At 62.1% G+C, this 55,847-nt stretch carries 57 protein-coding genes (1 of these 57 running past the window's edge); 28 read left to right on the top strand and 29 right to left on the bottom strand.

Going from position 1 to position 55,847, the window contains the following annotated elements:
* The 6 genes from RWT78_RS02740 to RWT78_RS02715 all read right to left on the bottom strand — a co-directional run.
* A protein-coding gene (locus RWT78_RS02740) for a glutamate synthase-related protein (protein WP_314673677.1) crosses the window boundary here: on the bottom strand, positions 1-4,262 show its 5' portion. 1,207 nt of this gene lie to the left of the window's left edge; only the first 4,262 of its 5,469 coding nucleotides appear in the window; its start codon is at positions 4,260-4,262; its stop codon lies beyond the left edge, outside the window.
* A 182-nt stretch (positions 4,263-4,444) separates the two neighbouring features.
* Positions 4,445-5,488 (bottom strand): ParB/Srx family N-terminal domain-containing protein, encoded by a 1,044-nt coding sequence (locus RWT78_RS02735; protein WP_003942919.1) that lies wholly within the window; start codon positions 5,486-5,488, stop codon positions 4,445-4,447.
* A gap of 184 nt (positions 5,489-5,672) precedes the next feature.
* Entirely contained in the window at positions 5,673-6,533 is an 861-nt protein-coding gene (locus RWT78_RS02730) for a 3-hydroxyacyl-CoA dehydrogenase (RefSeq protein WP_030536170.1), read from the bottom strand.
* 15 nt (positions 6,534-6,548) lie between these two features.
* On the bottom strand, positions 6,549-7,163 hold the full coding sequence (locus RWT78_RS02725; RefSeq protein ID WP_314673670.1) for a helix-turn-helix domain-containing protein: 615 nt from the start codon (positions 7,161-7,163) through the stop codon (positions 6,549-6,551).
* An 84-nt stretch (positions 7,164-7,247) separates the two neighbouring features.
* Positions 7,248-7,844: a hypothetical protein gene (locus RWT78_RS02720; protein ID WP_007730333.1), complete on the bottom strand. Its 597-nt coding sequence runs from the start codon at positions 7,842-7,844 to the stop codon at positions 7,248-7,250.
* 4 nt (positions 7,845-7,848) lie between these two features.
* Positions 7,849-8,307 carry a hypothetical protein gene (locus RWT78_RS02715; protein WP_277377658.1) on the bottom strand — a complete coding sequence of 153 codons (459 nt, stop codon included), beginning with the start codon at positions 8,305-8,307 and terminating at the stop codon, positions 7,849-7,851.
* A 101-nt stretch (positions 8,308-8,408) separates the two neighbouring features.
* Between RWT78_RS02715 and pip the strand changes: the two genes are divergently transcribed.
* Positions 8,409-9,368 carry a prolyl aminopeptidase gene (gene pip / locus RWT78_RS02710; protein WP_314673666.1) on the top strand — a complete coding sequence of 320 codons (960 nt, stop codon included), beginning with the start codon at positions 8,409-8,411 and terminating at the stop codon, positions 9,366-9,368.
* On the opposite strand, the gene RWT78_RS02705 is transcribed toward pip, so the two are convergent.
* Positions 9,356-9,958, bottom strand: a complete 603-nt coding sequence (locus RWT78_RS02705; protein WP_257233128.1) for a TetR/AcrR family transcriptional regulator — start codon at positions 9,956-9,958, stop codon at positions 9,356-9,358. The two genes, pip and RWT78_RS02705, sit on opposite strands and share 13 nt — an antisense overlap.
* A 106-nt stretch (positions 9,959-10,064) precedes the next feature.
* Here RWT78_RS02705 and RWT78_RS02700 point away from each other — a divergent pair, with 106 nt between their 5' ends.
* Positions 10,065-11,144: an alpha/beta fold hydrolase gene (locus tag RWT78_RS02700; protein ID WP_314673660.1), complete on the top strand. Its 1,080-nt coding sequence runs from the start codon at positions 10,065-10,067 to the stop codon at positions 11,142-11,144.
* Here RWT78_RS02700 and RWT78_RS02695 read toward each other — a convergent pair.
* Entirely contained in the window at positions 11,115-12,236 is a 1,122-nt protein-coding gene (locus tag RWT78_RS02695; protein ID WP_314673658.1) for an endonuclease/exonuclease/phosphatase family protein, read from the bottom strand. The two genes, RWT78_RS02700 and RWT78_RS02695, sit on opposite strands and share 30 nt — an antisense overlap.
* Positions 12,237-12,368: 132 nt before the next feature.
* Here RWT78_RS02695 and RWT78_RS02690 point away from each other — a divergent pair, with 132 nt between their 5' ends.
* A complete protein-coding gene (locus RWT78_RS02690) occupies positions 12,369-13,661 on the top strand; it encodes an MFS transporter (protein ID WP_314673656.1) in 1,293 nt (430 codons plus the stop codon).
* Here the strand turns inward: RWT78_RS02690 and RWT78_RS02685 are convergent.
* Positions 13,636-14,649, bottom strand: coding sequence for an ABC transporter substrate-binding protein (locus RWT78_RS02685; RefSeq protein WP_232508959.1), 1,014 nt, complete (start codon positions 14,647-14,649; stop codon positions 13,636-13,638). The two genes, RWT78_RS02690 and RWT78_RS02685, sit on opposite strands and share 26 nt — an antisense overlap.
* An 88-nt stretch (positions 14,650-14,737) precedes the next feature.
* Here RWT78_RS02685 and RWT78_RS02680 point away from each other — a divergent pair, with 88 nt between their 5' ends.
* On the top strand, positions 14,738-15,565 hold the full coding sequence (locus tag RWT78_RS02680) for a transglutaminase domain-containing protein (protein ID WP_003943248.1): 828 nt from the start codon (positions 14,738-14,740) through the stop codon (positions 15,563-15,565).
* A 12-nt stretch (positions 15,566-15,577) separates the two neighbouring features.
* The gene (locus tag RWT78_RS02675) at positions 15,578-16,372 is read left to right on the top strand and encodes a 2-phosphosulfolactate phosphatase (RefSeq protein ID WP_314673652.1); all 795 of its coding nucleotides are present in this window, start codon (positions 15,578-15,580) and stop codon (positions 16,370-16,372) included.
* On the opposite strand, the gene RWT78_RS02670 is transcribed toward RWT78_RS02675, so the two are convergent.
* The 4 genes from RWT78_RS02670 to RWT78_RS02655 all read right to left on the bottom strand — a co-directional run bounded on the left by RWT78_RS02670 (position 16,327) and on the right by RWT78_RS02655 (position 19,527).
* Complete coding sequence (locus RWT78_RS02670) at positions 16,327-17,118, bottom strand: ABC transporter permease (protein WP_314673650.1); 792 nt, start codon at positions 17,116-17,118, stop codon at positions 16,327-16,329. The genes RWT78_RS02675 and RWT78_RS02670 overlap by 46 nt on opposite strands.
* Complete coding sequence (locus RWT78_RS02665) at positions 17,115-18,056, bottom strand: daunorubicin resistance protein DrrA family ABC transporter ATP-binding protein (RefSeq protein ID WP_003943148.1); 942 nt, start codon at positions 18,054-18,056, stop codon at positions 17,115-17,117. Before RWT78_RS02665 ends, RWT78_RS02670 begins: the two co-directional genes overlap by 4 nt.
* Positions 18,057-18,070: 14 nt before the next feature.
* On the bottom strand, positions 18,071-18,946 hold the full coding sequence (locus RWT78_RS02660; RefSeq protein ID WP_314673647.1) for a DUF4097 family beta strand repeat-containing protein: 876 nt from the start codon (positions 18,944-18,946) through the stop codon (positions 18,071-18,073).
* Positions 18,947-19,011: 65 nt separating this feature from the next.
* Complete coding sequence (locus RWT78_RS02655) at positions 19,012-19,527, bottom strand: toxin-antitoxin system HicB family antitoxin (protein ID WP_003942892.1); 516 nt, start codon at positions 19,525-19,527, stop codon at positions 19,012-19,014.
* Between the two features lie 131 nt (positions 19,528-19,658).
* On the opposite strand from RWT78_RS02655, the gene RWT78_RS02650 reads away from it, so the two are divergent.
* A complete protein-coding gene (locus RWT78_RS02650; RefSeq protein WP_314673645.1) occupies positions 19,659-20,255 on the top strand; it encodes a CHAP domain-containing protein in 597 nt (198 codons plus the stop codon).
* Here the strand turns inward: RWT78_RS02650 and RWT78_RS02645 are convergent.
* On the bottom strand, positions 20,246-21,016 hold the full coding sequence (locus RWT78_RS02645) for an acyl-[acyl-carrier-protein] thioesterase (protein ID WP_003943026.1): 771 nt from the start codon (positions 21,014-21,016) through the stop codon (positions 20,246-20,248). The genes RWT78_RS02650 and RWT78_RS02645 overlap by 10 nt on opposite strands.
* Before the next feature lie 123 nt (positions 21,017-21,139).
* Here RWT78_RS02645 and RWT78_RS02640 point away from each other — a divergent pair, with 123 nt between their 5' ends.
* Positions 21,140-21,484 (top strand): helix-turn-helix transcriptional regulator, encoded by a 345-nt coding sequence (locus RWT78_RS02640; protein ID WP_007730375.1) that lies wholly within the window; start codon positions 21,140-21,142, stop codon positions 21,482-21,484.
* Positions 21,484-22,155, top strand: coding sequence for a cation transporter (locus tag RWT78_RS02635; protein ID WP_314673639.1), 672 nt, complete (start codon positions 21,484-21,486; stop codon positions 22,153-22,155). The genes RWT78_RS02640 and RWT78_RS02635 overlap by 1 nt, the downstream gene beginning before the upstream one ends.
* A gap of 54 nt (positions 22,156-22,209) precedes the next feature.
* Here the strand turns inward: RWT78_RS02635 and RWT78_RS02630 are convergent, their stop codons facing one another.
* Entirely contained in the window at positions 22,210-22,683 is a 474-nt protein-coding gene (locus tag RWT78_RS02630) for an SRPBCC family protein (RefSeq protein WP_314673636.1), read from the bottom strand.
* A 145-nt stretch (positions 22,684-22,828) separates the two neighbouring features.
* On the opposite strand from RWT78_RS02630, the gene RWT78_RS02625 reads away from it, so the two are divergent.
* The gene (locus tag RWT78_RS02625; protein ID WP_003943077.1) at positions 22,829-23,245 is read left to right on the top strand and encodes a hypothetical protein; all 417 of its coding nucleotides are present in this window, start codon (positions 22,829-22,831) and stop codon (positions 23,243-23,245) included.
* Positions 23,246-23,340: 95 nt separating this feature from the next.
* On the opposite strand, the gene RWT78_RS02620 is transcribed toward RWT78_RS02625, so the two are convergent.
* Positions 23,341-23,553 (bottom strand): hypothetical protein, encoded by a 213-nt coding sequence (locus RWT78_RS02620; protein WP_003943015.1) that lies wholly within the window; start codon positions 23,551-23,553, stop codon positions 23,341-23,343.
* Between the two features lie 258 nt (positions 23,554-23,811).
* On the opposite strand from RWT78_RS02620, the gene RWT78_RS02615 reads away from it, so the two are divergent.
* Genes RWT78_RS02615 through RWT78_RS02605 form a run of 3 tightly spaced genes read left to right on the top strand, consistent with a single transcriptional unit; the run spans position 23,812 to position 26,897 of the window.
* Positions 23,812-24,471, top strand: a complete 660-nt coding sequence (locus tag RWT78_RS02615) for a GAP family protein (RefSeq protein WP_003942903.1) — start codon at positions 23,812-23,814, stop codon at positions 24,469-24,471.
* A gap of 15 nt (positions 24,472-24,486) precedes the next feature.
* The gene (locus tag RWT78_RS02610) at positions 24,487-25,200 is read left to right on the top strand and encodes a GAP family protein (RefSeq protein ID WP_003943110.1); all 714 of its coding nucleotides are present in this window, start codon (positions 24,487-24,489) and stop codon (positions 25,198-25,200) included.
* The gene (locus RWT78_RS02605) at positions 25,197-26,897 is read left to right on the top strand and encodes a SulP family inorganic anion transporter (protein WP_003942854.1); all 1,701 of its coding nucleotides are present in this window, start codon (positions 25,197-25,199) and stop codon (positions 26,895-26,897) included. The genes RWT78_RS02610 and RWT78_RS02605 overlap by 4 nt, the downstream gene beginning before the upstream one ends.
* Here RWT78_RS02605 and RWT78_RS02600 read toward each other — a convergent pair.
* The 4 genes from RWT78_RS02600 to RWT78_RS02585 all read right to left on the bottom strand — a co-directional run bounded on the left by RWT78_RS02600 (position 26,889) and on the right by RWT78_RS02585 (position 31,484).
* Entirely contained in the window at positions 26,889-27,710 is an 822-nt protein-coding gene (locus tag RWT78_RS02600) for a hypothetical protein (protein ID WP_003942972.1), read from the bottom strand. The genes RWT78_RS02605 and RWT78_RS02600 overlap by 9 nt on opposite strands.
* Before the next feature lie 14 nt (positions 27,711-27,724).
* Positions 27,725-30,424, bottom strand: coding sequence for a LuxR C-terminal-related transcriptional regulator (locus tag RWT78_RS02595; RefSeq protein ID WP_314673629.1), 2,700 nt, complete (start codon positions 30,422-30,424; stop codon positions 27,725-27,727).
* Between the two features lie 134 nt (positions 30,425-30,558).
* Complete coding sequence (locus RWT78_RS02590) at positions 30,559-30,849, bottom strand: hypothetical protein (protein WP_003943106.1); 291 nt, start codon at positions 30,847-30,849, stop codon at positions 30,559-30,561.
* A gap of 5 nt (positions 30,850-30,854) precedes the next feature.
* Positions 30,855-31,484, bottom strand: a complete 630-nt coding sequence (locus RWT78_RS02585; RefSeq protein WP_314673626.1) for a TetR/AcrR family transcriptional regulator — start codon at positions 31,482-31,484, stop codon at positions 30,855-30,857.
* A gap of 88 nt (positions 31,485-31,572) precedes the next feature.
* Between RWT78_RS02585 and RWT78_RS02580 the strand changes: the two genes are divergently transcribed.
* The 4 genes from RWT78_RS02580 to RWT78_RS02565 are packed head-to-tail and all read left to right on the top strand — an operon-like array spanning position 31,573 to position 35,192.
* Positions 31,573-32,355: an SDR family oxidoreductase gene (locus tag RWT78_RS02580; protein WP_003942911.1), complete on the top strand. Its 783-nt coding sequence runs from the start codon at positions 31,573-31,575 to the stop codon at positions 32,353-32,355.
* Positions 32,356-32,404: 49 nt separating this feature from the next.
* The gene (locus tag RWT78_RS02575) at positions 32,405-33,472 is read left to right on the top strand and encodes a dihydrodipicolinate reductase (protein WP_003943107.1); all 1,068 of its coding nucleotides are present in this window, start codon (positions 32,405-32,407) and stop codon (positions 33,470-33,472) included.
* Positions 33,469-34,404: an NAD(P)-dependent oxidoreductase gene (locus RWT78_RS02570; RefSeq protein ID WP_314673621.1), complete on the top strand. Its 936-nt coding sequence runs from the start codon at positions 33,469-33,471 to the stop codon at positions 34,402-34,404. Before RWT78_RS02575 ends, RWT78_RS02570 begins: the two co-directional genes overlap by 4 nt.
* A 38-nt stretch (positions 34,405-34,442) precedes the next feature.
* Complete coding sequence (locus RWT78_RS02565) at positions 34,443-35,192, top strand: ankyrin repeat domain-containing protein (protein ID WP_314673619.1); 750 nt, start codon at positions 34,443-34,445, stop codon at positions 35,190-35,192.
* On the opposite strand, the gene RWT78_RS02560 is transcribed toward RWT78_RS02565, so the two are convergent.
* A complete protein-coding gene (locus RWT78_RS02560) occupies positions 35,177-36,193 on the bottom strand; it encodes a helix-turn-helix domain-containing protein (protein ID WP_314673617.1) in 1,017 nt (338 codons plus the stop codon). The genes RWT78_RS02565 and RWT78_RS02560 overlap by 16 nt on opposite strands.
* Before the next feature lie 99 nt (positions 36,194-36,292).
* Here RWT78_RS02560 and RWT78_RS02555 point away from each other — a divergent pair, with 99 nt between their 5' ends.
* Positions 36,293-37,099 (top strand): alpha/beta fold hydrolase, encoded by an 807-nt coding sequence (locus RWT78_RS02555; protein WP_007730412.1) that lies wholly within the window; start codon positions 36,293-36,295, stop codon positions 37,097-37,099.
* Between the two features lie 30 nt (positions 37,100-37,129).
* Here RWT78_RS02555 and RWT78_RS02550 read toward each other — a convergent pair whose 3' ends face one another.
* The 4 genes from RWT78_RS02550 to RWT78_RS02535 form a co-directional block, all read right to left on the bottom strand.
* Positions 37,130-38,320, bottom strand: a complete 1,191-nt coding sequence (locus RWT78_RS02550) for a lipid-transfer protein (protein ID WP_314673612.1) — start codon at positions 38,318-38,320, stop codon at positions 37,130-37,132.
* A complete protein-coding gene (locus RWT78_RS02545) occupies positions 38,317-38,793 on the bottom strand; it encodes a Zn-ribbon domain-containing OB-fold protein (protein WP_003943075.1) in 477 nt (158 codons plus the stop codon). Before RWT78_RS02545 ends, RWT78_RS02550 begins: the two co-directional genes overlap by 4 nt.
* Positions 38,794-39,003: 210 nt before the next feature.
* Complete coding sequence (locus RWT78_RS02540) at positions 39,004-40,731, bottom strand: FAD-dependent oxidoreductase (protein ID WP_314673607.1); 1,728 nt, start codon at positions 40,729-40,731, stop codon at positions 39,004-39,006.
* Positions 40,732-40,764: 33 nt separating this feature from the next.
* Entirely contained in the window at positions 40,765-41,772 is a 1,008-nt protein-coding gene (locus RWT78_RS02535) for a diiron oxygenase (protein ID WP_003943163.1), read from the bottom strand.
* Between the two features lie 277 nt (positions 41,773-42,049).
* On the opposite strand from RWT78_RS02535, the gene RWT78_RS02530 reads away from it, so the two are divergent.
* Positions 42,050-42,892: an SDR family oxidoreductase gene (locus tag RWT78_RS02530; RefSeq protein WP_074447109.1), complete on the top strand. Its 843-nt coding sequence runs from the start codon at positions 42,050-42,052 to the stop codon at positions 42,890-42,892.
* Positions 42,893-42,988: 96 nt separating this feature from the next.
* Here the strand turns inward: RWT78_RS02530 and RWT78_RS02525 are convergent, their stop codons facing one another.
* From RWT78_RS02525 to RWT78_RS02510, 4 genes are all read right to left on the bottom strand, one after another.
* Positions 42,989-44,227 carry a DUF222 domain-containing protein gene (locus RWT78_RS02525; RefSeq protein ID WP_314673588.1) on the bottom strand — a complete coding sequence of 413 codons (1,239 nt, stop codon included), beginning with the start codon at positions 44,225-44,227 and terminating at the stop codon, positions 42,989-42,991.
* 59 nt (positions 44,228-44,286) lie between these two features.
* Positions 44,287-45,102, bottom strand: a complete 816-nt coding sequence (locus tag RWT78_RS02520; protein ID WP_003946040.1) for a slipin family protein — start codon at positions 45,100-45,102, stop codon at positions 44,287-44,289.
* On the bottom strand, positions 45,099-45,569 hold the full coding sequence (locus RWT78_RS02515) for an NfeD family protein (protein ID WP_007735511.1): 471 nt from the start codon (positions 45,567-45,569) through the stop codon (positions 45,099-45,101). Before RWT78_RS02515 ends, RWT78_RS02520 begins: the two co-directional genes overlap by 4 nt.
* Before the next feature lie 118 nt (positions 45,570-45,687).
* A complete protein-coding gene (locus RWT78_RS02510) occupies positions 45,688-46,437 on the bottom strand; it encodes an IclR family transcriptional regulator (RefSeq protein ID WP_314673582.1) in 750 nt (249 codons plus the stop codon).
* A 247-nt stretch (positions 46,438-46,684) separates the two neighbouring features.
* On the opposite strand from RWT78_RS02510, the gene RWT78_RS02505 reads away from it, so the two are divergent.
* The 10 genes from RWT78_RS02505 to RWT78_RS02460 form a co-directional block, all read left to right on the top strand.
* Positions 46,685-47,737, top strand: a complete 1,053-nt coding sequence (locus RWT78_RS02505; RefSeq protein WP_003946072.1) for an NrtA/SsuA/CpmA family ABC transporter substrate-binding protein — start codon at positions 46,685-46,687, stop codon at positions 47,735-47,737.
* Between the two features lie 4 nt (positions 47,738-47,741).
* Positions 47,742-48,599 carry an ABC transporter permease gene (locus RWT78_RS02500; RefSeq protein ID WP_003946011.1) on the top strand — a complete coding sequence of 286 codons (858 nt, stop codon included), beginning with the start codon at positions 47,742-47,744 and terminating at the stop codon, positions 48,597-48,599.
* Positions 48,596-49,438 carry an ABC transporter ATP-binding protein gene (locus tag RWT78_RS02495; protein WP_007735504.1) on the top strand — a complete coding sequence of 281 codons (843 nt, stop codon included), beginning with the start codon at positions 48,596-48,598 and terminating at the stop codon, positions 49,436-49,438. The genes RWT78_RS02500 and RWT78_RS02495 overlap by 4 nt, the downstream gene beginning before the upstream one ends.
* Complete coding sequence (locus tag RWT78_RS02490; protein WP_314673566.1) at positions 49,422-50,465, top strand: ABC transporter substrate-binding protein; 1,044 nt, start codon at positions 49,422-49,424, stop codon at positions 50,463-50,465. Before RWT78_RS02495 ends, RWT78_RS02490 begins: the two co-directional genes overlap by 17 nt.
* Entirely contained in the window at positions 50,462-51,571 is a 1,110-nt protein-coding gene (locus RWT78_RS02485; RefSeq protein ID WP_054826133.1) for an LLM class flavin-dependent oxidoreductase, read from the top strand. The genes RWT78_RS02490 and RWT78_RS02485 overlap by 4 nt, the downstream gene beginning before the upstream one ends.
* Complete coding sequence (locus tag RWT78_RS02480) at positions 51,568-52,722, top strand: LLM class flavin-dependent oxidoreductase (RefSeq protein ID WP_314673563.1); 1,155 nt, start codon at positions 51,568-51,570, stop codon at positions 52,720-52,722. Before RWT78_RS02485 ends, RWT78_RS02480 begins: the two co-directional genes overlap by 4 nt.
* Positions 52,719-53,426: a class II aldolase/adducin family protein gene (locus RWT78_RS02475; protein WP_058227752.1), complete on the top strand. Its 708-nt coding sequence runs from the start codon at positions 52,719-52,721 to the stop codon at positions 53,424-53,426. The genes RWT78_RS02480 and RWT78_RS02475 overlap by 4 nt, the downstream gene beginning before the upstream one ends.
* Positions 53,427-53,467: 41 nt before the next feature.
* On the top strand, positions 53,468-54,409 hold the full coding sequence (locus RWT78_RS02470; protein ID WP_124567282.1) for an ABC transporter substrate-binding protein: 942 nt from the start codon (positions 53,468-53,470) through the stop codon (positions 54,407-54,409).
* 240 nt (positions 54,410-54,649) lie between these two features.
* On the top strand, positions 54,650-55,195 hold the full coding sequence (locus RWT78_RS02465) for a hypothetical protein (RefSeq protein WP_314673550.1): 546 nt from the start codon (positions 54,650-54,652) through the stop codon (positions 55,193-55,195).
* On the top strand, positions 55,099-55,847 hold a 749-nt coding region (locus tag RWT78_RS02460; RefSeq protein WP_314673548.1), incomplete at its 3' end, for a reverse transcriptase family protein. The genes RWT78_RS02465 and RWT78_RS02460, both read left to right, overlap by 97 nt.

Below are 55,847 nucleotides of genomic sequence, written 5' to 3'. Positions count from 1 at the left end.
TAGCGACGCCCACGCTCGTCGGTCAGTACTCCCGGAGCGAGAAGGCCGGGCGCTCCGTAGTTGAGTTCGCGTTCGAGGTCGATCGCCAACTGACCACCGACGCTCTTGTTCCGGTTACCCAGGTGCAGTGCACCTTCGGCGAATTCAGGTCCGGACACGGCGACCGAGGCCTCGCCACGGTTGAAGAACACCGTACGAACCTCGTCCATGATCTTCTCGTCGAGCGCGTACTCACGTTCGAGGTACACAGGATTGTCGATGGGGATGTCCGGGGCGGACTCGAACATCGCGTCCAGTTTCAGATTGCCGACAATAGACGGGTGATCGAGCAGATGCAGGAGATCCGTTCGACCCCGCGCTTCCTGAAGGGATCGCATTCCCAGATTCGCGAGCAGTTCCCGAGTTTCGTGAGCGATGTTGAGAAGGTACTGCGCCATCGCGCGGGGATCGCCGTCGAACAGTTCCGGGTTGGTGGTCAGACCGGCGGGGCACTTGATGTTGCAGTTCTTGGCCATGACGCAGCCCATCATCATCAGCGCCGACGTACCGAACTCGAAGCTGTCTGCGCCGAGTAGGGCGGAAGTGATGATGTCGCTGCCGGTCTGATGCGCGCCCGAGCATCGCAGAACGACTTTCTGGCGAAGGCCGTTGGCACACAGAGCTTGATGGACCTCTGCGATACCGACCTCGGCCGCACGGCCCGCGTACTTGAGGCTGGTCACCGAAGCGGCGCCGGTGCCACCGGTGTTTCCGGCGACGTTGATGACGTCGGCGCCGGCCTTGGCGACACCGACGGCGATGGTGCCGATTCCTTCCGAGGACACCAACTTCACGATCACCCGAATGCGAGCTGCCTTGCAGTCGTGGATGAGCTGAGCGAGGTCCTCGATCGAGTACGTGTCGTGGTGAGGCGGCGGCGAAACCAGTTCGACGCCGGGCGTTCCGCCGCGGGCGGCAGCGATGTCGACGGTGACCTTGGCGGCCGGAAGCTGCCCGCCCTCACCGGGTTTTGCGCCTTGGCCGAGTTTGATCTCGATCTCTTCGAGCATCGGATCGGCGAGGTAGCCCGCCCAGATTCCGAAGCGTCCGGATGCAAACTGCTTGATGCGCGATGCACGAATCGTGTTGTAGCGCGAAAGGTGTTCGCCGCCTTCGCCGCTGTTGGACATCGCACCGACCATGTTCGTGCCGTGCGCGACGGCTTCGTGCGCCGGAGCGTTCAGTGCGCCATGGCTCATGGCACCCGACGCCAACTTCGGGGTGATGTCGCTTGCACTCTGTACCTCGGAGAGAGGTACACCTGCCGGTGCGACCCTCAGCTTGGAAAGGAACTCTGCCGCAATACCGGTTGCATTCAGCACCAGATCCGGGTCGGTGGCCTCGATGGTGACGTCGTCGGCAAAGGCGACGGAAAGAGCATCGCCGAGTGCTACCACCCGAGCGGTGTCGTCGGCCAGTGGACCGTCCAGGCTAAGTGTGTACCGGCTGTCCGCGGCAGATTCACACCGGATTCCACGAATCACGATCGTCTTATTGCCGCGCACCGAGAATCGGCTGATCTGGTCGGTGAACTCGGCTGTTGTCACCGCAAATGTGACATCACCGGGCACGGAGATGACATCGCGCAACGCGGCGGGACGACGCGATCGTTCCGCAGCCATGACAGTGGAAAAGTCCCGGTACCCGGCGGTGATGTCGAAGTCGTCGATCTGCTCGGTGGTCAACTGGTCGAAGCTCGTCGCCCGGTAGGCCCCCGCATCGAGGCGGAAGGCGTCGTCGAGCCGTCCGAGCGGCAGTAGACGTAGAGCCTCGAATTGTTCTGTTCCGGAGGGACTGTCGAACGCGATCTTCTCCTCGGTGAGTTCGACGTACTTACGGACCGCGGTGGTACCGAACGAATGCCCTGCGCCGTCTGCACGCTCCTTGAACAGGCCGAGCAGTGGCAGATCCTTCTCGCCCCCGACTTCGCTCGCACGCTCGTGCCACTGCTTCGAGGTCACCGCGACGGTGTCGAAACCGACGCCACCCACCGGTGACTTCATGTTGGGGAACCACTGGCGCAGAACAGGGTCGGAAGTGTCGAGGAAGTTGGGTTCGAAGAATTCTCCACCGATGTAGCTCTCGACGGTGCACAGACCGACGCGTCCCATCGTCTTCATCAGGGACTTCTCGGCGGCCTTCGCGAAGCGTCGGAACGCGGCGTCCGGGTCAGCGGCGAACTTCTCCTCGGCTCGCAACTGAACGGACAGCGGGTAGACGGCGGAAGCGCCGAAACCGAGTGCGGCCGCAACGTGGTGTGAGGACTCGATCTGGCCGCTCTCCACGATGAGAGAGACGCGCAATCGCAGGCCCGCGTCGATGAGGCGTTGGTTCAATGCTCCGACGACCATGATCGCGGGAAGTGTTGCGCGCTCGTGAGATACGTGGCGGTCGGTCAGGACTGCGATTCCGCCCTGTTCGGCCGCGAAGGCTACAACAGCATCGCCGAGCGCGGTCATCGCGTCGACCATTGCCTGCGCGTCACCCTCGGCGGGGTAGAGCATTTCGAAGCGGCGGTGCGGAGTGTGGTTCTGTTCGCGGATCTTGAGCATGTCCAGGTGCCCGAGGATCGGCGAGGCGATGACGATCTGCTTGCCCTGTCCGGGGGACATCTTCGCACCCAATGCGACCCGGAGGGTCATACCGTCCGCTTCACGGATGCTGTCGAGCGGAGGGTTGGTGACCTGGGCGAATCGCTGTGAAAAGTAACGTGCCACACCGCCTTCGCGGTCGCTGAATGCGTTGATGGCGTTGCCGTAACCCATGGCGGAGACCTTTTCGGCTCCGTGTGTGAGCATCGGATCCATCAGGAATTTGAAACTTTCCTGATCCAGGGAGTACGCCATGTAGCGCTGATGAACCTCGAAGGTGCCGTTGTAGCGGGTCGGGGAGCTGACCTTCTCCGCTGGCACGGCGGGAATGTCTTTGATCAGGATTCGCGATTGCTCCAGCAACGACTGGTAGTCGCGCTGAGCGGCAATCTTTTCCAGAGCTTCACGAGCGGTGTAGGTATGGCGGTCTCGATGATCGAAGTACAACATTCCGCCGGCCTCGACGCGGCCACGGTGAATCACCGTCTCAGGCGCGAACGCGATCTGTCCGGCTTCGGAGAATGCGCACACGTAGTCGTGCGTCTCGATCGTGCGTAGTGGACGCAGACCGAGGCGATCCAGGCGCGCACCGATGATGGTGCCGTCGCCGAACACCAGCGCTGCCGGTCCGTCGTTCTTCTCCTCGTACAGCGAGAAGTACTCGAACATCGCCCGCACTGCGGGGGAGAGGGTGGTGTCGTTTTCCCAGGCCGGCGGCATCATCGAGACCACAGCCGTCACCAGGTCGACGCTGTCCTCGATGACGCGAGCTTCCAGGGTCTGATCGAGTCGGCAACTGTCGGACTGGCCGGGCGGACGGACGATCGCACGTCGTTTTGCACTGGCGACAGCAGCTTCGGAGAGCCGATTCTTCTTGTCCGTGTTCAGTTCTCCGTTGTGAGCCATGAATCGGAACGGCTGCGCCATCGTGGGATGCGGGTCCGTGTTGGTCGAGAACCGCGTGTGGAAGTACATCGTGTGCACGGCGTGATCGGGGTCGACCAGGTCGCGGAAGTACGGGATCACTTCGTCGGAGTTCAAGCGACCCTTGAGAACCTGAGTTCGCGCGCTGAGCGAGAGTGGGTACAACCCGCGTAGTGCAGGGGTGTTGTACGCGATGGCTTCGATGGCGAGCAGAGCTTCGTGCACGAGGCGATCGACTACCGCAGGCTCGGGACGCGGAGTGGGGACCTCGAAAATCCACTGCCTGATCGGAAGCTGATGCGCGATGGCTGCCGGCCGAATCGCCGAGTCGTCGACCGGCACGTTGCGCACAGCGAGGGTGGTGAAGCCTCGGTCCAGAAGTTCGCGTTCCACCAGAGCGGCTGCACGAGCATGCTGAGCATCGTCGTCCGGAAGGAAGAAGTTGCCGACGCAGAAGCGTCCGGCGCGGAGATCGGAGCGCCCGGTGACCTTGCGGAAGAAGCGGAGGGAGAGGTCAACCGAGACACCGCCGCCGTCGCCGACGCCCTCGGAAGACATACCGCCGCGGTGCGGTACCGAGCAGAGTGCTTCTCGCCCCTTGATCAGGACATCGTGGGTCTGCACGCCGTCCTTGCGCGTGATGAACCCGACCCCGCAACTGCTCTTGTCATCTGAGGGGTCGTACAAACCGACGATGGACGTGCTCACTGCAGCAACCTTCTCCCTGTCCTGGTTGCCCGGAGATTGTTCGACCGGGCAGATACGACGGCATGTATTCCGTCAGGGCAGGGCGTCGCTGCTTCGATGAAGCGGCACCCGAATGGGATCAGACTACTGAGTAGAGGCTTACCTTAGTCAAGTCTACTTGGTGTGACTTGGATCTGAGCAGGTCAGAGGGTTGCTTTGTAGGCAAGTGCATAGGCGATCTTGCCCGGCTTGTCGTCTGTGTACGGCTTGGACAGCTTTGCGAACTCGCCCTTGGACTCGGCTTTGCCGTCGTTCCAGGCCGACAGGACGCCAAGATCGGTGGCAGTGAATCCGCTGTCGACGACGGCATCGCCCGTCAACGCAGTTTGTGCTTTGGTCACCGACTTCACGGTGCCCAGGTAGCTGGAGAGATCATCGCGATTCCAGTTGGTGAGGTCGACGGGCGCGGTGTCGCGGACCCAGGCGCCCCAGTAGAACTCCTGGAACGGAATCGTGCCTGCGGCGAATCCGATGTCGCGGGAGAAGTACATCAAGCTGCGGTACTTGTCGTCGGCGAAGTTGGCCAGGCCGACGCTCTTCGGCAGAGCCTGGACCGGTACCTGGTTTCCGTCGACGTCACGCGACCAGACCCACTTGTTCTTCTCCATCTCGGTCCAGAAGGCACCTTCACTCAAGCCGCTGAGGTTGCCGAGAACCCGCAGTCGCACGTGAAGGTCGGGACCGCCGTCGGCCGTCTCGATGAAGGACGTGAGGGTGTGGTGACCGTCGGTCAGATAGAGATCGCCGCGGGGACCGACGACCACGGTCTTCATGGGCGCGATGCTCTCCGCGGTTTCCTGACCCACCGGGAGCTGGCAGGTGAAGGACGACGGGTCCTTCAGTGTCGACGCCGCAGTAGCGGTCGCGGCCTGGATCTGGCCGTTCGCCTCACACCAGTCGTCGAACTTCTTGTTGATCGTGTCTTTTCCGAGCGTGTATCGCCCGAGCTTGTAATACACCTCGTCGTAGCCGAGGGACGGTTGTGTCGCGTGAACGTCGCCGATGCGCACGTCCAGGAGATCACCTTCCTTGGCGCACAGGTACTCCGATCCGCCGGCGGAGCCTGAGAACGAACCGGTGGAGATTCCGCCACACGCGAGGGGAGCGGCGACAGCGGGAGTGCTGACCAATGTTCCGGCGCCGAGCAGTGCCAGTGTTGTGAGTGCCGAGATGGCGGAACGACGCATGTGGGGATCTCTCCTGATGATGGGTTCGCACGTGAAGAAGCTTGCGTCACAATCGCTCAGGGTGGTTTCGGACTTACTGACAACAGACGTCCGCGCGGTGGCTACCACGTGAATTCACGTCGTAACCACCGCGCGGTGAGCCGGTTGGTTGATCAGCCTTGCAGTTGATCAGCCTTGCAGTTGATCAGCCCTTGTAGTTGTAGAAGCCCTCGCCGACAGCAACGCCGAGCTTGCCCTCGTCGATGTAGTTCTTCTTGATGTAGTCGGCGAATTCGCGCTGCTTCTCGCCGCCCTGGGAGGAGATGTTGTAGACGGTGGTCAACCCGACGACGTCCATGATCTGGAAGGGGCCGAACGGGGCTCCGGTGCCGATACGCCACGTCTTGTCGACCATGTCGGGATCGGCGATGCCGTCGATCAGCAGGTCGGAGGCCGCGTTGAGGAGCGGGACCAGGAGCGAGTTGAGTACGTAGCCCGCCTTCTCCTTCTTGAGTTCGATCGGCACCATGCCGATGTTCTTCGCGAACTCGACGACCTCGCGGTACACGGCGGGGTCGGTGGACTCGGTGCCCATGACCTCGGCAGTGTTGTTGACCCACACGTGATTTGCGAAGTGCAGTGCGAGGAACTTCTCGGGGCGGCCGGTGAACTCCTTGAGATCGCTCGGCAGCAGCGTCGAGGAGTTGGTAGCGAACACCGTGTGCTCAGGAGCAACCGTGGCAAGCTTCTCGTAGGTGTCGCGCTTGATGGCGATGTCCTCGGGAATTGCCTCGATGACCAGGTCGGCCTTGGCGACGGCTTCGCCTAGATCGTACGAGTACGTAATACGTTGCAGCGCTTCGTCAGCCTTGCCTTCCTTGGCACCCTCGACGTTCTCGGCCTTGTAGGCCGCGGCCAACGAGTCGAACCGAGCCTTGGCCTTTTCGATGACCTCGGCGTTGATGTCGTACGCGACGACGTCGAAGCCGTGATAGGCGGTCTGATAGGCGATCTGTGAGCCGAGAACTCCGGTACCCAGAACGGTGATCTGCTTCAGTTCAGTCATTTTCGATCCTCAATCCTATTCGGTGGGTAGTCCGGCAAGCGTCAATCGGACCTGTGCGGCAACGATGTTCGTGAGTTCGTCAGCCGTGATCCGGTCCAATGCCGCGCGGGCTATTTCGAAGTGCAGCACGTTGGAAATCGTTCGCGCTGCAGTGGTGGTTCGGGTGGTGTGGTTGGGGTGTGCCTCGTGCAAGATTTGCGCAATCCGCGTTTGCAGGCGCTGCGAGAGTTCCAGGCCTTCGGCCCGGAAACACTCGCTGGGCTCACCGAACAACACCTCGCGTTGGTAGATGCCGGTGTTCTCGTCGTTTCGGCGACTTGCGATCAGCAGGGGTGAAACCAGCTCGAGCACACGATCTTCTGTGCCGGTCGACTTGGCTTCACGCTCTTCTCCCAATTCGATCTGCTTGCGGTATTCCGCGTTGTACACCATGAGCAGCAACTCGGCTTTGCTTGCGGCGTAACGAAAGAGAGTGCCGCCGGCTACATCGGCGCGGTCGGCAATTTCTTGAGTTGTGACTGCGCTGTAGCCCTTTTCCGTGAACAGTTCGGCAGCGGCGTCGAAGATGCGTGTCTGCTTCTCGAGTTTGTTGCGTTCGCGACGGCCCAGCTCTTGGTCCGGCTTCGTCATCCCGCTCACCTCGTTCCATTTCGGATCACGCTCATAAATGAGTCTACTCCGAAATATCGGGAGGGTGGAGTCTCCTCCGTCACATCACCGCAGTCCGCTGACCCAACCGGCGAACACGTCTGAGAACACGTCCGCTTCGCACGCATGCGCCGATTCGGGATAGGCGCACTCTGGGTATCCGGCGACGACGGCGGCAAGTTCGACGTTGCAACACTGCGCCAAGAGGCCACGCAGGAGATCCGCAACCGACCAGCCCGCGACGGATACCGCAGGGATTCCCTCTTCCTCGTACACCTTCACCAGATCGGCGTGCCTCCAGGACAATTCCTCGGCCACCAGTGCATCAGGGTTGAAAGACATGGCGCGGTCGAGTGATCCGCGCAGAAGTGAGTGCGGATCGTCCTCGCCGCGAAGCCTGGTCGCGAGGTCCGCCGGCGCCTTCTGCATGACGAACATCCAGGGTTTGCCGTCGGGAAAGACTCCACCGAAGCCTGCCACGTTGAACGGTAAGTGGCTACTGAGAAAATCGGTCTCCACGTCGACGTGTTGATCGTCGCCCAGATGAATGAAGTGGCCGGAGGCAATCTCCTCGCCCATTGCCGGCTCAGCCCATGTGTTGTTCCACAGATCGGTCATCCGACTGCCTTCGGGAAAATCGAGAACCTCGAAGAGAAAACCCATGTCTCTACAACTCCCCGTCGAAGTGGGTGGTTACTCCACCGGTCAGTCGAGAAACCGTCTGCGCCGAGGTCGCGAGGACGACTCGGCTTGTCTCGAAGGTCATCTCGTCGCGTTCGGTGTCCTCCGATTCGGGATCCTCGGCGAGTGAGAAGTCGAGTTCCACCTCTCGATCGGTGCTGGAACAGACCGATATCATCAGCCCGAGTCGTTCGTCGGTGAGCGCCGGAAGCGATTTCTCGGGATGAAAGTCTGCGGCCGCGTGAAAGAAGAACGCCGCCAGCCGTTCGACGAATCCGTCGTCCGTATGTCGGCTGAGATACTGATTGAAGCGGTCGGGGCTGAGCAGTCCGACGTCGAAAACGAGTGTGGGCACGTCGGATTCGAAGACAGTGGCGGGAACCGCATGACTGCGAAGGAAGACTGCGGCGCCGCCGTATCCCGGCAACCTGAACCCATCACGCATCTGGTGTACTCCCGTCGCAGTGGTGTCCTGTCCACGCTAGGCCATTGCTCGGCCGCGTGCTGCCTACTCGAGTAGGCAGCTTGATGGAAGAATCACCGCCTATGACTGCTGTCCTGTACCCGCCCGTCGAACCGTACGAGTCCGGTCTGTTGGAAGTGGCGGATGGTCAGAGTCTGTACTGGGAGACAGTCGGCAATCCTGCGGGCATTCCGGTTCTCTACCTCCACGGCGGTCCCGGTTCGGGATGCACTGTCGGCGCCAGGCGTTTCTTCGATCCCGAAGTCTTTCGCGCAGTTCTGTTCGATCAGCGAGGCTGTGGGCGCAGTCTTCCGCTAGCGAGCAGTCGGGACGTCGATCTGACCGTGAACACCACGGCGCACATTGTGGAAGACATCGAGCGTCTTCGTGAGCATCTCGGTATCGAGCGATGGATCGTCACGGGACTTTCCTGGGGCGTGAGTTTGGGTCTGGTGTACGCGCAGGCGTTTCCCGCGCGGGTGCAAGCGATGGCCCTGGGCGCGATCACCGGCGGGACGAGGGTCGAAATCGAGTGGATCACCCGTGCGATGGGCCGGGTTTTTCCGCGTGAATGGGAAGAGTTCGTGGCGCCGTTGCCGGTGGACGAGCGTGACGGAAACCTCCCCGCGGCGTACGCGCGACTGCTTGCCGATCCGGATCCTGTTGTGCGCGAGAATGCCGCGTTGCAGTGGTGCCGTTGGGAAGACGTGCACGTGTCGCTGATGCCGGGGTGGACTCCGAGTGTTCGATACCAGAATCCGGACTTCCGCCGGGTGATGACCAGGCTGGTCACGCATTACTGGGGTAACGACTGCTTCCTGGCGCCGAATCAGATCCTGGACGGAATGGACCGCCTCGCTGAGATTCCCGCGATTCTCGTGCACGGACGGTATGACATTTCCGGGCCACTCGACACTGCCTGGGCGATCCACCAGCGGTGGCCGGGTAGTGAGTTGGTGGTGCTCGACGACGCCGGGCATGGCGGTGGCGGATTCAACGAGGCAATCGTGGAAGCTCTGAATTCACTGGCTCATTCGGTCTGATCGAGTGCACCGGCGCGGGCCGCGGCGAGCGCGCCGGCAGCAGCACGATCGGCAACCGACTGGTCGACGGGTAGATCGGCGACCAGCAGGCGATAGTAGATGGGTGCGGCGACGGCCGCCAGAAGATCAGCGGCTGAGACCTTCTCGGAGATTTCCCCGCGTTCGACTGCTCGGCGGACGACGATGTCTGCCAGTTCGTAACGTGCGGAATAGAACTCGCGCTTGAGTCTCGCGACCTCGGGCGTGCGGACCGCATCGGAGAACAGTGCAGCCACCAATGCGCCGCCCGACTTGCTGGTCACCAGTGCGACTATCGATCTGGCCATCTCGCGTAGGTCGGATTCGATGGAACCGGTATCCGGGATGGGGACGGTGGTTGCCGATACCTCGATCGCCGCGTCGGCCACCAACTGGGACAGCGTGCTCCACCGCCGGTAGATCGTGGTCTTGTGGACTCCGGAGCGGGCGGCTATGTCCTCGATAGTCATCGCCGCGAATCCGCGTTCGGACAATTCGGCCGCCGTGGCTGCCAGGACGGCCTCGCGCACCCTGGCACTACGCCCTCCGGGCCGTTGTGGTGTCGAAGTCATGAGCCAACCTTATCGCAACAAGGTGTTGTGTTAGCTGGAGGCACGTGGTTCACTGAGCTAATGCAACTGATCGTTGCATTAGAGATGAATTGAGGGGTGTTTTCCCATGTCATACGAATTTCCTGTCGATCACCGAGGCCTCTTCGAAGAGCGCACAGGACAGTTTCTGAGCTTCGGGCTCCCCGTCTCGGATCTCGAGGAACTGCGCGCGTCCATCCACTCGACCTGGGCCGACGCGCCGGGTGGTTGGTCGTACGAGTGGTCGGCGTTGGCAGCAAAGTACTCCGCCGACGGCAATCATTCACTCGCGGCGATGATCTACGGAATCGCCAAGTTCCCCGTCCTGGCCAACGATTCGCGGCGCCGGGCCCTGCAGAATCAGGTGGACGAATACGTCAAGGCAGCACCGGGATTCGGGCTCGAGTTCGAGCGTCGAATCCTGTCCCTGCCCTACCGAAACGGCGAGATCGAGCTACCGGTACACATCCTCTCGGCGGACGGACGGTACGAAGACGCACCCGTCCTGTTGCTCAGCGGCGGCGTCGACGGCTGGAAGATGGACATGCATCCGTTGGCCAGCGCGTTCGCGAAGAACGCCGGGGTGACGGTTGTCGCTTTCGATCAGCCGGGAACTGGTGAATCACCCGTTCCTCTCGATGCTTTCGGCGACGAGGTGCTCGACGGGCTCGTATCGACGGCTCGCGCTCTCGGCAACGGGCAGGTGGCGCACCTGGGAGTCTCCTTCGGTGGCAACTTCGCCGTGCGCTCGGGGTTGACCGGCGCCGTCGATGCGGTGATCAACATCGGCGCCCCGGTCAAGGGCGCGTTCGAGACCGCGAACGCCGAGCGCCTGGTCTACGGCATGGGCGACATCGTCGGAAACGCACTGGGTTTCGATGCCCCGGCAACCAAAGAGGCGCTGGTAGAGGGTCTCCGTGCGTTCGATCGCAGTGTCTTGATGACCGCCGACGACGGCCGGACCCCGATGCTTGTGGTCAACGGGGCCGACGACGTTCACATTCCGCTCTCGGACACCACCCTCTTCGAGGAGCGCCCGAACACTCAGGTACACGTCATCCCGGATGCGGGGCACTGCGCAGTGACCAAGCTGCCCGAGTTGACGCCGATGATGATCGACTGGCTACGAGATGCCCTGTCAGGAACCGCTCCACGAACCGGTCGATGATCCGCCGCCGAAGCTGGCAAAACGATACGTCGCAAGAACGGCTTTGTGATCGGTCGGCCACGGCGTCGGCGAAGCGATGAAGTTGTCCTGGGAGTTCTCTTCCACTCTGTGGTTGTGCACGATCGTCTTTCGCGGGCCGATGATCCCGACGGATCCCAGCTTCAGGTCCGAAGCGCGATCGGCGAAGATGTAGTCGATCCGATCGCGTTCGTCTGCCTCGGGTGCCCAGGTGAGCTGTGAGGTGTCGACGTCGGGATTGTCGGACGGCCAGGTGAAGCCCGGGTGTGTGGCCGGGTTCGGGTACTTACTGCGGTAAGCGTCGACGAATCCGGCTTGGTCGAGCAGGCGGGTGGATTCCCAAGGAACGACTACACCGTTGTGGTCGAACAGATTTCGCGTGCCGTCGGTCCAATCCAGGGCCGACGGTTCGTTGAAATCGCCACCGAGGATGACGGATCTGCCCTTGGCCCGTTCTTTTGCCGCATCGTCGACGAACGTCGAAATTGCCTTGGGTCGTCCCGAATTGATGTTCACGCGCTGAACCGTCTCGGGGTCCGTGACCGGACCGGACGGCATCTTGTTCCAGCCGAACTCGGAGAACTCTCCGGGCTTGGGAACACCCGCGCCGTATCCGCGCGGTAGATACGTCGCGTAGGACGTGTAGGCCAGATGTGCCGAGTAAGCAGCGATTTGTTTGCCGTCGACCGTCACGACTGCCTTGATCATCGAGTTCAGGTCGGCTGTTTCCTCGATCGGAAACTTGGAGAGAATCCCCACGTCGGAGGACGCTGCTCCGTAGAAGGTGGTTCCTGATTTGGTCAGCATGTCGGCCAATGCAGTTGTCGCAGTGCCGGCTTCCGACAGGAGAACTATCGACGCCTGTGTCGAGATGATCATGTCGGCGATCAGCTGCAGGCCACCGTTGATCTTGGTTCCGCCGTGCCAGGTGTTGAGGGAGAGCACTTTGATCTCCTGCGCGGGGTTCGCCCCCGCGACGGAGGTATTGGCACCCAATGTAAATGCGCTCGCGGTGACTGTGCCCGCGGCTACCGCCATCGCCTTGACCATCTGGCGGCGCGTCAATCCATTCATCAAATCCCGGCTCTCGTTGTCGTGTGCTCGAACCCCCGGAAGATGATTACCATCGCTACCTAAACGGACAGTTAACCAATTGTAAAATGGCAGATTTCCACAGAACGCCGTGCGGGCAATAGTCTTCTGATCGTGGTACTCAGCGAGCGTTTCCCCGGTAGCAAGACCTTCGCGAAGGTTCGTGTCCTGCCGCCGGTGGTGAAGCTGCTCCTCCTCTCGATGGTGCTGTTCAACATCGGGTTCTATCTGGTTGTCCCCTTTCTGGCGGTGCACCTTTCGGAGGACCTCGGATTTGCGGCCTGGATTGTCGGCCTCGTCCTCGGATTGCGGATGTTCAGTCAGCAGGGCATGTTCTTCATCGGTGGAAGCCTCGCCGACAGGTTCGGCAAGCGTCCGATCATCCTGCTGGGCATAGCCGTTCGTGTAGTCGGTTTTCTGATGCTCGGTCTGGCAGAAAGCATGAGCGCCGTGATCGTCGGCGTGCTCCTGGTCGGCTTTGCTGCCGCGCTCTTCGCGCCCGCAGTGGAGTCGGCCAACGCGGAGTACGGACGCGAACTCGAGTCCGCCGGAGTTATGCGTCGTACCGATTTGTTTGCAGTGGAACAGATGTGCAGCCGCCTGGGAACCGTGATCGGTCCGGCGCTGGGAGCTGCTCTCCTGATGTTTCCGTTCTCGTGGACGGCGTCGAGCGCCGCGTTGCTCTTCGCGATCATGTGGGTCGGGTTCTTCATCTGGTTCCCCCGACCGGGCGATGCCCACGACGGCCCGGTGTCGACCTATACGCTGCGCGACGTCTGGCGAAGTGTCTTGACCAACAACAACTTTCTGCTCTTCGCGACGCTGTGCAGTTTTCAGCTGGTTGCGTACAGCCAGCTGTACCTGATGCTTCCGGAACAGCTCGAGCGCGGAATCGGTTCGCAGTCGGCGCTGGGATGGTTCTACGTGGGCGCGGCGGTGTTGGTGATCGTCGGGCAGGGACCGACGGTCGCGGTTGCCCACCGCATCGGGCATCGGCGCGCGATCACCTTCGGGCTTGTGCTCATTTCGGTGTCGTTCCTGGTTCCGCTGGTCACCGGCGTCGACTCCGCAGCTTCGGCGTCGACGCAGATAGTCGGTCTGGCGGTGTGGATAGGGCTGCTGCACCTGGGACAGATGTTGATGGTGCCGCCGATGCGAGACACCATCGCGATCCTCGGTCGTGAAAGCAACCTCGGAGCGCACTTCGGCATGCTCAACACGATCGGCGGTCTGCTCGCGCTCCTGGGAACCGTGGGAGTCGGATTCGTGTACGACCTCGTCGACAACGGCCACGCAGCGCCGGCGTCACCATGGGTGATCGTTGCGCTCTGCGTGGCCGTGTCGGCTGTGGTGTTGTGGGTGTGGTCAGGCCGAACGAAAGTTATCGACCCGCGATCGTCTGATTGATCTTTGCGACGAAATCTTCCAGCACAAACGGAATGGTGAGCGGGTTCGGCATGGACACCGCGTCACTGACGATGGGGTCCAAGCTGATCAGGCCTCCGGTCTCGACCACGTTCAGATTGGTGAACGCCGGCTGCGACTCCATCTCGGCGCGAGCCTTCTCGTAGTTGTCGAAGAGCAGGTAGTCGCACTCGAGGAGGTCGTAGTTCTCGGCGGAGATCTCGTAGTTCAGCTTGCCCGCGAACCGGTCCTTCAGTGCGGCAGGCGCCGTGAACCCCAGTTGCGTGAGCAGCTGAGCGCGCGCAGCCTCGGGGCTGAACGCTCGAAGATTTCCATCGCTCCAGCGAATGACGAGAGCTGCTGTCTTGCCTTCGAACTGGGGGTTCTCCGCGCGGGTGCGAACGATGAGGTCTTCGACTTCCTGGACCTCCTGCTTTGCCTGCGCGGGAACGCCCACAGCGGTGCCGATACGGGTCGTGACTTCCTGCCAGGGCAGAACCCAATCCGTCTGATCGGCGGCGTGCAGCACCGTCGGCGCGATGGCGCTGAGCTGCTTGTACAGATCCTCGTCGATCGCGTTGTTGACGGCGATGATCAAGTCAGGCGCTGCCGCCACGATCGTTTCGATGTCGAAATCGGTGGTGGCGTTGGCCAATGGCGTCGGCTCCGCGCCCTGGACTGCAGAGTCGGCCCAGACGCCGATTCCGTCGTCGGTCGATCCCTTCCACACCGGGACCAGGACGGGCGTCAGCCCGAGGGAAAGCAAAACGTCCGCGTCGCCGATACCGACCGCTGCGATGCGGCTGGGTGCCTGCTCGATGGTGGTGGAGCCGAACTTGTGGTCGATCGTCACCGGGAAGGCGTTGGCCTCGGCGTGAGCACCTTCGGTGCCGGGAGTGGATTCGTCCTTCGCGCTGTCGCCGCAGGCAGCAAGGGCGAAACCTGCTGCTGTTGCGAAGGTGACGGACAGCATGGCACGGCGGCTCAACATAGGGTTCACGGCAACCTCGGGTTTCATGGTTATGGGACCCTAACCATAGTGGAGTTGCTGTGTCGGCAGTGTTTGTTAGTGTCCGCCCATGACGGCGGTTCTCGACTACACATCAGCAGGACCGTTCACCCGCATCGACGGGGTGGACATGCTCGCCCTCGAGTCGCTCTCCACCGACCCCGTGAAAATATGCCGGGTAGTGCCGTACCTGGTGGTCCAACCCACCGATGCTCAGTCGCTGAATCTGCCTGCCGACCGATTCGACGAAAACCAGATCCGGCCGGTAAGCGTTCTGCTCCAACGCCTGCTTGCGCTCGATCCGGCACCGGTGACCTCCGCCCGTGAACCGGACAAGCGGGTCGTCGGAACCTGTCGGCACTTTGCAGTTTCGAGTTGTGCGTTTCTGCGCTACCGCGGTTTTGCCGCCCGGGTCCGTTGTGGTTTTGCCACCTACTTTCAACCGGGACAGGGCGTGGACCACTGGATCACCGAGTACTGGGACGACGCGGGCAAGCGGTGGATCCGCATCGATTCCGAGATCCTCGGACAGAACGTCCTTCCTCACGCCCATGATCTGCAGCCGGGAGAATTCCTCAGTGGTGGTGAGGCGTGGCTGGCGTATCGACGCGGCGAGATCGACGCGTCCCAGTTCGGGGTGTACGGCACCGAGAACTGGGGGCCGGCCGAGATCCGCGGCAACGCTGTGAAGGACCTCGCCGCGATGAACAAGGTCGAAACTCTGCCGTGGGACGAGTGGGGTCGTATGACGGACGCCTACGACGGAAAGACAGGCGCCGACTACGACCTACTGTTGGACGATGTCGCCGCGGTGTGCGCCGCCGACGATCCCGTTGCCGTGCGAGCACTGTACGAGCACGATGACTTGCGCGTGCCGGACAAGCTGATTCGTTTCTGAGATGCTGGTGCGATGAATCCGGAGCATCGCCAACTCGATTACGGACTTCGATTCGACTGGGGGTTGCGCGGCGCCGAAGCGATTGCTGCCGGCGTCGATGTGGCAGTGGTGGTAGACGTTCTCTCGTTCACGACGACGCTGAGCGTTGCCGCCGACGCGGGAATCGACGTACTTCCCTTTTCCTGGAACGACGAGCGCGCGGTCGATTACGCGCGTGATGCCGATGCGGTCCTGGCGGTGAGGCGGAGCGTAGCCGCGGAGGGTCAGATCAGTCTGTCTCCCAAGACGATTCGCGAGACCGAGGCGCCAAGTCGGCTGGTGCTGCCGTCTCCGAACGGGTCGACTATCGCGTTTGCGTTGGCGTCCGAGGTTGCGGTGTGTGTCGGCGCTTCATTGAGGAACGCTTATGCCGTCGCGGATTGGATTGTGCACGAACATGGTCCGGGATCGCGGGTTGCGATAGTCGCATCCGGGGAGAAGTGGCCCGGTGGAGAGTTGCGCCCGGCGGTGGAGGATCTGTGGGGTGCCGGTGCGGTTGTCACGGCGTTGACCGCGACTGGTTGGGACGGCCACGTATCGCCCGAGGCTCGGATGGCGGCGGATGCGTGGGCGGCGGTGGCGGATTCGTACGAGGACCGCCTGCGGGACTGTGCCTCAGGACGTGAGTTGATCGCCATGGGGTTTCCACACGACGTCGCCATCGCCTCGGAACTCGACGACAGCGACACCGTACCCGTTCTCGAAGAACGTGTGTTTCGAGGTCAGCGCACCGGGCGTCGGTTGAACAAACTCCGCGCCCAGAGGTAGGAGAGGAAGGTGATGGCGACGCACCATCCGATCGCGAGTATCGCGTTGTTCCCGATAGCTTCGCCGAGAAGAAGTCCTCGAAGAGTCTCGATGATCGGAGTGAACGGCTGATGCTCGGCAAACCATCGCAACACGGTCGGCATCGAGTCGGTGGGGACAAATCCGCTTCCCAGGAAAGGTAAGAGGATCAACACCATTGGAAGATTACTGGCCGTCTCGACGCTCTTGCTGACGAGGCCGAAGGCAACGGACAACCAGATCATCGCGATGGAGACCAGGACGAGGAGAGCAAACGCGGCGACCCACTCCACGAAGCCTGCAGTGGGCCGGAAGCCGACGGCTATCGCCACGGCGATGACTACAACGAGGCTCACGATCGTCTGAAGGAGACTGCCGAGAACGTGACCGGTCAGGACGGACGTGCGCGTGATCGCCATCGTGCGGAATCGTGCAATGATCCCCGCGGTCATATCGGTTGCGACGGAGATGGCAGTACCTTGTGCCGCTGATGCCACAGTCATCAGAATAATCGCCGGTGCAACGTAATTGACGTACTCGGCTCGGCCGCCACCGCCTGGGCCGAGGCCGTTCCCGAGCGTTCCGCCGAGCACGTAGACGAACAGCAGTAGGAAAACGACTGGCATTCCGACGAGCATCACCGTCATCGACGGATATCGAAGGATGTGTCGAATGCTGCGACGCAGCATGGTTTTCGAGTCCTGATAGGCAAGCGTCATGGTGGTCATCGCGCGTCGGTCCTTTCGGTGGCGGTCAGAGTCAGGAACACGTCGTCCAGATCGGGTGTGTGCACGGAGAGTTCCTTGACGTCGATCGAGTGAGCGTCGAGTTGGTCGAGAAGAGAGCGCAGCGAGCGGACACCCCCGTCGCTGGGGACCTGGAGGACATAGGCGGCATCGTCACGTGAAGATTCGTCGAAAACAGCAGCAGCAGAATCGAGCTGATCTCGGTCGAAGAAGTGAAGACGAATGTGGCCGCCGGGGATGTGCCGTTTGAGTTCCGCTGCCGTACCTTGGGCGACGATCCGTCCCTGATCGAGGACGGCGATGTGGTCGGCCAGTTGATCAGCTTCCTCGAGGTACTGGGTCGTGAGGAAGATGGTGACACCGCCCTCGACCAACTCCCGGATGATCTGCCACATGGTGCGTCGGCTCCGGGGGTCGAGGCCGGTGGTGGGCTCGTCCAGGAAGATGATCTCCGGTCGTCCGATCAACGTCATTGCCAGGTCGAGCCGTCGACGCATGCCGCCCGAGTAGGTCGACGCCAGCTTGTCCGCGGAGTCGATCAGATCGAACTTCTTCAGGAGTTCTTCAGTGCGCGTTCGACGTTCGTCCTTGCCGAGATGGTGCAGGTCGGCCATGAGGAGAAGGTTTTCCTCACCGGACAGATAGTCGTCGACCGCTGAGAACTGCCCGGTGACGCCGATGCGCGAACGCACCGCGTCGGGATCGTCGGAAGGGTTGCACCCGGCGATGCGGATGTTGCCGCCGTCTGCCGGAACGAGGGTCGAGAGAATTTCCACGATGGTGGTCTTGCCGGCGCCGTTGGGGCCGAGGAGCGCAAAGACGGTTCCGCGGTCGACGGAGATGTCGATTCCGTCCAGTACCGTCTTGTCGTCGTAGGCCTTCTTCAGGCCCGTCGCGGTGATGGCTGGTTTACGGGACATCAGCGTTCCTTTCGCTAGATCTTCTTGTTGGATTCTTCTCGGGGCTCCGAACGTCGAATGACGATGTCGCCGTAGCTGGTGTGCGCCCGGACGTCTACCCGGCGTTCGGTCGAAGCCGGTCCGTGCGTGGCATTCATCTGGTTGTCGACGCGACCGAAGGACGTGTGAGCGTCGAGTCGCGCGGCGGTTCCGGATCGAACACCGATATGGATTCGTCCGGCGGCCGTCTTTGCGGATACGACTCCACTCTCGATGGCCTCGAAGCGGATGTCGCCGTTGGCGGTTGCGGCGCTCGCATCGGATTCGGCGTGCTCCACGGCGACACTGCCGTTGGCGGTCTTCGCCTTCAGTGCGCCGGTGATCGTGCCGATGTTGATGTCGCCGTTGGAGTTCTTGACCTCCGCGTTGCCGTCGACGCGGCCGATGCGGATGCTTCCGGACCCGGTGCTCGTGTCGATGTCACCGGCCACGTGCTCGACGATGATCGCGCCGGCCCCGGTGCTGACGTTGAGCGGCCCGGTGGTTTCCAGTGTGCAATCGCCCGCGGAAACCTTCACCCGTGATCGTCCGAGAGTGCCTTCGCTACGGAGGCTGGCAACTGCAGCAGTGCCTTCGAGTTCCGAGCCGGAGGGAAGCTGAACGGAGATGTCCACAGATCCTGTCTTCCCGAAGATGCCGAGGCCGCGCTGTTTCGGAGTCTTGATCTGCAGCCGGCCACCTGCGAATTCGACGCGCGTTTGTTCGGCGACTCGAACGTCGACCTCGCGAGACGAGTTGCTGGGCAACACTTCCACGACAGTGTCGTTGCGGTTGCTCGCCGTGATCCGGATGTGTGCGACTGCCACGTCGAAGTTCAAGGTGATGGGGTCAGGTGTGCTGAATGTAGGCATGGTGATACTCCCGATGAGGTTGTCTCGGTTGATGAAAGAGGGTGGTGCGAAAGATGAAGCCGGTGTCAGTGCACCCAGCCGCTGAAGCTTTCGGAACCTTGGGACGTGCGCTGTCTCGGAGTGCTTCTGTTCGCGCCGCCTTCCAGAGCCGTTGCAGCCGAGCGAACCAGCCACGCGTTGACGGAGATCCCGGCTTCCCGGGCCGCCGCCTCGATCCGGTCTTTGAGGTCTTGCCCCAGCCGCAGGTTGATTCGAGTCATCGAGGCGTCGTCGGACTCCGTGACGGGGCGCGGTGCCGGAGTCGGTTCCTCTTCGACGAGGGCCGGAGCCGGTTCACTGATGGCTGGTGCCACCACGAATTCGGGTTCGCGACCCCGCAGGCGCAGGTCCACCGAACCCGGGGCGAGGTCACGCGTGATCTCGGCGGCTGCCGCAGACAATGCGTCGAGAAGGGTGAGTCGCACTGCTGATTCCAGCGGTGCGGTCAAACGATCGGCGAGTGCCTTTGCGTCTTCTCCGCCTGCTTCGGCCGCCACCGCGAGTTCGTGGCGAAGGTTGTCTACGTACGGTGTCAAGTCCATGGCATCACTATGGCACCACTTTGGTGCCACCGCAATAGTTTGGTGGCACATTCGTGTGAATTTGGTGAGAATTGCCAGGTCATCGGGGTGGCTGGCGATTCGGTTCGCGGCAGGCTGGCACACTCGTAAGGGTGAGTCCTGCCGAATCGAACCGCCGACGCCGCATCGTGCTCTGGATTGCCGGGGTGCTCGGCGTCGTGATCGTGGTTGGGGTGGTGGTCGTCGCGGGCGCACCATCGCGGTACCTGCCCTGGGACACGGCTGAGTTCCCGGCGGTGGACGCGAGTGCGCTCACGTCTGATCAAGGTCGGGTGCTCGAGCTACTGCAATCCGAGCATGAGCAGGACCGTCCGGGCACCTTCTATTCCGACGGCATCGACGAAGAGTGGTGCGCCGACTTCGTCAGCTGGATCATGAGGGAAGCGGGTCGACCGTTGTCCAACCCGAACTCCGGAAGTTGGCGCATCCCGGGGGTGTACACCTTGCAGGAGTATTACCAAGGGATCGGCGCGTACGCCGAGAACGGCAGCGGGTACACCCCGAATGTGGGTGATGTGGTGATCTACGACAGTTCGAGATGGGTCGGTCAGCACACCAACATCGTTGTGGCAGTGGACGGCAACTCTGCGATCACGGTTGGCGGCAACGAGTTCGGCAAGGTGCGGGTTCATGATCTGGACTGGCAATCCGACTCTGCCGTCGTGGGATTCGGAAAACTTCACCCCTGATCGTTGCTCTTCGGAGACAAGGCGAACCACCGCGCCGACGCACGTGCCTCGTCGCCTGCGTCGATGTGCAGCGTGTTCGTGCCGGTTCGCACGCTCACCTGCTCACCTCTCTTGATGGGCTGGGTGTACTCGAGGATCGCGCGAAAGGGCCCGCTTCGTAATCTGTCGGGCAGTGCATCTTCCACGGGCTGCCAGTAGATTGCGTTGTTCACGTGATCGAAGGGGTCGAAATCGCTCGAGCGCAACGGGAACGGCGTATCCGCTGACGGCGTCGTGTCCGGGGTCGGGTCGATCCACCGACGCCAGTGAAGATGCTGGTCCACGGCCGTCGATGCCAGGGCAGCGGTGAACTTCTCACTGATGGATGCCGGCATTCCCGTCTTCGGGTCGATGTTGATCCAGAACGCCTCGGTTTCGATCAACCCGCCGCCATCGGATCTGATGCGAACTCGCATCGAACACCACTTGTTCGACAGGCCTGAACACCAGCGCTGCAGGTGAACTCGATCCGGCCAGACGACCGGTTCGAGTACATCGATCACCGTTCTTCGTACCATCCACAGCGGGTGTGTATCCATGGCGCCGCGGTCGACGAGATTGTCGAAGCCCGCGTCTTGGAGGTAGCGCGCGATCGCGTCGAGGCGCAGTTGTTTGTCGGTGTGGATGTCACCCGTACGCACCGGCCACGAGGCCTGGAAGATGCTTCCGGTTGTCGGTAGTTCGGCCATCGCTACGTGGTCGTCGACTTTTGTACGGTTCATCGGATGTGGGCTCCCGGTGTTCGCCTGGTTGGTGGCTTCACGCTTGCGTTACCCGATGGTGGGATCTTGAACCATCGGAGTTCATCGTTTTCTGAATCCAGTTTTCGATGTACTGTCGCACGTATGGATATCGAGGGCGTGGATGTGGTGACCAACGTGGCGGTGCTTGCGAGGTTCGGGCATGCACTGTCCGACGAGACTCGGACCCGGATACTGCTCGAACTGAAGACCGCCCCGCGGTATCCGTCCGACCTCGCTGAAACACTGGCTGTGACCAGGCAGAAGCTGTCCAACCATCTGGCGTGCCTGCGCGGTTGTGGCTTGGTGGTGGCCGTCCCGGAAGGGCGCCGGACCAGATACGAACTCGCCGATGTACATATCGGTCGGGCCCTCGACGACCTGCTCGGGGTCGTACTCGCGGTGGATCCGTCGTACTGCCCGGACAGCGAATCAGAGGGGTGCTGCTGATGGTTGCGCCCGTTGACGGTGTCGGGCTCTCGACTGACCGGCGTGCGCTCTTGTCGAGAAGAATTCGCATCTTCGTGGCGATCACGATCAGCTACAACGTCGTCGAAGCGATCATCGCGCTGGCGGAGGGCACACGGGTGTCGTCCGCAGCACTGTTCGGTTTCGGCCTCGATTCGGTGATCGAAGTGTCCTCGGCGGCAGCGGTTGCCTGGCAGTTCTCGGCGCCGGATCCGACGAGCCGTGAGAAGACGGCACTGCGAGTGATCGCATTCTCGTTCTTCGGGCTCGCTGCGTACGTCTCGTTCGACGCGATTCGGTCGCTGTTCGGTCTGGGTGAAGCTCGGCACACGAGTGTCGGAATAGTATTGGCTGCAGTGAGTTTGGCGATCATGCCGGCTCTGTCCTATGCGCAACGCCGAGCAGGTCGGGAGTTGGGTTCGCTGTCGGCGGTCGCGGATTCGAAGCAGACGCTCCTCTGTACCTACCTTTCTGCGGTCTTGCTGGTCGGTTTGCTGCTCAACTCGGTGCTCGGCTGGTCGTGGGCGGACCCGATTGCGGCACTGGTGATCGCCGTCATCGCCGTGAAGGAAGGCATCAACGCGTGGAAGGGTGATCCGTGCTGCCCGGTTGTGGCTGTGCCCGAGAGCGGTGACGAGTGCGACTGCTGCTGAGTGAACACAGGTGTTGTCGAGTGAGCACTCGCTGCGGTGCGTCAGAGCGGGTGTTCACTCGATGAAAGGCGTGCCGACTTCTGCGCGGCCCTTGATGTGCGCGGCGCGTTGCTCGAGAAGGCGCCGCAGATACGGGCCGACAGCCAACCTCAGTGCCAGGTGTCCGAGCACTCCGAAGGGAGCCGTAACCGTGAAGCGGTCATGCATCCGCGTCCACCCATCCGGCTGAACGTCGAAGACGTGCTCGTGCCGCATTGCGGCAAACGGGCCGCGGACCTGCTCGTCTGTGAACGAGTACGGACGGTTGTACTGCGTGATCCGGCTTGTCATCGAGAATCTCCACCCGAGATGCCGAGCAGTGAACGACACCTCGTCGCCCTCTCCCAGCTTCGATCTACCCGTACTCGTGACTGCCACCTCATCTGTTGCGCGGAGCGAGGCCGAGTGTTCGTCCATGTCGAGTTCGAGATCGAAGATCACCGCCGGTGGAGCATAGATATCGGTGATCACGACTACGGTGTGTTGCACAGTGCCAGTCTGCCAACATTGGTTTGCGATCCCGGCAAGCGGGTACGGGTCGGTGACCTGCGGTTCATCCGCGACGGGTGATGTTTTCGCCTTCCAGCCCCTCGAGACTGAGTAAGGGAAGTGCATTCTGTCGAAAGGAACGCTGATGACTGCTCCACCGCGGGAACCCGCGAATCACCCTGTCCGGCAGGGTTTCGCGGTAGGTACGACGTTTGCAGCAGCAATTCTGCTGCTCACCGCAGGCATTGTCGCTCTGCTTCAGGGCATCGCGGCCGTTGCCGACAACAATCTGTTTGTCGTGGGTATCAACTACACGTACAAGTTCGACATCACGACGTGGGGTTGGATCCACATCATCTTGGGCATCATCGGGATCGTGGTGGCCCTCGGCCTCTTCACCGGTGCAGTGTGGGCCAGGGCGGCGGCAATCGTCATTGCGTCGCTCTCGATCATCGCCAACTTCTTGTGGATGCCGTATTACCCACTGTGGTCGATCCTGGTCATCGCGCTCGATGTCGTTGTGATCTGGGCGGTCGCGACCTGGGACAGGGACAGAGTCTAGGCACCGAACAACCCGAGAGCAGTTGGTCCCGACCGAGTCGACTCGGTCGGGACCATCGCTCGTGCGTGGGACATTTCGACAGGGTGTGGCTCGGATCAGTCTGGTAGTCGACGCATTTCGGCGACGGTCAGGCCGAGGGAATCGAGACGGGCCATGATGCTCCGCATAGCCGTGTGGTCCGCGACGGGTCCGTACAAACTGGTGAACCCGCCGGCCGCACTGGCGACACTGAGTTCAGGAAATGCGGCCTTGACGCGGTCCGACACTTCGCCGTCGATGAGGAATTGATACCGAGTGGGAGCATTCATCAGTATCCGCTCCATTTCGTAGGGCCATGAGGTTCGAGAAGGCGCCGCTCCGAGCCTCGAAATCGCATGTCGTCAAGTGCAATCGGCGTCGCTGCCCGATCCAGGACTCCGCATCCGTGGGATCCAGTCTTACTCGCGTACGCGCTCGGGGCGTCATCCCCTACGGGTGAATGTCGTCGCGGGTCCGTTCATCCCTTTTGTGTGAGGCTCCGCAGAGTCGCCACCCCTAGTGTCGACCGGGAGAGAGAAGAGGTCGGCATGGGATCTGTCATCGGGGATCTGTTACCCCTCGCGGTCGGCGTTGCGGTATCGCCGATCCCGATCATTGCGGCAATCTTGATGTTGTTGTCCAAGCGTGCCGGCAGCACGAGCGTCGGGTTCGCGCTGGGCTGGATACTGGGAATCGTCGTCGCCACCGTGATCTTCGTGCTTCTGTCCAGCAAGCTCGGTGACTCCGAAGGTGATCCGTCAGCGACAGTGTCGTGGATCAAGCTGGCGTTGGGTGTATTGCTTCTTGCGTTCGGAGTCAAGCAATGGCGCGGACGCGGAGGCGAGCACGAAACCCCGAAGTGGATGCACGCCATCGATGACATGACCGCTGTCAAAGGCCTCGGCTTGGGCTTCGCTCTGGCTGCGATCAATCCGAAGAATCTGATGATGTGTATCGCGGCCGGAATCTCGATCGGATCCGCGTCATTGGGCTCCGGAGAAGTTGTTGTCGCCATTCTGGTTTTCACGATCATCGCGGCCTGCACAGTGTGCGTGCCCGTGATCGGCTACCTCGTTGCCGCGGAGCGACTGCGTGGTCCGCTGGCCAAGCTGAAGGTGTGGTTGCAGGACAACAACGCCACGGTGATGAGTGTGTTGATCCTGGTTATCGGTGTTGTTCTCATCGGCAAGGGCATCGGCGGTCTCTGACAACTGGAGGTAGTTATGGGATCGCTGCTACTGCAACAGATCCCGCTGGCGCTCGGGATCATCATGAGCCCGCTGGCGGTTGTCGCCGTTGTGGCCGTACTCTTTTCCGAACGAGCGCGTATCAACAGCATTGCGTACCTGATCGGGTGGTATCTCGGAATAGTTGTCGCGCTGGCCGGTTCGTACGTCATCTTGACCGCACTCCAGGTTCATCAGCGCACACACCCTCCGCTGTGGGTGCCCATCATCCATCTCGTTCTCGGGGCAACTCTGCTGGCGGGTGCCTGGTTCGTCTACTCACGCAGTCGTCGCGGGGTTCAGGCGATGGCGGCTGCAGTTGCCCCTGGCGACGTTGTGGCTGCGGCCCCTCAGCTACCGAAGATGCTGCAATCGGTTGAGCACTTCCAACCAACGCGATCCGGTGTGCTCGGTTTCGCGCTGTTCGTTCTCAACCCCATCGACATGTCGTGTGCCATCGCAGCAGCGATGAACCTTCGTCTCAGCACCGTGGCACCGACGTCGCAGATCGTCTCGGCCGTGATCTTCTCGCTGGTGTCCGTGACCTCGGTCGCGGTACCTGTTGCCCTCCTGCTGATCAAGAAGGACGAGGCAACCGAACCGCTGCTGAAGATCCGCACCTGGATAGCCACCAACACGCACTTGCTGAACGTCGGGCTCCTCGTCCTGATCGCGGCGATGCAGATCAGTAAAGGGGTGCAAGGACTATGAGTGCTCCGCACACGCGGACCTGGTGGGTCTTCGGATCGTTGTCCGACTATCAACGTGCTTGGCTTCGCCCCGACATCATTGCGGGCCTTACGGTGTGGGCTGTCCTTGTTCCGGAAGCGCTCGCGTACGCCACCATCGCCGGAGTTCCGCCGGTGGTCGGGCTTTATGCTGCGGTTCCGTCATTGATTCTGTACGCAGCAGCCGGCAGTTCGCGCCATCTGATCGTCGGGCCGATGTCGGCGACCGCAGCGTTGTCCGCGGCGATGATCGCGCCATTGGCTTCAGGAAACGACGGCCGATTCATCGCGCTGTCGGCGGCATTGGCGATCGTGACCGGGCTCGTCGGATTGCTCGCAGGTTTCATGCGCCTCGGATTCATCGCGTCCTTCATCTCCGAGCCGGTTCTCAAGGGATTCATCGTCGGTCTGGCGCTCACGATCATCATCGGTCAAGTACCCAAACTCCTGGGCGTTGACAAGGGTGAGGGAAACTTCTTCGTCCAGACGTGGACAGTGGTGAAGGAACTGGGTGAGGTCGACCTACCGACCGTGATCATCGGATTGCTCAGCCTGGCAATGGTCCTGGGCGTCAAGCGATGGCTTCCGCTCGTACCGGGTTCGCTCCTCGTCGTGCTGCTGGGCATTACCGCAGTAGCGTTGTTCGGCCTCGACGATCGTGGCATCGACATTGTCGGACACATCGACTCGGGCCTGCCGTCGATGGGCCTGCCGAACGGTGTGGGAGCTGAGGACTACCTCGACCTGGTCGGACCGGCGGTCGGCGTTCTGCTCATCGGTTTCGCCGAAGGTCTTGGCGCTGCAAAGACATACGCGGCCAAGGCCGGCTACACCATCGACGCCAATCGTGAACTGGCAGGACTGGGTGCGGCCAATCTCGGATCGGGTCTCTGCTCGGGAATGGTGGTCAACGGCAGCCTGTCGAAGACCGCCGTCAACGGAGGAGCGGGCGCCAAATCTCAGGTCAGCGGACTGGTGGTCGCGGCACTGACGCTGGTGACACTGCTGTTTCTCACTGGCCTGTTCGAGAAGTTGCCAGAGGCGACGCTCTCGGCTGTGGTCATCGCAGCAGTGATCGAACTGGTCGATTTCTCCTCTCTCGCAGCGCTGTACCGGGTGTGGACGAAGAGGTTGGGCAGTATCTACGGGCACGCTGCCCGGGCCGATTTCGCCGCGGCGATCGCGGCGATGTTCGGGGTTCTCCTCTTCGACACGTTGCCCGGTCTGATCATCGGAATCGCCGTCTCGATGTTGCTGCTCCTGTATCGAGTCTCCAAACCGCACGTGGCTGCTCTGGCCAAGGACGGCACGCGCTGGGTCGACATCAGTGGGCATCCTGATCTGAAGACACTCGACGGCGTCGTAGTGGTCAGGGTCGAAGCGGGGATGTTCTTCGCCAATGCCGATCACGTGCGTGATCAGATCACCGGTCTGGTGACCGCCGGCACCACCATGGTCGTTCTCGACGCCGAGACGTCACCGTTCATCGACGTCAGCGCTGCGCAGATGTTGGCTCAGCTTCGAGATTCGTTGGCACGCAGGAATGTGAGCTTCCGAGTGGCACGCGACATCGGGCAGTTCCGCGACGTTCTGTCCGGTGCCGACCAGGGCGCGCTGAAGGTCGACGTCTATCCGACCGTCTCGCAAGCGCTTGCAGGTCGAGACAACACCTCAGCGTGATGTCCGTAGCCAGATTCCCAGGGGACCGGAATCTTTGGCCACTGATCCGACGATCGACGACGCGACAACCACGATGGCCGAGAAGATGAACAGCCAGCCGATGACGGTGAACATCACGCCCAGAAGACCGAACTCGTCCTGCGACGTCTTTGTCATTCGGGGGAGGAAAAGAGTGCCGGCCACGTGCAGTCCGGTCAGGCCCGTCGCGGTGAGCAATCCTGACCCGACGCACATTCGAGTGGTCATGCGATTGGCCGTCAGCAGCATGGGCACGGCTGTCCACACGAGTGCCCACACGACGTAGACCGCTGTGAATTCCAGGACTCTGCCCACTCCCGGAACACCATTCAGTTCACGGCACAGGGCCGCACCGACCACCGACGCGGCCACGACGCACACTACCGCGAACCACCGCCACGCCTGACGGAGTGTCGCCGTCGGCACGCTCCAGATCCGTCCGTACATCCGGCCGAGAGCGCGAGCGTAGGACGTGGAACTGATCAGCAGCATGAGCAAGCCGACAATCCCGAACGCTGCCGCGGTAGAGGTACTGGTCAATACGGTGTCGGGGAGTTGGACGCCGAGGTCGTCTTTGGCGGCATCAGCCAACGGCTTCAGCTTCTCCAAGGTCGACGCTGCAATCATGACCGGGAGCAATGACGTAAAGGCCTGGGCCGCCAAAGTCATGGCGCTGTCCACGAGCCCGACTTCGAAGACCCCGATGGTTGCATCAGTCGCCAACCGTCGACTGGGTGTACGTCTCGCCCACACGGTCAATCGATCGCGCGTATCGGAATACAGCTTCGGGGGCATGGAAGCAGTCTTGCTCAGATGAGTCCGCCGCGTCGCGCAGCCTTGAGCGCGTCGCGTCGGTTGCTCACTTCCAACTTGCGATAGATCCCGCGAAGATGCGTCTTGATGGTGTTGACGGAAAGGAACAGCGTGTCGGCAATGGACTCGGTGGTGTCTCCGGAAGCCAGTTCACGGAGCACGGTGTATTCGCCTGGCGTGAGGATCGGTGCACTCACCAATTCTTGTGGGCGAATGCGGCTACGTACCTGTTCGGCAAATGCTTCCTGATCGCCGAAATGTCCACTGAACTCGTCGAACACCGGCCGCAGGGATGCGCCGTAGTCGAGGAAGGGGCGTAGCAGGCTACCGGCTTCCGCGGCGCGTAGCGCTTTGTGGAGGGAGCGAAACGACTTGCGCTCGTGACCTGTTGCAGCGTGGATCCCGGCTTCGAGTGTCCAGGCGTAGACGTGATGTGCGAGCAACGGGATTTCGGAGGACCCGAGAGCTTCGGAAACTTCGACGAGTGCTTCCGCGAACTTGTTGGACGAGAAGGCGACGGCACCCCGCGCGAGATGTATCTCCGACGTTTCTCCGAATTGATCGGCTGCGTCACGCACGAGTCTCGCTGCCCATTCCACTTCGCCGACGGAAAGGCATGCGTGGACGACGGGTGGTAGAAGAGCCAAGGTCGCGAACGCGAAGGTACGTAATTCGATCGCGCTGAGCATCGCGTCGCGGACATCGGCGGCGGTCGAGCGTCGGTCGGTCGAGCCGTCGAGACTGTGAAGGCCGAAGGTTACGACGGAGTGCCACCCGAACACCGGCGCGCTGGCGCCGAGAACGTCTGTGCTCCGGTAGTTTCCGATTGTCGGGATGCGGTACGGGAGTTCGCTCGAAGCACAGAGATATGTGGCAAAGGCGGCCACCGACGCGGACAACTCGTACTCCGCAGTCGTCGTGATGCGATGTTCGACTGCGTAGTCGAGAGCGTAGACGGAGTGAGCCCTCATCGCCCCGATGTCTCCGCTGAGAGAAGCTACGTAGCCGAGTCCGGTCAGCGACTTCAAGACGAATCGCGCCCTGCTCCGTATTGTCCCGAGTGCGACGGCTTGAGTGTATTCGACAGTCGCCCTGTCGAACTCACGTCGCAGTAAGTGTGCCGTCGCCAATTCCATGTGTGCGTAGGCTTCGATGTCGGAGTGGGTGCTTTTCTGACGCCGCTCCAGACGTGCCGCCAGCGGCTCGTTGTCGGAAGTCGCCGTAACGCAGGAGATTTCCAGGCTCATCGCCAGGAACAAAGGATCTTCTGCAATCGGTGGATGAGTTGCCTCGAGAAGATCGAGGCACGTAGTCGCCGAGGTCACGTCACCGGAATGGAGGGCCGCCGCCGCCAGCACCAGTCGGGTGATCGGGGATTCCGAAACCTGCGTCGACACCGATTCCAGGACTCGCACGACGTCCCCGCAGTGCCCGTCGAGTACGAGGCCCAGCCCGCAGCGTTCGAGAAACGCGAGAATGCGGCATGGGTCTCCGATCGACACCTCGAGTTCGAGCGCCTCGAGTTCGAAGTGATTGCTTTCGAACCAGGTTGCTGCTCGCAGGTGTACGCGGTTTCTCTCGACGTGATCGACGCGACGGAACTCTGCCCGAAGGTGCTCGCGCAAGAGAGGGTGATAGCTGAACCACGTTGTGTGGTCGGCGGAATCGGTACGGGTCACGGGGAAGTTGAACTGAATCAGCGAGTCGATCTCGGATCGAGCGTTCGAGTCCGTCAGAGTTTCCGCCAGTTGGGCGGAGAAAGAATCGACCACCGATGTTCGCAACATGAACGAGGTGACATGTTCGGGCAAGGACGTCAGTACCTCGTCGACGAGAAAGTCGGCGATCGGGCGGGGTGTGTGCGTGAACTCGTCCAGTGCATCGCCGATGTCACTGCGGCCGGCCAGAAACGCGGCGGTCAGGCGAACGACGGCGCCCCACCCCTTGGTGAAGTTCTCGACGATTGCGAGTTCGTCGTCGCGCAGCGTGATGTCGTACTCGCCGAATATCGCGGTGATCTCGGAGCGATCGAAAGCGAGATCGGTGGATGCAAAGCGGGTGAGTCGGCCGTCGAGAGCCAGACGATGCCACGTGAGCGGTGGTTCGTAGCGGGCGGCAACGATAATCGACAGGTTGCCCGGGGTCTGTGTGAGTATCCGATCGAGGAGACCGATCGACATCGGATCGTGGAGGGTGTGAACGTCGTCGAGGATCAACGTTGTTCGGCGCTCGTGCGTTTCGAGGGTTTCCGCAAAGTGCGCGAGCCACTGCTCGACGGGCGGCCTGGATCCGGTCTGCACGGGGAGCCTCTGGCCGGCCGCATCGCCGGAGGTCGCGATCGCCTCGGCGAGGGATTCACACAGTATCGACACGTTGTTGTCGCGCTCGGCCAATGTCAGCCAGGCCAGCGCAACATCAGGGGAGGCTCGAGAATATTCGCGAGCCCAATCGGCCAGAAGTAGGGTCTTCCCCGCACCGGCCGGAGCCGAGAGCAACCCGACTGGCCCGGGGCCTGAGCCTTTGGTGGCAGTGGATGCGGTGAGTTTGTGGTGCAGGCGCGGACGCGCGACCAGTCCTTTCACGGCAGTTGGCGGGTGAAAACGACCGTTGAGTGCGGCGCCTGGCACGTGGGCTTGCCCGACGCGGTGAGACGCGTCGAGCGTTACTGCAGCGGCATCACGAAATGGGCTGCTCATCCGACTCCTGTTCGACTGGCTGCACTGGACGTGACCGTTGGATCGAAATTTTGAACGAGTTAGATGATGTGAAACTACCCAATTCGGACACCAAATAAGCGTCCAAGCCGAATATTCGGACCAAAGTCCCTGATTTAGCGAGTTTTGAGTTCGATCTCCACGAAGACAGCTTCCGCGCCTGACACGTTGGTGACGTCGTGTACCGTGCCGGCAGTTCCTTGGTATGGCTGACCAGGAGTTTGAGTCATCTCGCGGGTGGAACCATCGGCAGCGGACACGACGAATCGGCCGCCGGTGATCGGTACGACGATGTAGTCGTACTCATGTCGATGGCGGCCGGTGGCGCTGCCGTCGTTCGGAAAGCGCCACGACGTGACGCGCACGCGATCGTCGTCGAGGCTGATGGTCGGCTCTGCTGCGCTCATGTGCTCTACTGCTCCTTCGGTGTGACGCCATGCAGAAGTATGTCCGGCATTCGTTCGACGAGGGGCGCGGATTCGTCCTCGGGCATCAGCATTCTCAGTACCATCGTGCCGCCGACGATGAACAGCATCGTCGCCTGAGCGTCCCGCATCGCGTCGGCATCACCACCGCCCTGGTTCAGCATCTCTGCGAGCATGGCGATGCCGGGGCCACCGAACTCCGACCACAATGTCGACGGCAGGTCGCCGCGCTCTGCGAATGCGGAAAGCAGACCGGGCAGTGCGGCCTTCACCTCGGGTTTTGCAAAGAGTTCCAGGGTGTAGTTACACGAGGCCCGTACCCATTCGTCGGGGTCGGTGGCGTCTGCGACCGGCGGAGACTCGTCGACCCAGCCGAAGACTGCTTCGAAAACCAGGTGAGTCTTGGACGGCCATCGACGGTACAGGGCGGGCTTGCCGACGCCTGCGCGCTCCGAGATCGCCACCATCGTCGTCTTGTCCCAGCCGACCTCGGCAAGCAACTCGCGTGCCGCGGCCAGGGCTGAATCACCGATGGCGGGATCGCGGGGCCTTCCGCGTAGCCGTTCGGTGTCCTCGTCTGGGGTGACGCTGTCCGGGGTGACTTCTTCGAAATCCATTGTGAATAGCGTAACGCAGTGTTACGTTTCTCCATATTCGTAACACGGCGTTACGTTATCCCTCGGGTGCCCTGTGGAGGTGCGCGTCATGACTGAATTGCTCGAAGATTCGACCGTGGTAATTTCCGGCGTCGGAACCGGCTTGGGGCGTGAAATCGCTTTGGCTGCAGTCCGTGACGGGGCCAACGTAGTACTCGGCGCTAGAACCGAAGAGAATCTGAAATCCGTCTGCGAGGAGATCGATCCGACCGGCGCGCACGTCGCCTATTCGGTGACGGACATCGCCGATCCGGAGTCGTGCTCGCGCTTGATCGACACTGCCACCGAACGTTTCGGCCGGGTGGATGCGCTGGTCAACGTCGCGGCCAAGGAGGACGTGTTCGGTGGGCTCGAAGGGGCTGATCTGAGTGCCTGGAAGGCCATGTTGGATGTCAACGTCATCGGAACTCTCACTTTGACGCAGGCGGCGTTGCCGGAATTGAAGAAGCGCGGCGGCTCTGTCGTCATGATCGGGTCGCAGGCCATGTTTCATCCGCAGTTGCCCCAATCGGCATACGCGACGTCCAAGGGTGCGCTGTACGCAGCGATGTGGTCGCTGGCAAAAGAACTGGGACAGTATCGAATCCGTGTCAACACCGTAGTTCCCACGTGGATGTGGGGACCGCCGGTACAGCTCTACGTGGGCCTCGCGGCGGCCGACCGTCGGGTCCCAGAGGAAGACATCATCGCCGAGATCAGCAAGAACATGCCGCTCGGTGAAATCCCGGCAGACGACGACGTAGCGGATGCCGTGGTCTTCTTCGCGTCCAATCGCGCGCGAATGTTGACCGGGCAGACGCTGTTCGTCAACGGCGGCGAGTTCTTCCGCTGATCGTCGATACACCATCTGTTGACTCTGCTCTGGAAAGGACTGCACTGCAATGAAACACAAGGTCATCGTCTGGGGAACGGGCGTCGTGGGGAAGTTGGTCATCCGCGAACTGCTCGATCATCCCGAATTCGAACTGGTCGGCGTGATCGTGCACAACCCGGAGAAGGACGGCGCCGACGTAGGCACACTCATCGGAGTCGAGCCGGTGGGGTTGGCCGCCACGATCGACAGTGAGGCAGCACTCGCCGTCGATGCCGATGCGGTTGCATACTTCGGTCCGACTGCGGAATTCGCCGTCGAGAACATCGCGAACATGTCGCGCTCCCTGCTGTCGGGCAAGCACGTCGTGTCGACGTCGATGACGCCGTTGGTCTACCCGCAGGTGTGCCCGAAAGAAATGCTGGAGGACCTCGAAAAGGCTTGTCGTGAAAGCGGAAAGTCGTGCTTCACCACGGGGATCGATCCTGGATTTGCCAACGATCTCTTCCCGATGACGCTCATGGGTGTCTGTGGCCGGGTGGACAGCGTCCGTGTACAGGAACTGCTGGACTACGCGAACTACGCCGGCGACTACAGCTCCACCATGGGAATCGGCGTGTCAGTCGATACGCCGGCGGTACTCGAAATTCCCGAGGTGCTGATCTTCGCGTGGGGTCACACCATTCCGATGATCGCCGACGCAGTCGGAGTCAAGTTGGACCGCATAGACACCGTGTACGAGAAGTGGGCGGCCACCGAGCCGATCACATATCCGTTCGGTGTCATCGAACCCGGTCAATGTGCCGCAGTGCGATTCGAGATCCGCGGTTGGGTGGGAGATGAGGCGAAGATCGTGATCGAGCACGTCAACCGCATCACCAACGACGCGGCAACACACTGGCCTAGAGCAACTTCCGTGGAGAACGACGTCTACCGCGTGATCATCAAAGGCAGTCCGGACATCACGCAGGAGACCGCGTTCCGTGGGGCGCTCGACGGTGATCCGATCACCGGAGGTTGCCTGGCGACTGGAATGCGAGCGATCAACGCCATTCCGATGCTCGACGACATCGAAGCCGGGCTCGTTTCAGCGCTGGATCTTCCCCTCATCGCCGGGCGAGGCACCATCCGATCATGAAGGTGCTCTTGACGGGAGCCTTCGGGAACATCGGTTCGCACGTTCTGACGGAGCTCGTGCGCAGGGGTCACGACGTTCGTTGTCTTGCGCTGGCAACTCCCGAGGATCGCAAGCGGGCGAGCGCCTTTCACGGGATCGAGACGATCTGGGGCGACATTCGTGACTACCAGACCGTCGAGGCCGCGGTGGCAGGGGTAGATGTCGTAGTTCACTTGGCCGCAGTCATTCCGCCTGCCAGTGAACTCGACGTTGCGGGTGCGGCGAAGGTCAATGTCGAGGGAACTCGTAACGTTGTCGCGGCAGCGCTGGCGCAGAGCGGTCCACCGAAAGTTCTCTTTGCGTCGACATTCGATGTTCACGGTCGAACGATGCATCGGAAACCGCCTCGTAGAGTGGATGATCCACTCGAGGCGACGGATGGTTACACCGCCCAGAAGATCGAAGCCGAACGCATAGTGCGAGAGTCCGGTCTGACGTGGTTCATCCCGCGGTTCGCCGACGTTCCGATCATCGGTGCACGTGGGGCCGATCCCATCATGTTCGAGATCGGCTTGGACAACAGGATCGAGGTGCTGCACCCAGATGATGCGGCCGTCGCTCTCGCCAACGCACTGGAGACGCCGCAGGTGTGGGGCCGGGTGCTGTTTGTCGGTGGTGGTGAGTCATGTCAGGTGACCTACCGCGACTATCTGGCGAGGATGCTGCGCGCCATGGGGTTGGAACCGTTGCCCGAGAGAGCCTTCAGCGGCAAGGAGTACGTGACCGACTGGGTGGATACCGAAGAGAGCCAGCGGTTGTTGCGGTATCAAAGCCGTAGCTTCGACGACATCACCGCCGACATCGCAGCCACGCTCGGCTGGAAACGGTGGATCATTCCGGCGATCAAACCGGTGGTGAGACGGTCGATGTTGAAGATGTCGCCCTATCTGTGATTCTCGGGCCATTCGGTCGCCTGTGGAAGACTGGTTCCATGAAGCGGATGTCGAGAGCTGTCCTCGCAGGCGGAATAATCGCAGCGTCGGTGACCGGGGCCCTGGCGGGTTGCAGTTCTTCCGACACCTCGGTGGCGCCGACCACCGCGTCGTCGTCAGCGACGTCACCGCCTGCAGAGGTAAAACCACCATCGACGCCGGAATCCGAACGGGCACTCTTCGATGCGGTGGACCGCAATGATCCGGCAGCGATCACCGCGGCCCTGGCTTCGGGCGCGAACATCGAAGCTCGCCGCGAGGGCGAACGGACTCCACTCGTCGAGGCCACCAAGAACGACGCTGTCGCCGCGGCTTCTACGTTGATTCTTGCCGGAGCAGACGTGAACGCGAAGGATTCCATGCAGGATTCGGCCTTCCTGTATTCCGGAGCCGAGGGTTTGAACGAGATTCTGGCGCTCACGCTCGCCCACGGCGCGGACGTCGACAGCGTGAACCGTTACGGCGGTACGGCGCTGATTCCCGCGAGTGAACACGCGCATGTCGAGAGCGTCCGGATGCTGATCGCTGCCGGGGTTCCGGTCAATCACGTCAACGATCCCGGGTGGACGGCGCTACTCGAAGCCGTTGTGTACGGCGATGGTTCGGCACGCTATATCGACGTGATCACTCAGCTTCTCGACGCGGGGGCAGATCCCTCGATCCGGGATGCATCGGGGAAGACCGCGTTGGACAATGCCGAAAGTCGTGGTCAGTCGGACGTTGTGGCGCTGCTTCAATCGCGGAGCTGACGCCAACGAGTCGGGCTCAGCCCGTAGGCCTGTCGAAAGCGTCGGCTGAAGTGTCCGGCGTCGACAAACCCCGCCCGGTGCGCAACGGTCGCGATCGGCAGATCGACGGTAGCGGGTCGAGCCAGTTCGTCCCGAGCCTTCTGCAGGCGCTGGGTGATGATCCACTGTTCGATCCGAAATCCGTTGTCCGAGCAGATCTTGTACAGCTGTCGCAGTGAGATGTTGTGGGCGTGAGCAATTCGTGCGGGATTCAGTGTCGGATCGTGAAGGTGTTCACGGATGTATCGACGGATCGAAGTCATGGCAAGGGCCGATCTCGGAGCGGATGCGTCAGGATTCGCATGTGCGATCGAAGTGACCAAAGCACGTGCGAGTTCGATCGAGGCCTCGCCCAATTGTTCGGCGGCAGGATCGGTCTCCAACAGAGCGGCGATGCGGAACAATTCACGAACGTGCGCGATCATCACGGGGTACAGATTGCTGTGATGAGGCCGGGTAGCTGCGTCCCGCACGGTGTCGATCGGCAGTCCCAGCCGATCCATCGGAACGTAGAGGCATTGGGAAGCGCCCGTTCCCGTCCAGGAGAAATCGTAGGTCGACGTCAAGTCCGTCATCAACAGTTCACCGGCGGGCACTCTGCGTTGTTCGTCGTGCTGATCTAGATGGCCGATCCCGCTCTCCTGCAGGGCAATCGCAAGGACGGGCATCGACGCGGACCGGACGTGACGTGGTGTTCGGGTCAACCGCATACCGGTCGACTCGGAGCGGAACAGTGATGCTGCACCGAGGTTCCACACGTTCATTCTCGCGCTCACCCGTTCCGGGTTCTCCAAGTGGATTGCGCACGGAACCGAGGCACGACCCATCGCGTCGACAAAGGCGTCCGCGCGTTGGTCAGGCTCCAACACGGAAGTATCCAGGAGCAAAGCCATGCAGCCCTGATACCCCGCGATGCGGACGCTCAACCAGAAGTTGTGCAGTGTGAGCTCAAAAGTCTGCACGGACAGTCACGTCCGTCGCACCAGGTATTTCTAGGATCGAAACGGGCGTGTCCCGGCTTACCGCAGTTTCTCGCTTTTCGACGAGAGTGAAGGAAACGCATGAAGATCTCACGTGTATTCACCGCAGTTCTGGCGTTACTCATGACAGTCGCGGCTGGAGTGATCTTCGGCTCCGGCGCTGCGGTGGCGAGCCCCAAGCCAACCGTCGTTCTCGTCCACGGCGCTTTTGCCGACGCGACCAGTTGGGACGGCGTTGCCGCCGACCTACGCTCGCGTGGCTACCGCGTCGTGGCGCCGGACAATCCTCTACGCGGGCCCGCTTACGACGCGTCCGTGATCGAGAAGACCGTGGCGGACATCGACGGACCTGTCGTGCTCGTCGGTCACTCGTACGGCGGCGCGGTGATCACCAATGTTCACGACCCGAAGGTGCAGTCGTTGGTGTACATCGCGGCGTTTGCTCCGGTTCAGGGTGAGCCGGTGCAGATCACGATCGATCCCATCAGGTTTCCTGGCAGCCAATTGCTTCCTCCGGCTCTGGGATTGAAGATCGTCGACGATCCTCACGCGATCGGCGGGAAGAACGTCGACGGCTACGTCACGGACGAGTATTTCCATTCCGTCTTCGCTCAGGATGTTTCCGACGAGACAGCGGCAACGATGTTGGCGCATCAGAAGTCTGCGGCTTTGTGGGCGAACCTCGAGCTCGGCGGGCCACCGTCGTGGGCGAACACACCGAGCTGGTATCTGGTTGCCGGTGAGGATCGCGTGATCCCCGCATCGGCGCAGCGGTTCATGGCAAACCGGATGGGCGCGAACACCAGCGAACTCCCGACCTCCCATGCCTCGCTGGTCTCACAGCCAGGGGCAGTGGCAGACGTGATCGTGGCGGCCGCTCACGGGTGAGTGTGCGACCGCCACGAAAGTAGAACAGGGTCAGGCGGAAACGATTACCGAGGAGCCGTGTCCGAACAGACCTTGGTTGGCGGTGATACCGATGCGGGCGCCTTCGACCTGACGGCCTTCGGCCTGTCCACGAAGCTGCCAAGTGAGCTCGCACACCTGCGCAAGTGCCTGTGCGGGAACGGCTTCGCCGAAGCACGCGAGACCACCGGACGGATTGACCGGGATGCGGCCTCCGATACTGGTGTCACCCGCACGCAGGAGGTGCTCGGCCTCGCCCCGCTTGCAGAGGGCAAGGTCTTCGATCCAGTCCAGTTCCACGGAGGTAGCGAGGTCGTAGACTTCGGCGACGTCGACGTCTTCGGGAGAGATCCCGGCTTCTTCGTATGCGGCGTAGCCGATGGATTCCTTGAACGTGCGCTCCGGAGCGGGAACGGCGGAGCTGGAATCGGTGGAGAAGTTCGGCATGTCCATGATCGTCTGGGGGAACGTCGGCGTGACCGTCGAAATAGCCTTGATGCGAACAGGTTCCGCAATGCCCATCTTGCGGGCGTATTCCATCGACGTCAGCAAGATGGCAGCGCCGCCGTCGGACGTCGCGCAGATGTCGAGCAGGTGAAGGGGATTGGACACCACGGGGGAGGCCAACACGTTCTCGACGGTGACTTCCTTGCGGTAGCGCGCATTCGGATTGCCCAGCCCGTGCTTGGCGTTCTTGACCTTCACGTTGGCGAAGTCCTCCGCGGTGGCGCCGTAGAGGTCGATGCGACGACGCGCGTTGAGCGCGAAGTACGCCGGGTTGGTCATCCCCATGAGGCGGAAGCGCAGCCAGTCCGGGTCGTCCCAACGCTCACCGGCGACGGGAGCGAGGAAGCCCTTCGGCGTGGTGTCGGCGCCGACGACCAGGGCAACTTCGCTGAGGCCGGCCAGGATTCGTGCGCGAGCGGTGTCGAGTGCCTGGGCTCCCGTAGCACACGCGGCGTACGACGTGGCGACGCGAGCGCCGTTCCAGCCGAGTGCCTGGGCGAAGGTGGCTCCGGCGACGTATCCGCCGTACCCGTTGCGGACGGTCTCGCCGCCGACGATGAAGTCGACATCCTGCCAATTCACACCCGAATCGGCGAGCGCGGCGCGAGCGGCCGCAACGCCGTATTTCACGAACGACTGCCCCCACTTGCCCCAGGGGTGCATACCGACACCGAGTACTGCGACGTCCTTGCTCATGACTGCAACTCCTGATCAGCTGCGGCGACAGGCTTCCATCGCCACGTCGTACGTACTCCGGTTTCGTCGGTGTACAGCGGCTCGACAACCAATTCGACGGTATTGCCGACCTTGAGATCGTCGACGCCGAATCCGTCGGCCACCTGGCCGAGGATGACGATGCCCTCGGGCAGTTCGACTGCTGCGAGAGCAAAAGGCTCGTACGGATCCGAGCGCGGGATGTACGGCGGCGGGGGCTGGTACTGCGCGTCGGTGTACGACCAGACAGTGCCGCGGCGGGAGAGTTCCACGTCGTCGAACTCCTCGCTGAAGCAGCTCGGGTTCTTGCAGAACGTCGCCTCACGAGGGAAGGAAATGGTGCCGCAGGATTGGCACTTCGTGCCGATCAGAGCAGGTTCGTCGCCGGTGGTGAACCAACCCTCTACTGCAGGTGTCACACTCCCGTTCGGCGCCGGCGTTGCAGTCTCGCTCATGCAATCCTCATCTGGTTGGCGAGCCTGATCCGGGGATCGTGGCTCGCTGTGCCGCTTACTGGAACAGGTTGCAGTATTACACGATTTCGGCCGCTGGCGGGCATAAATTTTCGCTGAGTGGGACGTTGCCGGAACGCAGACGGCCCCGCCGGGCAGACGAGTCTGCAGGCGGGGCCGTGTGCGTGAAAGTAGCTGTTTACCTGTAGCGGATCAGCGAACGCGTACAGGTCGACCGAATCGACGCGTCGGTTTCACTCGGGCCGCAGCGTCGAGGATGGAGGTGATCTCGACCTGATCCAGAACCTTTTCGCGGGCACGATCGTGCGCAGCGCCGCGTTCCAGTTCCGCCTTGTCGATGGCGTGCCAGCCCTCGCGGTCGACGACGTCGGACTGTCGCGCCCGGACCAGACGATCGACTGCGGAGTCGTCTGCGACCGGGTTGGTCAGGCGTCCGTCGTTGAAGTCGTCGACGAGCATCCTGATCGTTTCCTGCGCGCAGGACTTGTTGGTGCCGATGAACCCACTCGGTCCGCGCTTGATCCAACCGGTCGCGTAGACCCCGGTGGCGGGATCACCGTTCGGAGCTTCGAGGACTCGGCCGTTCTCGTTCGGAATGACCGACGCACGCTCGTCGAACGGGACGCCGGGGATGGGCACTCCGCGGTAGCCGATCGAGGTGAGGACCAAGCCGGTATCAATGGTCTCGGTATCGCCGGTTGCTTCGATCTGCACGGTTCCGTTGGCGTCGACAAGAGCGTTGCGAGCGAACTCGATTCCGCTGACCTGATCGTCGCCGGTGATCGAGGTCGGTGTGAGCAGGTAGCGCAACGTGATGCGCTTGTTGCCGACGTCGACGTGATCGCGGTTCTTCAGGGCTTCGAGGAGACGCAACTTCTGCTCGACGGCATGCGGAAGCTCGCCGCGTTTTGCCAGTTCTTCGGTGGCCGAGTCGAGAACCATGTCGTCGGGTCCGACAGAGAGTTCGATGTCCGGCAGTGCCATCAGGCCGGTGAACTCGGGGACTGTGAACGCGGACTGCGCGATTCCGCGTCGACCCACGATGACAACTTCTTCGACGCGACTCTTTCGCAGAGCGGCGAGTGCGTGAGCGGAGATGTCGGTGCCCGCCAACTTCTCGGGATCGGCCGTCAGAATGCGAGCGACGTCGAGCGCGACGTTTCCGTTTCCGATGATGACCGCGCGGCGATGCGAGAGATCGAAGACGTCGTCGGCGTGATCGGGGTGTCCGTTGTACCAGGCCACGAAGTCGGTGGCCGAGGCCGTGCCAGGCAGATCAGCGCCCGGAATGCCGAGACCACGGTCGGACGAAGCGCCGACTGCGTAGAGCACCGCATGGTGATTTTCGAGCAGTTCGCTGTGCGAGATGTGCTTGCCGATCTCGACGTTGAGGTAGAACTCGAAACCCTTTTGTGCGGCGATCTTGTCGAACGAGCGAGTGACCTGCTTGGTCTTCTGATGGTCCGGAGCAACGCCGGCGCGAACCAAGCCGTAAGGCACAGGAAGGCGATCGAAGACATTGACCTGCACGTCAGGCTGAGTCAGCAACTCGTCCGCGGCGTACATCGCCGACGGTCCGGAACCGACGATCGCAACGCGCAACGGCGGTCGGCCCTTGTCGACGTGGGCTGCCGGGATGACCTTGGCGAGAAGCGGCCTGGGTCGCTCTTCCTTGTAGAAGTCCGCATTGATGGACAGGAAGACTCGCTGCGGGTCGGTCAGCTTCGACTCGGGGACGATGGCGTCGACCGGGCAGGCCGAGACGCATGCGCCACAGTCGACGCAGGCCTGCGGATCGATGTGCAGCATCTCGGCGGTGAGGAAGTCCGGCTCGTCCGGCGTCGGATGGATGCAGTTGACCGGGCAGGCGTAGACGCACGAGGCGTCGCTGCAACAGGACTGCGTGACTACGTGTGGCATGGCGCTATGAGTCCGATCTCGACTGTCCGGGAGCTACGCGGCGGCGTTGTGCGAGCTGCGGTGAGGTTCGCTACGGAAGCGTGATGCGCGGCCGTCCATCTTGCAGGCCTTCCACACCAGGCGCGAGGCACGGTTCATCAGGCCGGTGTCGGTGGCCAGCATGCGGACGTCACCGAAGTAGTTGCGCAGGGTCTGGCGCGACTCGGGCAGATCCCAGAACAGGTCCTTCTTCACGGACTTCGGGATGTCGAACTGCTTCCAGAAGGACTTCGGCGGGATGACGATGGCGTCACAGAGAATGCGCATGACGATCGGGAACAGCAGCGAGAGGACGAACCGGTTCGGGCGTGACATCAGCGGGATGCGACGGCTCAGAAGCTTGTGCGCGAACGAGATATGACGCGCTTCCTCGGCTACGTGGATGGCCATGACCGACTGCATGATCGGGTGAATCTGGCCGCCGGCGCGCAGGATGCTCTTCTGAATGTGGTCGATCGGCTCTTCACCGGCGAGGACACCGACGAAGAACAGTTCGGGGAACGGACCCGCAGCGAGGGGGATGAAGGGTGCAAGCATCTTCATCGGACGGCTCATCCCGGGAGCGTCGGCACCGATGCGGTTGACCATCTCCTGGAACATCATCGTGTGGTTGCACTCTTCGACCGACTCGTGCGTGCAGTAACGCGCCTCGGCCGAATCGTTGGGCAGCGAGAAGACGTACTGCATCATGCCGCGGATCAGAATGTTCTCGAACTGGAGACCGACCTTCGCGACATTGGCCTGGCGCCACATGCCGATTTCGATCTGCCTGGCCTCGGACTGCGACTGGTACCACGGGTGTGCGCCCAGCGGGTCAGTCTCGGCCGGGAGGATCCAGCGGCGATCGTTCGGGACGACGGCAAACTCGGGGGAGTCCCAGTCGATGTCGAGGTACGGGTCGAAGTGCTTGTGCACCGAGCCCTCGGACAGGAGTCGAAGCGTCTCGTTGTACGAGTCGTCGGATGCTTCTCCGCGCTTGTCGAGCGGCGATGTGAGCGTCATGGCGTCTCCTCTTCGTTTCGGTCACCGCTGGTATTTCTCGCGGTGTTCGGTGGAATCGAGGGCCGGTTGTGTGATCGCTGGCACTCGGTCTGGATTTAATGTAACCCGAGGTATCAGGAAAAGCTAGTGGCAGATACTCCTGAATCCCGACGAATTCTTGACACGGCCGAAACGGCGCCATAACTTACTTTTGAGTAATTTCCGCGGTGCGTCCGAAGTGGGCTGTTCAGGGACGGGTTCGCACCGAATCGCACGCGAAGATCGAACCGAGGCCGACGTGATCAGATCGATTCTCAGCAATCTTGCATTGAGACCTCCGACGCGTCTGCGCTCACTTGTTCCGTCTCGCGGCGTCACGCTTTCCGACAAGACCATCGTCCTGACGGGAGCCTCGTCGGGGATCGGTGAGGCGACAGCTCATCTTTTGGCTCGTCGGGGAGCCGAGATGATCCTGGTCGCGCGCGGTGAGGAAAACCTCGAACACGTACGGGACGAGATTCACCGCAGGGGAGGATGGGCACACATCGTGCCTGCGGACCTCTCCCGCGGTGAAGCCGTTGACGAACTCGCGGAGACGATCGCGGATCGATTCGGGTCGGTCGACATCCTCGTCAACAATGCGGGTCGCTCGATCCGGCGTACCGCGTTGGATTCGGTCGACCGATTCCATGACTACGAGCGCACCATGGCGCTGAACTACTTCGGGCCGACAAGATTGACGTTGCGGCTACTGCCCGCGATGCTCGAGGCGAAGTCCGGACACATCATCAACGTCGGAACCTGGGGAGTCACTGCGGGCGTGATGCCGAGGTTCAGTGCCTATCACGCGTCGAAGTCTGCTCTCAGTGCATTCGGCCGAAGCCTCGGCGCGGAATGTCACGGCACCGGTGTCGATGTCACCACAGTGCAGTTCCCACTCATACGAACACCGATGATCGCGCCGACGGCGGATTACGTGAGCCAGCCGGCGCTGACGGCCGATCAAGCTGCATCGTGGATCTTGAGGGCGATCAATACGCGTCCCGTCGAGCTGTATCCGCGGTACGCGGGGCTGTTACGAGCGATTGACGTTGTATCCCCTTCTGCCACTGACGCTCTCGTGCGAAGGGCCGGGATCTGAGGGGCTGGGATTTGAGGGGTTGGGATCTGACCAGAAACGTGCACCAGCACCGGGGCATGGTTCGTCCCCGGTGCTGATGTATTCGATTGTCGCGGTTCACGCCGCTGTGGGTGGGCTGTTCCCGCCGATCGGCTGTTGATACGGATCGATCGACATCGGTGGATAGAACACCGTTTTCCGATCCGGTCCGATCTCGACACGCCATTCCGTGTGGTGCATCGTCCGGTGGTGATGACCGCACAACAAGATCAGGTTGTCGAGATCTGTTGGGCCACCATCGTTCCAGTGAACAATATGATGGGCATCGCACCACCCCGACGGAGTCCCGCACCCCGGAAACGCACACCCACCATCACGAACCGCAAGAGCCCGCCGCTGCGGCACCGTTGCCGTTCTCGCTTCCTTACCGCAGTCGAGCGGAACACCATTCTCATCCAACAAAATCCGGGTGACCGTGCAGTCGCACGCCAACATCCGTGCGGTGTCGATACTGATCGGGCCCACCCAATCCGTCCACGCGAAACCCAGTTCCTGAGTCGACGGCAGTAGATCCTTCAACGCTTTGAGGTCGGTCATGTCTTTCGCGGACGCGGTGACCGTGATGTGCGGTTTCACTCCGCCTTCGATCGGACCCAACCCCGCCCGCTCGTACCGCCGCAGTAGTTCGCAGAACCCGTCCGCACGCCGTAATGCCGGAGTGCGGGTGTCTTTGACGCCGTCTTTCTCCGGTGTCGGCGCAGACAGGCTCGACAACAACGTGATCAGACGCGCCCCGTTCACCGCATCCAAATCACCCTTCACAGTGACCCGCCCGTACAGGCCTTTCGACGCGTAGAACTCGTTACGCTCCGAATCCTCACCCACCGGAACGCCGTCTTCGCGTTTGCCGTACTGCTTCTCGATCCGCCGGATCGCCGCCCGCACCGCATCACAATCAGCGATGTTCTTCGACGCCAACCCGAGCAAGATCCCGCGGGCCTTGTCCACATCCGCCAGGGTCATGTTCTTGGGTGGATGCTGACAGAACGACGCCACCTGCCGGGCTTTCAACGCATCCACGTCACCACGATGAAACGCATCCGCGACAACCGGTTCGAGCATCAACAACCGCGCCAACCCGACCAGCAGACTGCACTCACCGATCTCCAGATTCGTCGAACCATGCAACCACTGCGCGATCGCCCGAAAACCCTTCCCGCCGAGAACCTCCCGGGAAAACATCTCCACGATCAGCAACACCATCCGCGACTGCAACTCGTGCCGGACACGCACCAGATCCAGAACCTCACCCTTGAGGCCCTCGCCATCCAGCTGCCACGCATCCCGACTGTCCATGCAGCAATCATATTCGAACATAGTTTCGAATACAAGGGGTGGAGAACCGAAACTAGATGCTAATCAACAACTTTCGCATTCCAGGCGAAACGGGCAGGTTCTTGGGTCGCGGGAGTTGCCGCAACTCCGCCACCGATAAAGGGCCGGACAAGATCCAGCGGCAACGGGAAGACAACGGTGGAGTTGTTCTCGCTACCGATCTCGTGAAGTGTCTGTAGATATCGCAATTGCAGGGTGGTCGGATTGCGGCTGATCACCTCGGCCGCCTCGGCGAGCTTGGCCGAAGCCTGAAACTCTGCGTCGGCGTTGATGATCTTGGCTCGCCGCTCTCGTTCGGCCTCTGCTTGCCTGGCGATGGCGCGCTGCATGTTGGCCGGAATCTCGACGTCCTTGATCTCGACGGTCGTGACCTTGACTCCCCACGGCTCGGTCTGCTGATCGATTACCTTCTGCAAGTCCTCGTTGAGGCGTTCACGTTCGGAGAGCAGCGAGTCCAACTCAGCTTTACCGAGAATGGAGCGCAGTGTGGTCTGGGCGATCTGTGAGGTGGCGGCCAGAAAATCCTCGACCTCGACTATCGAACGGTCGGCGTCGACGACCCGAAAGTACGTGACGGCGGTGACCTTCACGGGGACGTTGTCGCGAGTGATCACTTCTTGGACCGGTATCTTCAGCGTGACGGTTCGCAGACTGACCCGCTCCATGCGATCGATCGCCGGCACCAAAATCACCAGACCAGGACCCTTCAAGGTGATCAGTCGACCGAGGCGGAACACCACCGCGCGCTCGTACTCGCGCAGAACTCTCACCGACATGCCCACAAGGACTGCAATCAGCACGACAAACACGGACAACACGACAAGCACGGTGGTCATAGCGGCAGCTCCCACGGTTCACGACGGCGCACTTTCAGAGTCAGGCCTCGAACCTGCTCTACGACGACGGATTCGCCCACGGCGGGCACAGAATCGTCGTACCCGAATTCCATTCGAGCACGCCATAATCCGCCGTCGAGCTCGACCTGACCCTGCGCACCGGTCCAACTGCGAACGGTCGCGTCCGAGCCGACAAGAGATTCCGTCCCCGTACGCACGGGAGCGCGGCGCGCGGTAAGCGCTTTTCGACTCGCTACCGCCACCACGCCCAGGCCGACTACCGCGACCCCCGCCGTCACCGGGATCGCGATCAATTGCCCGATACCGTCGGACGTGAAGAGCATCCACACGCCGGCACCGATCATGAGTGCTCCAAGCGCACCGAGCACCCCCGCGGTTGGGGCATGCGCCTCGACCACGATCAACAGGACGCCCAGCAGCAGGGCAACGACACCGATCGTCGTCATCACTCGTCTCCACGCTCGCGAGGACGCGGTCACGTCGCGTAGCCATTGTGCGATCGCGCCCTCGACTTCAACGGTAATCACGTTCGGCCGGATCTGCCACAAGCGCTTTCACATCACGTCAGAGAAGGACCTCACCGATCTGTCGTGCAGTCACCTTGGCAAGATCCGCGAGGAATGGAATCCGTTCGTCGATCATCAGCTCGACCGGACCACGAAGCCCGAGAGCGTAACGCACAGTGCCGGATCCATCGATTATCGGAATTCCGATTGTTCGGAAATCCGGGGTCAACTCCTCGTCGTTGAATCCGTATCCTCGCTCGCGAGTCAGTTCCAGTTCCCGGCGGATACCGGCAACATCGGTGATCGCACGCTGAGTGGTCGCTTCACGTGGCAGAGCAGCAAGTTCGAAGTCGTCGACATCGGACCAGGCCAGAAAGGCTTTCCCCAGTGCGCTCGCATGCAAGGGAAGGCGGACACCCTGCAGCACGTGCCCGTCGGCCTCGCGCCACCGACTGAATCCGAGCAACACCACCTCACTTCCGCTTCGCACTGCCAGGGAAGCGGATGCTCCTGTCGTCGCGGCCAATTGCTCCAAGTAGGGCTCGGACAGATAGATCCGATGCTGCCGGTAGGAGACCTGTCCGTAAGCCGCCAGCGCCGCGCCGATGCGATACCGACTGGTTGCGTCGTCCTTCTCGAGAAACCCCGCGTCGACGAGCGACTGCAGCAATCGATGCGTGGTGCTGACCGCAAGCTCTTGTCGCCGCGCAACTTCCGAGACTCCCAGTTCTTCGCCACTGCGAAAACATGTGAGCATGGTCAGGGCACGGGTTACCGTCTGAACTCCCGCGCCGCGTGCGTCCGTCACGAACGATCCTTTCGCTGTGGCCTGATCGACCTGAGAATCGGACGCTAACACGGACCCAGCAGTCCGGCCATCCTTTCCATCAGATGGAAAGGAACCGAACGTGGACCTACAAAAGCCCAGATGAACAGACTTCCGATGTTGTCAAGATTTCCAATCTCCAGAAAACAAACGGGGGTAAAACGGACAGGCACCCAATAGCGTCATCGTCGTCAGTTCTGACGATTCAACGCCTGAAGGAGCCACATACATGTCCCGCTTCCGCCGACTGCCACGAGCTGCCGCTGCGCTCGCCATGATCCCGCTGGCCGGGTTGGCGGTGGCGTGTGGGTCTTCCGATTCCGACAGCGCCGCAGGCAATTCCAGCGCAGACTTCACGCTCAAGGTCTTCGATCCCGGAAACTCCGGTGCCATCGCCGTCGGCAAGCGTGACGGAACCTACGACGAGGCTCTGGCACCGCTGGGCGCAAAGATCGAATGGGTCAAGACCACACCGGGATTCAGCTCCAACCTCAAACTCTTCAACAGCGGTGAACTCGACATCCAAACCGGCGCATACAGTCCCGTCGTCGGCGCACTGTCCAAGGACGTGGGTGTCCGCATCTTCGCCACGTCCGACCCGTACAACAAGGACCAGGCCGGCATCATCGCCACACCGGAGTCCGGCATCAAGACCGTCGCAGATCTGGCCGGCAAACGCATTGCCGTCAACCCTGCAGGCAAGGGCGAGTACATCACGCTCAAGGCTCTGACACAGGCCGGAGTGCCGATCGATTCCGTCGAACGTGTTCCGCTGCAACAGGCTGACGCGGCGTCGGCGTTCTCCACCGGGCAGGTCGACGCGTGGGCATCGTTCTTGATTCCGTATCAGGAGGCCAAGGCCAAGGGCGCGGTCGAGATCGCAACCGAGGCGAGCATCGACTCCGTGGACAGCACCATCATCGCCGGCCGCACCGCAGTACTCGAAGCGCATCCCGAGGTGGTCCAGAAGTTCCTCGAGGTCACCCAGGAACTCACCGCGAAGCAGCAGGCCGACCCGGCAGCATTCGAGAACGTCTTCGAACAGACCGGTCCGCGCGCACTCTCCGGACAGCGACTCGACGACGCGATCACCCTGGGCGGCCAGATCACCAACTTCCGTTACCCGACTGCAGCCGACGCTACCGACCTCGAATCGATCTCCACGTTGTTCGCCGACAACAAGGTGATCCAGCAGCCGATCAAGGGCAGTGACGTGATCTTCGACCTCCAGGGTGCTGTGGCAGGTTCGGCAGCGGCAGCACCCACCACCGAGGGGAAGTGACCCGATGGTGACGCTGACCCGGCCCGCACGAACTGCGTCGCCGTCAGTGGAGCATCCGCAACTCGAAACGCCCCGCTACCGCCGCAATCGCAGCAGGCCCAAGTGGGTCTCGATCCCACTCCGCTTCCTCGTGCCCGCGCTGCTGGTTGCCGGATGGTGGATCGGATCCGCTACCGGACTGATCCGCGAAGAGATCCTGGCCGGACCTCCGGCGGTGTGGACGGCATTCGCCGAGCTGTACCAGTCGGGTCAGTTGGTCGACTTCGGTCTCGCGTCGCTTCAACGTGCCGCACTCGGTGTTTCGGTCGGTGTGATCGTCGGATTGGTGCTCGGGGTTCTGTCCGGTCTCTCCTCGCTCGGCGAAGAACTGATCGACTCGACCATGCAGATCAACCGCGCGGTTCCGTTCCTCGCGCTCGTTCCGTTGTTCATCGCCTGGTTCGGTATCGACGAAACCTTCAAGGTAGTCCTGATCGCCGTCGCGACCGTCGCCCCCATGTACGCGTACACCTACCTGGGAGTGCGCGGAGTCGATCGCAAGATGGTGGAAGCGGCACAAGGTTTCGGCTTGACGGGTTGGCGACTGGTGTTCGGAGCGATTCTTCCGACCGCCCTCCCCGGTGTTCTGATGGGGCTTCGAATCTGCCTGTCACTCAGCATCACCGGATTGATCGCCGCCGAGCAGGTCGGCACACGTGAGGGCATCGGATATCTGGTCACCCTGGCGCAGGAATACAACCGCACCGACTACATGGTTCTGTGCATCGTCATGTACGCGGCACTGGGACTCATCTTCGACGCAATCGTCAGACTGATCGAGCGGTACTCCATGCCGTGGCGGAGATTGTCGGTGGCGCGATGACAAATACAACCATCGGCTCGCTGCCATCCACCGAAGCACCTCTGCCGCCGTTGGCAGCCCGTGAGCGGACCGGCACCACCGCGGCCGAGCGACGTGCCGGATCACCGGTAGCGGTCTCGCTCACCGGAGTGCGTAAGTCGTTCGGTGACAAGACTGTTCTAGGTGGTATCGACCTCGAGATCACGCGCGGCGAGTTCGTCGTTCTCCTCGGCCCCAGCGGTACCGGCAAGACGACCCTACTGCGGGTGCTCTCCGGTTTGGAAGCACCGGACAGCGGTGAGGTGCTGGTCCCACGCGACCGCACGGTTGTCTACCAGGAACCGCGATTGATACCGTCGAAGCGAGTTCTGGCCAATGTCACAGTCGGACAGAAACGGTCACGTCAGGTCACCGACAATGCGCGCAACGCACTCGCCGAGGTCAACCTCGCGGACAAGCACCGCGCCTGGCCGGCCACCCTCTCCGGCGGCGAGGCCCAACGCGTCGCTTTGGCGCGCGCTCTGGTTCGCGAACCTGAACTATTGCTGCTCGACGAACCGTTCGCAGCCCTCGACGCTTTGACCAGGCTCCAAATGCAAGACCTGGTAGGCGATCTGGTCGCCCGCCACCGTCCGGCAGTACTGCTCGTCACGCACGACGTCGACGAAGCCGTACGACTTGCCGACCGTGTGCTCATCCTCGACAAGGGCGGGTTTGCCGTGGATGTCGACATCGACCTGCCACGCCCCCGCGATCGGAACGATCCCGAATCTCTGCGCTACCGAGCGAGTTTCCTGAAGGAACTCGGCGTCGGTCGCACCTTCCCCGACGGACAGGACAGTCATGACATTGATCGCTGATTCCGCAATCGACACACTCTGGTACACCCGCTGCCCCGTTCCCACCGCCAGCGGCCTCGCCAACAGTCTCGGTTGGCTCGACCGGACGGCAAACGAATCCGGAGTGCGTTTCGGCGTACTGCAAGATGCCGGACCGGAATTGGCAGTGCGCCATTTCGATCACCACCTCTCCGGACTCATTCGCGAAGGCGGCAACGTCCCCGCACTGGCCGCGCGTGCCAGTGGTTCTCCGACGAGGCTCATCGGGCTCACCTGGATCGACGAGGCCCAGGCAATCCTGGTGCGCGGAGACTCCGACATCCGAGAAGCCGGTCTTCTGGCAGGCGCTCGGATCGGCATCCCGGCCTGGGCGGCAGATCAGGCCAGGAGCTTCCCCCGTGCCATGGCCCTGCACGGCTTCGCCTCCGCACTTCGACTCGGCGAGTTGAGTTTTGCCGACGTCACTCTCGTCGAGGTTGCGACGACGGCGGCCCCCGAGGTCCGCACCGCCTCGTCCACCCGCAACACGACGTGGGGCGTCGAATCCCTGCTACGCGGCGACGTCGACGCAATCTACGTCAAGGGCGCCCGAGCCCAGGAAGTTGCCCGCGAACACGGTCTCGCGGTGGCCGTCGATCTCGATTCCACTGCTTCCCTGCGTGATCGCGTCAACAACGGCACCCCACGACCGATCACGGTTCACGCCGATCTACTCGAACAGCGCCCGGACATCGTCGTGGGTTTCCTCGCCGAGAGCCTGAGAGCGGCGGACTGGGCCGCAGCCAACATCGACGAGGTCCGAGCCGTTCTGCAGACCGAAACACAGTCGGGGCCCGAAGGTGTGGTGGCAGCGTACGGCGAGAACTTCCACACCGGACTGCATCTGAACCTGTCTGACGAGCGTGTGGACCTGCTCGGCGTGCAGAAACAATTCCTGTATGCGCACGGCTTCCTTGCCGCCGACTTCGACCTGCAGTCCTGGGTGGCGCACGAACCACTGGAACAGGCACGCGCACTTGTCGCCGCGCAGAAGGGCACAGCAGAATGACGGACGTCTACTGGGAGCTGCCCTCGCGCGGTGACGGACGCCGGGCCGTGGCCGCGCTGAACAGTCGCGGCGGCTTCGGGCCACAGCGACCGACTACCGTCGCGACCGATGTTCGCCCCGGAAACTTCGGGCCCTTCGACGAATTGGCACAGATCGTTCTCGCAGCCGAACTGTCGGGCGTCGACGGCGTTGTCGCACCGTACGATCCGAATGGCGAAGAATCCTGGATCGTTGCAGCCGCCGCCCTACGTCAGACGCGTCATTCGCGAGTGGTCGTGGAGTTTCACCCCACTTTCGGCACCCCCGTCTACGCCGCCAAAATGTCGGCGACACTTCAGCGCCTGTCGGCAGGTCGTCTCGAATGGCGAGTGAAGGTCGATACTGACGCTGAAGATGCCATAGCTCGCGGTGATGCGGTTCGAGGAGCCGACCGCTACGCGCGCGCCGCGGAGTTCCTGACCGTCGCACGCGGTGTGTGGAACGAGGAACAGATTCTCCCCGGCGGATTCGGCGGCACGGGTTACGACTTCGACGGCGAGTACTACGACGTACTCGGCGGCGGATTCCGAGGCATCTTGTCGGGACTCCGCTTTCCCCGAGTGCATCTGACCGGGGACTCACCGGAAGCTCTGGAACTCTCGGCCCACCATGCCGATGTCCATCAGTTCACCCTTGCCGGCGACGAGTTGTCGACACGGATCACCACCCTCGACGACCGAGCATCCGAACTCGGCAGGACCGTCGAGAAGGTCCTGCGCATCCCGATCATCGCGAGGGAAACAGCCGACGAAGCCTGGGCTCGCGTCGAACGGCAACTGAGAGAATCCGATTCCGCGGCACTCGAGATCGATCGTGGCGGCATCCTGTGGTCCGGATTCGACCGCATCGGCTACGAGCACAGTATCGGCCTCGTCGGAAGCTACGAGGAAGTGGCGCAGCGATTGTCGTCGTATCGCGATATCGGCGTGGACGGTTTCGTCCTGTCCGGTCGGCCACACATCGAAGAGCTGCACCGGGCGGGCGAGCATCTCCTGCACCTGGTCGATCCCGAGGGTCGGATCCGCAAGGAAGAGAAGGCCACCACAGAAGAGAAGGCCACCGCATGAGCATCGATTTCTATTGGCGGATCGGGATGGAAGGCGACCACGCGTCGCTGCGTACTCCGCGTCGCTACAACCGCGGCGATGCCGGTGGATACGGGCCGGGCAACATCGCTCCCGCGATCCGGGGCGGCGAGTTGGACGGATACAGCTACATCGACCACATGGCAGCGGTGGCAAAGGCTTCCGAGTCCGCAGGGTTCCTCGGTGGACTGCTGCCGTCTTTCCCGATGACCGAGGATCCGTGGGCGACCGCAGCAGCGTTGGCCGCCGAGACCACCACGTACCGTTTCATGGTTGCGTTCCAACCAGGGTTCCTTCACCCGGTCCAGGCCGCGCGAATGTCGGCCAGTCTGCAGCGCGCAACCGGTGGACGTCTGGTCTACAACATCATCAGCGGCGGAGGTGGAGCGCCTCAGCTGTGGTGGGGCGACAAGGTCGACCACGACGATCGCTACACCAGGACGTCCGAGTTCCTCGATGTCCTCAAAGGTGTGTGGGCCGGTGAACCTTTCGACTTCGACGGTCGCTTCTTCCAAACCCACGGCGCTGCACTGCCACCCGGGCTTGCCGGCCAACCGTTTCCCGAGGTGTACTTCTCCGGATCTTCGGCCGCAGCCGTCGCCGCCGCCGGACTGCACTCCGATTACTACCTTTCCTGGCTGGAACCGTACGCCGATCTGAGAGCCAAGATCGACAACGTGCGGGAGAACTCGGCCAAGCTGGGACGCACCCCGAAGTTCGCCGTACGCATCGACGTCGTTGCCCGGCACACCGAAGAAGCCGCGTGGGCCGAGATCGAGAAAGGCTGGGCCTTCGTCGACAAGGGGGCCGCCGACCGTGCAGCCCAGGGTGATTCGGTGGGCGCCGCCCGCATCAAAGGCTGGGTACCCGAACACATCACCGGCTACCGAGATCTGGAAGTGCAACCCAACGTGTGGTGCGGCTTCAGCCTCATCCGCGGCGGACCGGCGTTCGGACTGGTCGGCAGTTACGAGCAGGTCGCCGAAAGACTCGACGAGCTGCGCGAACTGGGCGTCGACGCCTTCATCCTCGCCGGTAACCCGCATCTCGAAGAGGCATACCGCGTCGGCGAAGAAGTTCTTCCCCTCCTGCAGCGCACCCCGATCACACCTTCTGGACTGGAGACTCGATGACCACCACCGAAACTCGACTCGACACCGAAACCGCAGCATTCGTCGAAGAAGCTCGCAAAGCAGCAGACAAAGCATTCGACGTCTTCCGCAAGACCGGAACCGTTGCAGCCAACGGGACCGTCAACTTCGTCGAACGAGTACCCGGCACCGAAATCGCGGTCGCCCTGAACGATCCGGGACCGTGGGCGAACGATCCGTCGGTGTCACCGGTTGTCGCCACCTTCGATGGAGAGGTGCTGTCCGGCAACGGTTCGGCCGGATTTGTCACCGGCTACGCATCGGTCTTCCGTCAGCATCCGGAAATCACCAGCGTTGTCCACATCCACACACCGTGGCTCGGCGGTTGGGCACAGACACATCGGACGCTACCCATCCGCTATGCGGCTTCGCAGAGGCTGACGCTCTCCCGAGAGATTCCGCCGCACATCGATCGGTCCCGTTCTGCAGGCGATTTCATTCTCGAGCGTCTCGAACACGATCCCGATCTGGTGGCGATCTTCGAAGCCAACGGCGGGGTCAACGTCATCGGCCGCAGCGGGTTGCTCGACCTCGCGAAGTTCGTCGTCCTCCTCGAAGAGGGCGCACAGTTCCAGGCGATCGCCGAATCCCTCGGCGGTTCGGTCGAATTCGATCCGTCCAACCTCGCCGTGCAGTGGGGCCGTAGCGGACTCGCCGACGAGGCGCGTCGACGCGGCCTCATCTAGCCACCCCCATCACTGATTCAGAACAGGAAACCGTAGATCTCATGACCGTTCGCGTCGGATACTTCCCACACAACAATTCGCTGTTCGTTCTGCGTCACACCGGAATCCTCGAACGTCGTCTCCCGGACGTCGAGTGGGTGGACCTGCGTGAGCTTCCCGCCAAGCCTGCAGTCAACCCGGAAAACGCCTTGCCGACCCTGCACTCGGACTGGCTGTTCGAGGAGGGCGGATACGACGTGATCGGAACCGGATTCACGCCGCCCGTCACCGGATTGGCTCAGGGCCGCGATCTCGTCTACATCGGAATTTCCGGCCCCCGCGTGGAGAACGGGCGCCTGGTAGTCAAAGCAGAGTCCGAGATCAACACGGTAGAGGACCTGCGCGGCAAGCGAGTCGGCATCGCGCACGGATCGTGGCAGACCACACTTCTGTTGTTCGCCTTGGATCAGGCGGGGCTGACCTGGTCCGACATCGTCCCCGTCGATACCGACGTGCGCGGTGGTGGAGCGGATCTCGTCGACGGCACCATCGATGCCTGGGTAGGTGCATACCCGGGGCTGACGGACATCGAAGCGAACCACGAGCTGCGCACGCTGATCGCCACCGACGGGCTCTTCAGCCACCCCTCACTGTGGTTCACCCGGCGCGATTTCGCGGAGACCAATCCGGAGGCCCTTCAGGCGATCATCGAGGCTCTGCAGGAATCCGATGCGTGGATCGAAGCCAATCCCCGCGAAGCCGCGCAGATCTTCGTCGACGACGTCGAGAAGCGTGGTGGGTCCGCAAGCCTCGATGCCTGGGAAGCTGCACTGCGCGGACGTCCTTTCGGCGTCAACCCGGTCACCGACGAGTTCCTCGACGAGCAGCAGCGGGCGGCCGATCTCCTGCTGAGCAACGGACTACTGCCGAAGGCGGTCACCGTCCGCGAAGCAGTCGTGCCGTGGATCAGCGAGTTCGTCGGTTCGGATCGTTCGTCGATCTGATGACCCACAGCTGACAGATCAGCTTCACACGTGACAGATACCGGACGGTCTGCCATTGTGAAGAGATGCGGCGGCGCGTGGGTGAGAGTTGGTCCACGCGACCAGTCTCAGGGGTAACCCCTGGGTCGGCCAGAAGAATTGGATACTGCGTCCACCGGCGCTCGGCACGCTCCGCGTGCTTGCCGCCGCTCCGGACAAAGGATTTGGTCACCCCACGCCGCCGCATCTCGGGCTCGATCCATGCGTGACCTCGAGCTCGATCCCGAGTTGGCGCGGCGTCTGGCAGTTGCGGCCGCTGACGCTCCATGGACACTCGGTGGACTCGAGGAGGCGTTCGGAACAGTCCACGGTGTGTCGGCGACATCGCTGGCCGTCCGGGTGCTCGATCTCATGCCCGCTCCACCGTTCGAACCTCAGACTCTGTACCGATTGCTACGCGAACTGCCGCGGCTTCGACCCGTCCCGGTCTCGATGGACACCAACGAATCCTCGGTGTGGCGGTTCGACGTCCCGCGCTACAACACCAGTGCGGACCTGGCGCGTTCACTGGATCTGACGATCTCCGAACTCGAGTGGTTCTCCGACCGTGGGGAGTGGCTGCGCACGAAACCATTGCAACTGCGCCACTACCGGCCGATGCAGATCAGCAGAAGGCCGGGGCTCGCCTCCTCGAGATACCCAAACCCCGGTTGCGGGAAATCCAGCGCAAAATTCTGCGCCGCATCCTCGACCAGGTGCCCGCGCACGACGCAGCTCATGGGTTTGTTCGCGGACGAAGTCCACTGACTTTTGCAGCGCCGCATGCACAGTCGGAAATCGTGATCGGCGTGGATCTCATGCAATTCTTCCCGTCGATCACCGGAAACCGTGTTCACGCCGTCTTCGCCGCTCTCGGTTACCCACCCGCCGTGGCAGGAGTGCTCACCGGATTGTGCACTGTTGCAACACCTGCCGATACTCTGCGCGGCCTACCGTACGCACAGGCCTCACAGCTACGCACCGCGCATCTGCCACAAGGCGCGCCCACCTCGCCGGCACTGGCGAATCTCGTCGCGCGCACATTCGACATCCGCTCGAGCGCACTCGCACAGGCGAACTGGCTCGCCTACACCCGATACGCCGACGACCTCGCCTTCTCCGGAATCGAAATAGCCGACGTCGGCACCCTCCTCTGGACGATCAATCAGATCGCCCAGGACGAAGGGTTTGACGTCCATCCGCGAAAGATCAAGGTGATGCGCCCTCATCGACGCCAACACCTCACCGGGCTGGTGATCAACGACCAACCGTCGTATCCGCGTGACGACTACGATCGCCTGCGCGCTCTGCTGCACAATGCAGCCAATACTTCCGCGCAGGAACAGAATCGAGCGGGAGTCGAGCACTTCCGCGCCCACATCTACGGCCGGATCGCGCACATCGGCGAAACCAGCACTAC

The sequence above is a fragment of the uncultured Rhodococcus sp. genome (genome assembly GCF_963525155.1).
In the GTDB taxonomy this organism is placed as follows: domain Bacteria; phylum Actinomycetota; class Actinomycetes; order Mycobacteriales; family Mycobacteriaceae; genus Rhodococcus_F; species Rhodococcus_F qingshengii.
This window is presented reverse-complemented; position numbering and strand designations above follow the sequence as displayed.

Coding starts and splice junctions, on each gene's coding strand:
- RWT78_RS02670 (WP_314673650.1), bottom strand. CDS start 17,118: ATGACCACCATGACGCTTGCCTATCAGGACTCGAAAACCATGCTGCGT.
- RWT78_RS02655 (WP_003942892.1), bottom strand. CDS start 19,527: ATGGACTTGACACCGTACGTAGACAACCTTCGCCACGAACTCGCGGTG.
- RWT78_RS02665 (WP_003943148.1), bottom strand. CDS start 18,056: ATGTCCCGTAAACCAGCCATCACCGCGACGGGCCTGAAGAAGGCCTAC.
- RWT78_RS02565 (WP_314673619.1), top strand. CDS start 34,443: ATGAAGCGGATGTCGAGAGCTGTCCTCGCAGGCGGAATAATCGCAGCG.
- RWT78_RS02615 (WP_003942903.1), top strand. CDS start 23,812: ATGGGATCTGTCATCGGGGATCTGTTACCCCTCGCGGTCGGCGTTGCG.
- RWT78_RS02660 (WP_314673647.1), bottom strand. CDS start 18,946: ATGCCTACATTCAGCACACCTGACCCCATCACCTTGAACTTCGACGTG.
- RWT78_RS02495 (WP_007735504.1), top strand. CDS start 48,596: ATGACAAATACAACCATCGGCTCGCTGCCATCCACCGAAGCACCTCTG.
- RWT78_RS02645 (WP_003943026.1), bottom strand. CDS start 21,016: ATGAACCGTACAAAAGTCGACGACCACGTAGCGATGGCCGAACTACCG.
- RWT78_RS02735 (WP_003942919.1), bottom strand. CDS start 5,488: ATGCGTCGTTCCGCCATCTCGGCACTCACAACACTGGCACTGCTCGGC.
- pip (WP_314673666.1), top strand. CDS start 8,409: ATGACTGCTGTCCTGTACCCGCCCGTCGAACCGTACGAGTCCGGTCTG.
- RWT78_RS02540 (WP_314673607.1), bottom strand. CDS start 40,731: ATGCCACACGTAGTCACGCAGTCCTGTTGCAGCGACGCCTCGTGCGTC.
- RWT78_RS02685 (WP_232508959.1), bottom strand. CDS start 14,649: ATGTTGAGCCGCCGTGCCATGCTGTCCGTCACCTTCGCAACAGCAGCA.
- RWT78_RS02600 (WP_003942972.1), bottom strand. CDS start 27,710: ATGCCCCCGAAGCTGTATTCCGATACGCGCGATCGATTGACCGTGTGG.
- RWT78_RS02620 (WP_003943015.1), bottom strand. CDS start 23,553: ATGAATGCTCCCACTCGGTATCAATTCCTCATCGACGGCGAAGTGTCG.
- RWT78_RS02720 (WP_007730333.1), bottom strand. CDS start 7,844: ATGGGTTTTCTCTTCGAGGTTCTCGATTTTCCCGAAGGCAGTCGGATG.
- RWT78_RS02520 (WP_003946040.1), bottom strand. CDS start 45,102: ATGACCACCGTGCTTGTCGTGTTGTCCGTGTTTGTCGTGCTGATTGCA.
- RWT78_RS02485 (WP_054826133.1), top strand. CDS start 50,462: ATGACGGACGTCTACTGGGAGCTGCCCTCGCGCGGTGACGGACGCCGG.
- RWT78_RS02725 (WP_314673670.1), bottom strand. CDS start 7,163: ATGACGAAGCCGGACCAAGAGCTGGGCCGTCGCGAACGCAACAAACTC.
- RWT78_RS02625 (WP_003943077.1), top strand. CDS start 22,829: ATGACTGCTCCACCGCGGGAACCCGCGAATCACCCTGTCCGGCAGGGT.
- RWT78_RS02580 (WP_003942911.1), top strand. CDS start 31,573: ATGACTGAATTGCTCGAAGATTCGACCGTGGTAATTTCCGGCGTCGGA.
- RWT78_RS02575 (WP_003943107.1), top strand. CDS start 32,405: ATGAAACACAAGGTCATCGTCTGGGGAACGGGCGTCGTGGGGAAGTTG.
- RWT78_RS02695 (WP_314673658.1), bottom strand. CDS start 12,236: ATGAATGGATTGACGCGCCGCCAGATGGTCAAGGCGATGGCGGTAGCC.
- RWT78_RS02505 (WP_003946072.1), top strand. CDS start 46,685: ATGTCCCGCTTCCGCCGACTGCCACGAGCTGCCGCTGCGCTCGCCATG.
- RWT78_RS02480 (WP_314673563.1), top strand. CDS start 51,568: ATGAGCATCGATTTCTATTGGCGGATCGGGATGGAAGGCGACCACGCG.
- RWT78_RS02500 (WP_003946011.1), top strand. CDS start 47,742: ATGGTGACGCTGACCCGGCCCGCACGAACTGCGTCGCCGTCAGTGGAG.
- RWT78_RS02585 (WP_314673626.1), bottom strand. CDS start 31,484: ATGGATTTCGAAGAAGTCACCCCGGACAGCGTCACCCCAGACGAGGAC.
- RWT78_RS02470 (WP_124567282.1), top strand. CDS start 53,468: ATGACCGTTCGCGTCGGATACTTCCCACACAACAATTCGCTGTTCGTT.
- RWT78_RS02570 (WP_314673621.1), top strand. CDS start 33,469: ATGAAGGTGCTCTTGACGGGAGCCTTCGGGAACATCGGTTCGCACGTT.
- RWT78_RS02590 (WP_003943106.1), bottom strand. CDS start 30,849: ATGAGCGCAGCAGAGCCGACCATCAGCCTCGACGACGATCGCGTGCGC.
- RWT78_RS02605 (WP_003942854.1), top strand. CDS start 25,197: ATGAGTGCTCCGCACACGCGGACCTGGTGGGTCTTCGGATCGTTGTCC.
- RWT78_RS02680 (WP_003943248.1), top strand. CDS start 14,738: ATGACGGCGGTTCTCGACTACACATCAGCAGGACCGTTCACCCGCATC.
- RWT78_RS02730 (WP_030536170.1), bottom strand. CDS start 6,533: ATGACTGAACTGAAGCAGATCACCGTTCTGGGTACCGGAGTTCTCGGC.
- RWT78_RS02475 (WP_058227752.1), top strand. CDS start 52,719: ATGACCACCACCGAAACTCGACTCGACACCGAAACCGCAGCATTCGTC.
- RWT78_RS02640 (WP_007730375.1), top strand. CDS start 21,140: ATGGATATCGAGGGCGTGGATGTGGTGACCAACGTGGCGGTGCTTGCG.
- RWT78_RS02550 (WP_314673612.1), bottom strand. CDS start 38,320: ATGAGCAAGGACGTCGCAGTACTCGGTGTCGGTATGCACCCCTGGGGC.
- RWT78_RS02610 (WP_003943110.1), top strand. CDS start 24,487: ATGGGATCGCTGCTACTGCAACAGATCCCGCTGGCGCTCGGGATCATC.
- RWT78_RS02705 (WP_257233128.1), bottom strand. CDS start 9,958: ATGACTTCGACACCACAACGGCCCGGAGGGCGTAGTGCCAGGGTGCGC.
- RWT78_RS02700 (WP_314673660.1), top strand. CDS start 10,065: ATGTCATACGAATTTCCTGTCGATCACCGAGGCCTCTTCGAAGAGCGC.
- RWT78_RS02515 (WP_007735511.1), bottom strand. CDS start 45,569: ATGACGACGATCGGTGTCGTTGCCCTGCTGCTGGGCGTCCTGTTGATC.
- RWT78_RS02545 (WP_003943075.1), bottom strand. CDS start 38,793: ATGAGCGAGACTGCAACGCCGGCGCCGAACGGGAGTGTGACACCTGCA.
- RWT78_RS02535 (WP_003943163.1), bottom strand. CDS start 41,772: ATGACGCTCACATCGCCGCTCGACAAGCGCGGAGAAGCATCCGACGAC.
- RWT78_RS02635 (WP_314673639.1), top strand. CDS start 21,484: ATGGTTGCGCCCGTTGACGGTGTCGGGCTCTCGACTGACCGGCGTGCG.
- RWT78_RS02490 (WP_314673566.1), top strand. CDS start 49,422: ATGACATTGATCGCTGATTCCGCAATCGACACACTCTGGTACACCCGC.
- RWT78_RS02675 (WP_314673652.1), top strand. CDS start 15,578: ATGAATCCGGAGCATCGCCAACTCGATTACGGACTTCGATTCGACTGG.
- RWT78_RS02465 (WP_314673550.1), top strand. CDS start 54,650: ATGCGTGACCTCGAGCTCGATCCCGAGTTGGCGCGGCGTCTGGCAGTT.
- RWT78_RS02595 (WP_314673629.1), bottom strand. CDS start 30,424: ATGAGCAGCCCATTTCGTGATGCCGCTGCAGTAACGCTCGACGCGTCT.
- RWT78_RS02525 (WP_314673588.1), bottom strand. CDS start 44,227: ATGGACAGTCGGGATGCGTGGCAGCTGGATGGCGAGGGCCTCAAGGGT.
- RWT78_RS02715 (WP_277377658.1), bottom strand. CDS start 8,307: ATGCGTGATGGGTTCAGGTTGCCGGGATACGGCGGCGCCGCAGTCTTC.
- RWT78_RS02555 (WP_007730412.1), top strand. CDS start 36,293: ATGAAGATCTCACGTGTATTCACCGCAGTTCTGGCGTTACTCATGACA.